At 62.7% G+C, this 45,008-nt stretch carries 39 protein-coding genes (1 of these 39 cut by a window edge); 17 read left to right on the top strand and 22 right to left on the bottom strand.

Annotated features, from left to right (window positions below; translation table 11 throughout):
• Positions 1–207: 207 nt before the first annotated feature.
• From msrQ to mrcB, 9 genes are all read right to left on the bottom strand, one after another.
• On the bottom strand, positions 208–819 hold the full coding sequence (msrQ, locus tag ACIPZ8_RS18920; RefSeq protein ID WP_400726162.1) for a protein-methionine-sulfoxide reductase heme-binding subunit MsrQ: 612 nt from the start codon (positions 817–819) through the stop codon (positions 208–210).
• The gene (gene msrP, locus ACIPZ8_RS18915) at positions 819–1,832 is read right to left on the bottom strand and encodes a protein-methionine-sulfoxide reductase catalytic subunit MsrP (protein WP_400726159.1); all 1,014 of its coding nucleotides are present in this window, start codon (positions 1,830–1,832) and stop codon (positions 819–821) included. The genes msrQ and msrP overlap by 1 nt, the downstream gene beginning before the upstream one ends.
• Positions 1,833–1,911: 79 nt before the next feature.
• The gene (gene pssA, locus ACIPZ8_RS18910) at positions 1,912–2,754 is read right to left on the bottom strand and encodes a CDP-diacylglycerol--serine O-phosphatidyltransferase (RefSeq protein ID WP_027917652.1); all 843 of its coding nucleotides are present in this window, start codon (positions 2,752–2,754) and stop codon (positions 1,912–1,914) included.
• Positions 2,755–2,904: 150 nt separating this feature from the next.
• Positions 2,905–3,921 (bottom strand): ketol-acid reductoisomerase, encoded by a 1,017-nt coding sequence (gene ilvC, locus ACIPZ8_RS18905; protein WP_027917653.1) that lies wholly within the window; start codon positions 3,919–3,921, stop codon positions 2,905–2,907.
• Positions 3,922–3,976: 55 nt separating this feature from the next.
• A complete protein-coding gene (gene ilvN, locus ACIPZ8_RS18900; protein WP_003250040.1) occupies positions 3,977–4,468 on the bottom strand; it encodes an acetolactate synthase small subunit in 492 nt (163 codons plus the stop codon).
• 1 nt (position 4,469) lies between these two features.
• Complete coding sequence (locus ACIPZ8_RS18895) at positions 4,470–6,194, bottom strand: acetolactate synthase 3 large subunit (protein ID WP_400726155.1); 1,725 nt, start codon at positions 6,192–6,194, stop codon at positions 4,470–4,472.
• A 406-nt stretch (positions 6,195–6,600) separates the two neighbouring features.
• Positions 6,601–6,933, bottom strand: coding sequence for a YqcC family protein (locus tag ACIPZ8_RS18890; protein WP_400726152.1), 333 nt, complete (start codon positions 6,931–6,933; stop codon positions 6,601–6,603).
• The gene (locus ACIPZ8_RS18885) at positions 6,933–7,736 is read right to left on the bottom strand and encodes a tetratricopeptide repeat protein (RefSeq protein WP_400726149.1); all 804 of its coding nucleotides are present in this window, start codon (positions 7,734–7,736) and stop codon (positions 6,933–6,935) included. Before ACIPZ8_RS18885 ends, ACIPZ8_RS18890 begins: the two co-directional genes overlap by 1 nt.
• Positions 7,737–7,752: 16 nt before the next feature.
• The gene (gene mrcB, locus ACIPZ8_RS18880) at positions 7,753–10,074 is read right to left on the bottom strand and encodes a penicillin-binding protein 1B (RefSeq protein WP_110639823.1); all 2,322 of its coding nucleotides are present in this window, start codon (positions 10,072–10,074) and stop codon (positions 7,753–7,755) included.
• 117 nt (positions 10,075–10,191) lie between these two features.
• Here mrcB and ACIPZ8_RS18875 point away from each other — a divergent pair, with 117 nt between their 5' ends.
• Together ACIPZ8_RS18875 and ACIPZ8_RS18870 are read left to right on the top strand one after the other, a co-directional pair.
• Positions 10,192–11,754, top strand: coding sequence for an AAA family ATPase (locus tag ACIPZ8_RS18875; RefSeq protein ID WP_400726146.1), 1,563 nt, complete (start codon positions 10,192–10,194; stop codon positions 11,752–11,754).
• Between the two features lie 172 nt (positions 11,755–11,926).
• Entirely contained in the window at positions 11,927–12,202 is a 276-nt protein-coding gene (locus ACIPZ8_RS18870; protein WP_400726143.1) for a TfoX/Sxy family protein, read from the top strand.
• 201 nt (positions 12,203–12,403) lie between these two features.
• On the opposite strand, the gene ACIPZ8_RS18865 is transcribed toward ACIPZ8_RS18870, so the two are convergent.
• Genes ACIPZ8_RS18865 through ACIPZ8_RS18850 form a run of 4 tightly spaced genes read right to left on the bottom strand, consistent with a single transcriptional unit; the run spans position 12,404 to position 15,980 of the window.
• On the bottom strand, positions 12,404–13,291 hold the full coding sequence (locus tag ACIPZ8_RS18865) for a ChaN family lipoprotein (protein ID WP_400726140.1): 888 nt from the start codon (positions 13,289–13,291) through the stop codon (positions 12,404–12,406).
• A gap of 12 nt (positions 13,292–13,303) precedes the next feature.
• Positions 13,304–14,071 carry a heme ABC transporter ATP-binding protein gene (locus tag ACIPZ8_RS18860; RefSeq protein WP_400726137.1) on the bottom strand — a complete coding sequence of 256 codons (768 nt, stop codon included), beginning with the start codon at positions 14,069–14,071 and terminating at the stop codon, positions 13,304–13,306.
• Positions 14,071–15,054: a FecCD family ABC transporter permease gene (locus ACIPZ8_RS18855; protein ID WP_400726172.1), complete on the bottom strand. Its 984-nt coding sequence runs from the start codon at positions 15,052–15,054 to the stop codon at positions 14,071–14,073. Before ACIPZ8_RS18855 ends, ACIPZ8_RS18860 begins: the two co-directional genes overlap by 1 nt.
• A gap of 50 nt (positions 15,055–15,104) precedes the next feature.
• On the bottom strand, positions 15,105–15,980 hold the full coding sequence (locus ACIPZ8_RS18850) for a hemin ABC transporter substrate-binding protein (protein WP_400726135.1): 876 nt from the start codon (positions 15,978–15,980) through the stop codon (positions 15,105–15,107).
• Between the two features lie 148 nt (positions 15,981–16,128).
• On the opposite strand from ACIPZ8_RS18850, the gene ACIPZ8_RS18845 reads away from it, so the two are divergent.
• Entirely contained in the window at positions 16,129–16,446 is a 318-nt protein-coding gene (locus tag ACIPZ8_RS18845; protein ID WP_400726132.1) for a Rieske (2Fe-2S) protein, read from the top strand.
• Here the strand turns inward: ACIPZ8_RS18845 and sfsA are convergent.
• Positions 16,436–17,146 carry a DNA/RNA nuclease SfsA gene (gene sfsA / locus ACIPZ8_RS18840; RefSeq protein ID WP_400726129.1) on the bottom strand — a complete coding sequence of 237 codons (711 nt, stop codon included), beginning with the start codon at positions 17,144–17,146 and terminating at the stop codon, positions 16,436–16,438. The genes ACIPZ8_RS18845 and sfsA overlap by 11 nt on opposite strands.
• Before the next feature lie 3 nt (positions 17,147–17,149).
• The gene (locus ACIPZ8_RS18835; RefSeq protein WP_400726126.1) at positions 17,150–18,322 is read right to left on the bottom strand and encodes a pyridoxal phosphate-dependent aminotransferase; all 1,173 of its coding nucleotides are present in this window, start codon (positions 18,320–18,322) and stop codon (positions 17,150–17,152) included.
• Between the two features lie 210 nt (positions 18,323–18,532).
• Here ACIPZ8_RS18835 and dksA point away from each other — a divergent pair, with 210 nt between their 5' ends.
• From dksA to ACIPZ8_RS18770, 13 genes are all read left to right on the top strand, one after another.
• Positions 18,533–18,979: an RNA polymerase-binding protein DksA gene (gene dksA, locus ACIPZ8_RS18830; RefSeq protein ID WP_103448934.1), complete on the top strand. Its 447-nt coding sequence runs from the start codon at positions 18,533–18,535 to the stop codon at positions 18,977–18,979.
• Positions 18,980–19,042: 63 nt separating this feature from the next.
• Entirely contained in the window at positions 19,043–19,930 is an 888-nt protein-coding gene (gene gluQRS, locus ACIPZ8_RS18825; RefSeq protein WP_400726123.1) for a tRNA glutamyl-Q(34) synthetase GluQRS, read from the top strand.
• Between the two features lie 146 nt (positions 19,931–20,076).
• Complete coding sequence (locus tag ACIPZ8_RS18820; RefSeq protein ID WP_003250005.1) at positions 20,077–20,253, top strand: hypothetical protein; 177 nt, start codon at positions 20,077–20,079, stop codon at positions 20,251–20,253.
• On the top strand, positions 20,237–23,212 hold the full coding sequence (locus ACIPZ8_RS18815; RefSeq protein ID WP_400726120.1) for a sensor histidine kinase: 2,976 nt from the start codon (positions 20,237–20,239) through the stop codon (positions 23,210–23,212). Before ACIPZ8_RS18820 ends, ACIPZ8_RS18815 begins: the two co-directional genes overlap by 17 nt.
• A gap of 4 nt (positions 23,213–23,216) precedes the next feature.
• Complete coding sequence (locus ACIPZ8_RS18810) at positions 23,217–24,674, top strand: sigma-54-dependent transcriptional regulator (RefSeq protein WP_400726117.1); 1,458 nt, start codon at positions 23,217–23,219, stop codon at positions 24,672–24,674.
• Positions 24,675–25,426: 752 nt separating this feature from the next.
• Positions 25,427–26,818, top strand: a complete 1,392-nt coding sequence (locus ACIPZ8_RS18805; protein WP_400726114.1) for a polynucleotide adenylyltransferase PcnB — start codon at positions 25,427–25,429, stop codon at positions 26,816–26,818.
• On the top strand, positions 26,815–27,294 hold the full coding sequence (folK, locus tag ACIPZ8_RS18800; RefSeq protein ID WP_400726111.1) for a 2-amino-4-hydroxy-6-hydroxymethyldihydropteridine diphosphokinase: 480 nt from the start codon (positions 26,815–26,817) through the stop codon (positions 27,292–27,294). The genes ACIPZ8_RS18805 and folK overlap by 4 nt, the downstream gene beginning before the upstream one ends.
• 262 nt (positions 27,295–27,556) lie before the next feature.
• Entirely contained in the window at positions 27,557–28,357 is an 801-nt protein-coding gene (gene panB / locus ACIPZ8_RS18795) for a 3-methyl-2-oxobutanoate hydroxymethyltransferase (RefSeq protein ID WP_060509325.1), read from the top strand.
• Complete coding sequence (gene panC / locus ACIPZ8_RS18790) at positions 28,354–29,217, top strand: pantoate--beta-alanine ligase (RefSeq protein ID WP_400726109.1); 864 nt, start codon at positions 28,354–28,356, stop codon at positions 29,215–29,217. The genes panB and panC overlap by 4 nt, the downstream gene beginning before the upstream one ends.
• A 146-nt stretch (positions 29,218–29,363) precedes the next feature.
• Entirely contained in the window at positions 29,364–31,028 is a 1,665-nt protein-coding gene (gene pgi / locus ACIPZ8_RS18785; RefSeq protein WP_079226483.1) for a glucose-6-phosphate isomerase, read from the top strand.
• A gap of 110 nt (positions 31,029–31,138) precedes the next feature.
• Positions 31,139–33,073, top strand: coding sequence for an acetate--CoA ligase (gene acs, locus ACIPZ8_RS18780; RefSeq protein WP_400726106.1), 1,935 nt, complete (start codon positions 31,139–31,141; stop codon positions 33,071–33,073).
• A gap of 42 nt (positions 33,074–33,115) precedes the next feature.
• Positions 33,116–33,985: an oxygenase MpaB family protein gene (locus tag ACIPZ8_RS18775; protein ID WP_400726103.1), complete on the top strand. Its 870-nt coding sequence runs from the start codon at positions 33,116–33,118 to the stop codon at positions 33,983–33,985.
• 79 nt (positions 33,986–34,064) lie between these two features.
• Positions 34,065–37,001: a DUF748 domain-containing protein gene (locus ACIPZ8_RS18770; RefSeq protein ID WP_400726100.1), complete on the top strand. Its 2,937-nt coding sequence runs from the start codon at positions 34,065–34,067 to the stop codon at positions 36,999–37,001.
• A 21-nt stretch (positions 37,002–37,022) separates the two neighbouring features.
• On the opposite strand, the gene ACIPZ8_RS18765 is transcribed toward ACIPZ8_RS18770, so the two are convergent.
• Complete coding sequence (locus tag ACIPZ8_RS18765) at positions 37,023–37,436, bottom strand: VOC family protein (RefSeq protein WP_400726097.1); 414 nt, start codon at positions 37,434–37,436, stop codon at positions 37,023–37,025.
• 60 nt (positions 37,437–37,496) lie between these two features.
• Here ACIPZ8_RS18765 and ACIPZ8_RS18760 point away from each other — a divergent pair, with 60 nt between their 5' ends.
• Positions 37,497–37,799 (top strand): putative quinol monooxygenase, encoded by a 303-nt coding sequence (locus tag ACIPZ8_RS18760; RefSeq protein WP_400726094.1) that lies wholly within the window; start codon positions 37,497–37,499, stop codon positions 37,797–37,799.
• 80 nt (positions 37,800–37,879) lie between these two features.
• Here ACIPZ8_RS18760 and ACIPZ8_RS18755 read toward each other — a convergent pair whose 3' ends face one another.
• The 6 genes from ACIPZ8_RS18755 to infB all read right to left on the bottom strand — a co-directional run.
• The gene (locus ACIPZ8_RS18755) at positions 37,880–38,230 is read right to left on the bottom strand and encodes a BON domain-containing protein (RefSeq protein ID WP_079226478.1); all 351 of its coding nucleotides are present in this window, start codon (positions 38,228–38,230) and stop codon (positions 37,880–37,882) included.
• A 263-nt stretch (positions 38,231–38,493) separates the two neighbouring features.
• Positions 38,494–40,599: a polyribonucleotide nucleotidyltransferase gene (gene pnp, locus ACIPZ8_RS18750; RefSeq protein WP_400726090.1), complete on the bottom strand. Its 2,106-nt coding sequence runs from the start codon at positions 40,597–40,599 to the stop codon at positions 38,494–38,496.
• 249 nt (positions 40,600–40,848) lie between these two features.
• Positions 40,849–41,118, bottom strand: coding sequence for a 30S ribosomal protein S15 (gene rpsO, locus ACIPZ8_RS18745; protein WP_003249971.1), 270 nt, complete (start codon positions 41,116–41,118; stop codon positions 40,849–40,851).
• Positions 41,119–41,267: 149 nt separating this feature from the next.
• Positions 41,268–42,185, bottom strand: a complete 918-nt coding sequence (gene truB, locus ACIPZ8_RS18740; protein ID WP_110639654.1) for a tRNA pseudouridine(55) synthase TruB — start codon at positions 42,183–42,185, stop codon at positions 41,268–41,270.
• Between the two features lie 3 nt (positions 42,186–42,188).
• Positions 42,189–42,587, bottom strand: coding sequence for a 30S ribosome-binding factor RbfA (gene rbfA / locus ACIPZ8_RS18735; RefSeq protein ID WP_085677211.1), 399 nt, complete (start codon positions 42,585–42,587; stop codon positions 42,189–42,191).
• 116 nt (positions 42,588–42,703) lie between these two features.
• Positions 42,704–45,008, bottom strand: the 3' portion of a protein-coding gene (infB, locus tag ACIPZ8_RS18730; RefSeq protein WP_261941622.1) for a translation initiation factor IF-2. The gene runs 242 nt beyond the window's last position; only the last 2,305 of its 2,547 coding nucleotides appear in the window; its start codon lies off the right edge, out of view; its stop codon occupies positions 42,704–42,706.

The raw sequence follows: 45,008 nt of genomic DNA, 5'->3' as shown, positions 1-45,008 counted from the left end.
GCTAGCGGGAGGCGAATAATACAGCGTTTAAAACCGCTGTCAACCTTCATCTCAACCGCTATCGACCTTTCGATCGAAGCGCCTCCAACCTCACCTTAACTACCTAACTCATTGAATCTCAAGGAGTTTGTCGTTCCGATGTCGCTGGAAGTGGGGCGCATTATAAGGGGATTCGAAAGCGCGTCAACCCTTTCTTTCAAAAACATTTCAAACCGCCCTCCCCTGCCTCCGGGCAATCCTCGGAAGCACCCGCGAAACCACGGGAACACGCATCAACATGAGTACAGCACCAATGCATGCATAGATAGCCCATTCCCTCAGGTCCGAGCGAACGATCCACAGGAAGTGCAGCAACCCCAGGCCAAGCACCCCATACACCAGCTTGTGCAACTTCTTCCACCGCGCGCCCAGTCGCCGCTGACTATACCGATTCGAGGTAACCGCCAGCACCAGCAAGCCGAGAAAGCCGAGCGCACCGACAATAATGTAAGGCCGCTTGCGCAGCTCGACCGCCAACCGCCCCCAATCCAACCCAAGGATAAAGAACAGATAGGCCAGGATGTGCAGCACGATATAGGCAAACACCCACAGCCCCAGCTGTCGCCGCACCACGATCCAGCCCGACCACCCCGTGAGTTTCTGCAGTGGCGTCATGCTCAAGGTAACCAGCAGAAAGGTCAGCGCCCCAAGCCCAAGGCGATCCATCATGATCTTCCCGGGGTCTGGGCCAAGCAGGTTCATTGCTGCCTCATACAACCACCACACGGGGAACAGGCAGCCCACGACAAAGATGCCCAGACGCAACCAGGGATAGCGCATCAATAGTTCTTCCGCAGATCGAGCCCGGCATACAGCGACGCCACTTCATCGGCATAGCCATTGAACATCTGCGTCTGTCGCACGTTGGGACTGAACAGCCCACTAGGCAAACGCCGCTCGCGAGCCTGGGTCCAGCGCGGATGGTCAACCGTCGGATTCACATTGGCATAGAAGCCATACTCATCCGGTGCCAGCCCCTGCCAAGTAGTCCCCGGCTGCTCAGCCACCAGGCTGATGCGCACGATCGACTTGATGCTTTTGAAGCCGTACTTCCAGGGCACCACGAGACGTAACGGTGCACCATTCTGGTTGGGCAGCTCTCGGCCATACATGCCTACGGCCAGAATCGCCAGCGGATGCATCGCCTCATCCAGGCGCAAGCCTTCTCTATACGGCCAATCGATCAGGGCAAAGCCCGAGCGCTGCCCAGGCATGTGTTGCGGGTCTTTCAACGTCTCGAAACGTACATAACGTGCCTTCGAAGTCGGCTCGACCTGCTTGAGCACCTGCGCCAGGGGAAAACCCAGCCAGGGAATGACCATCGACCACGCCTCCACACAGCGCAGCCGGTAGATGCGCTCTTCAAGCTGATAAGGTTTGACGAAGTCTTCCAGCGCATAACGCCCCGGCTTGCCCACCTCGCCATCCACCACGACCGACCAGGGCGCTGTCTTCAGGCTGTCACCATTGGCAGCCGGGTCACCCTTGTCCGGGCCGAACTCGTAGAAGTTGTTGTAGTGGGTGGCATCCTTGAACGGCGTGATCGCCTCATCCTTGACCGTCACCGCCTGCCAGCGTGCGGCAGCGAGCTTGTCGGTGAACCAGCCTGGCGCGGCGCCGGGCGCCACATCGGCATAGCGCGACACATCAGCCGCACTCGCCCTACCCGGCAGCGCACCCAAGGCCAGGCCGGCCAGCGAGCCACCGAGCAGGGTACGACGGGAAAGGTAGATGCCTTCGGGGGTGATCTCCGCTGCCTTGCAGTCGGAAGACCTGGGAAGCTTGATGAGCATGGTCGGCTCCACAGCACTGGATAACGGATGTACCAGTAAGACTATGGAGCCGGAGGGTTATTCCAGCATTAAATAATTATCACGCCTTGCGCCGACGCCCGCGCAGCAGGAACTGGATCGGCCCCGATGCCGCATAGGCGAGGAAGATCAGCAGCAGGATGCGCGGTGGGTCGCTGAACACCACGGCAAACACCAGCACCACCGCGAGGATTGCCACGAACGGCACGCGCCCCTTGAGGTCCAGCTCCTTGAAGCTGTTGTACTTGATGTTACTGACCATCAGCATGCCGGCAGCGGCAACCAGCAGCGCCACCAGGAACGACAGCTTGGAGCCCTGGATGCCGTAATCGCTGAAGGCCCAGACGGTACCGGCAACCACGCCGGCGGCGGCCGGACTGGCCAGGCCGATGAAGTAGCGTTTGTCAGCAGTGCCGACCTGGGTATTGAACCGCGCGAGACGCAGCGCAGCACCGGCAACATAGATGAAGGCGACCATCCAGCCGACCTTGCCCATGTCACCCAGCGCCCAGCCGAAGGCCAGCAAGGCCGGGGCCACGCCGAAGGCAACCATGTCCGACAGCGAGTCGTACTCGGCACCGAAGGCACTCTGGGTATTGGTCATGCGCGCCACACGGCCATCGAGGCCGTCGAGCACCATGGCCACGAAGATCGCAATGGCGGCAAAAGCGAAATACTTGCTCGCCTCGCGTGGATCGCCAGCGCTCTGCGCGCTCATCGAGCTGATGATGGAATAGAAACCGGCAAACAGGTTGGCGGTGGTGAACAGGTTGGGCAGCAGATAGATGCCGCGATGGCGCACCTTGCGCCCTTCTGCGTCATGCCCTTCTTCAACGTGCTCATCGACAGGTAGCAGGCTTTCGGCGTCGGAGGGCTTGTTCGGCTCTTCGGGACGTTCGCTCATGGAGGGTACCTTGCAACAGGATGGAAAATGTTCGACACGGGCCCGCGAAACAGGTTCTGACGGCGAGCCACTGGTCTGCTTTATACCAGAAGCTGACTGCCAGAACGAAAAAACGCGGCCGAAGCCGCGTTTTTCATCTTTCGATAAGACTTAGTTCTTGGTCTTGTCGACGATTTTGTTAGCCGAGATCCAAGGCATCATCGAACGCAGCTGCTCGCCGATGATTTCGATGCCGTGAGCGGCGTTGTTGCGGCGCTTGGCGGTCATCGATGGGTAGTTGGTAGCACCTTCGGAGATGAACATCTTCGCGTACTCACCGTCCTGGATGCGCTTCAGAGCGTTGCGCATGGCCTTGCGGGATTCTTCGTTGATGACTTCCGGACCGGTGACGTACTCACCGTACTCGGCGTTGTTGGAGATCGAGTAGTTCATGTTGGCGATGCCGCCTTCGTACATGAGGTCAACGATCAGCTTCAGCTCGTGCAGGCACTCGAAGTAGGCCATTTCCGGCGCGTAGCCAGCTTCGACCAGGGTTTCGAAACCGGCTTTGACCAGCTCGACGGTACCGCCGCACAGAACAGCCTGCTCACCGAACAGGTCGGTTTCGGTCTCGTCCTTGAAGGTGGTTTCGATGATGCCGGTACGGCCGCCACCGACGCCAGCGGCGTAGGACAGGGCGACGTTCTTGGCGTTGCCCGAAGCGTCCTGGTAGATAGCGATCAGGTCAGGGATGCCGCCGCCTTTGACGAACTCGGAGCGAACGGTGTGGCCCGGGGCTTTCGGCGCGATCATGATCACGTCGAGGTCAGCACGCGGAACAACCTGGTTGTAGTGAATCGAGAAGCCGTGGGAGAAGGCCAGGGTAGCGCCCTTCTTGATGTTCGGCTCGATCTCGTTCTTGTACAGCTGGCCCTGGAACTCGTCCGGGGTCAGGATCATGACCAGGTCGGCAGCAGCAACGGCGGTAGCCACGTCGGCAACTTTCAGGCCGTGGGCTTCGGCCTTGGCAACGGTAGCCGAGCCTTTACGCAGACCGACGGTAACGTCTACACCGGAGTCTTTCAGGTTGCACGCCTGAGCGTGGCCCTGGGAACCGTAACCGATGATGGCGACTTTCTTACCTTGGATGATGGAAAGGTCGCAGTCTTTATCGTAGAAAACTTTCATGAAAATACCCCTGGTTATATCTCGGCCCCTGCGGAGCCATCGCTAATTTTTGAATTTAGATGCTGAGCACTTTGTCGCCACGGGCAATGCCGGTAACGCCGCTGCGCACGGTTTCGAGAATCGATGCGGTGCCGATCGCCTGGATGAAGCTGTCCAGTTTGTCGCTGGTGCCGCTCAGTTGCACGGTGTACACGCTGGCGGTCACGTCGACGATCTGGCCACGGAAGATATCCGTGGTGCGCTTGATCTCGGCGCGCTGGGCACCGGTGGCCTTGACCTTGACCAGCATCAGTTCACGCTCGATGTGAGCGCTTTCCGACAGGTCGACGAGTTTCACCACTTCGACCAGCTTGTTCAGGTTCTTGGTGATCTGTTCGATCACTTCGTCATGGCCAACGGTGGTCAGCGTCAGACGCGACAGGGTCGGGTCTTCGGTCGGCGCCACGGTCAGGCTTTCAATGTTGTAGTTGCGCTGGGAGAACAGGCCGACCACACGGGACAGAGCACCGGGTTCGTTTTCCAGCAGCAGGGAAATGATGTGCCGCATATCAGGTACGCTCCGTCTTGCTCAGCCACATGTCACGCATCGAGCCATCCTTGATCTGCATCGGATAGACGTGCTCGCTGCGGTCGACCGCGATGTCGATGAACACCAGGCGGTCCTTCATCGCAAACGCTTCTTCCAGCTTCGGCTTGAGGTCCTTCAGGCTGGTGATGCGGATACCCACATGGCCATAGGCCTCGGCCAGCTTGATGAAGTCAGGCAGCGACTCGACGTACGAGTGCGAGTGACGACCGTTGTAGGCCATGTCCTGCCATTGGCGGACCATGCCCAGCACACCGTTGTTCAGGTTGACGATCTTCACCGGCAGGCCGTACTGCATGCAGGTGGACAGCTCCTGGATGTTCATCTGGATGCTGCCTTCGCCGGTCACACAGGCCACGTCCTGGTCGGGGAAGTTGAGCTTGACGCCCATCGCCGCCGGGAAGCCGAAGCCCATGGTGCCCAGGCCACCGGAGTTGATCCAGCGGTTAGGCTTGTTGAAGCGGTAGTACTGCGCCGCGAACATCTGGTGCTGGCCAACGTCGGAAGTGACGAAGGCATCGCCATGGGTCACTTCGCACAGCGTCTCGATGACCTTCTGCGGCTTGATGACGTTGCCGTCGCCCTTGTCGTAAGGGAACAGTTCGCCATTGCCACGCCATTCGTCGATCTGCTTCCACCAGGCATCCAGCGCCACCTTGTCAGGCTGCTCGCCGATTTCCTTGAGAATGCCGAGCATTTCGCCGAGCACGCTGTCGACCGGGCCGACGATCGGCACGTCGGCCTTGATCATCTTGGAGATCGACGCAGGGTCGATGTCGACATGGATGATCTTGGCGTTCGGGCAGAACTTGGCCGGGCCGTTGACCACGCGGTCATCGAAACGCGCACCGACAGCGAAGATCACGTCGGCATTGTGCATGGCCATGTTGGCAGTGAAGCTGCCGTGCATGCCGAGCATGCCGAGGAACTGACGGTCGGTACCCGGGAAGCCACCCAGACCCATCAGGGTGTTGGTGACTGGCAGGTTCAGCGACTTGGCGATTTCGGTCAGTGCTTCGGAGCCACCGCCGAGGATCACGCCGCCACCGGCGTAGACGATCGGGCGCTTGGCGGCCAGAAGCATCTCGGCAGCCTTGCGGATCTGGCCGGAGTGACCGCGCACAGCCGGGCTGTACGAGCGCAGCTTGACCTTCTTCGGATAGACGTACTCGAACTTCTCGGCCGGATTGGTCATATCTTTTGGAATGTCGACCACGACCGGGCCTGGGCGACCGGATTGCGCCAGGTAGAAGGCTTTCTTGAGTACTTCAGGGATCTCGGTCGGGCTCTTGATCATGAAGCTGTGCTTCACGATCGGCCGCGAGATACCGATCATGTCGGTTTCCTGGAAGGCATCGGTACCGACCATGGTGCTAGGCACCTGGCCGGACAGAATGACCATCGGAATCGAATCCATGTAGGCGGTGGCAATGCCGGTAATGGCATTGGTCGCGCCCGGGCCGGAGGTTACCAGCACCACGCCGGCCTTGCCGGTGGCGCGGGCGTAGCCGTCCGCCATATGGGTTGCCGCCTGCTCATGACGAACCAGGATGTGTTCCACTTCCGGCTCTTTGAACAGCGCGTCGTAAACATGAAGGAGAGCACCACCAGGGTACCCGTAGATGTGCTTAACGCCTTCGTCACGCAAGAAGCGGACGACCATCTCAGCGCCAGATAAAAGCTCCACGTTGTTCACCTCTAAAACGCCAGAATACCGTCCCTAGTGGACGGGTCTTAATAGGTTTACTGCCAAGCAGAGCATGAGCGAACGTCAGCACTGACTGAGCAAGTATTGGGAGCTCCCCAGATGTTGCGGGGGTTTCCCACCCAGCGCGAGGTAACGCGTTGCGGGGTGTAACAGGCGGCGCGGGTGTGCGCCTCATGATCTGCTTAGCGGGTCTGCTTCTGGCAGTCCCTCTACAGCGGAATCTGGATTCTTGTGATTTGGCGCCTACAAGTCAAGAAAAATTATTGCCAATTTTTCCCCAAGATGAATTCCTGCCACCACTAAAAACCAAGTCAGCAGCAGAAAAAATAAGATTTCCATAAAAAAGGGCCACAATCTGCGGCCCTTGACGGAAAAACTGAAGAAATCAGGCGGAAGGAGCGATCAATTGATCGAATGCTGCCAACAGCCGGCGCAGCTCGCGACTTTCTTCCGGACGATCGGTGAACACGGTTTCCGCCATCACCAGGATGCTCGAGGCATTGGGCAGCGGGTGGCCGAGCTCGATGATGATCTTCATGCGCGGCAGGAAGATCCACTGCAACCACTGTTCGAAACTGAGCGTGTCGACCGCGAACGGCACGGTACTGGCCAGTGCTTCGTCGCTGGGCGGCTCGTCATCCCACCAGCCCTGCACCTGCAGCTCACGCTCGATGAGCAGCAGGTGGTCGGCGATATCGAGAACGCGTTGCTCGACCATCACGAATTGACCCGCGCTTTCTGCCGCGCCAGGGCGGCACCGGCGCTGTCACCCTGCTTCTCGCGGGCCTGGGCGATGGTGTTCCACAGCTCGGCCTGCAGGTCGGGGCGACCGTTGGCGTAGGTCAGCGCACGGCGGGCCAGTTGCTCGGCCTGAGGCGCGTCGCCTTGCGACAGGCGCACCTGGGCCAGGCGGAACAGCACCTGCGGCTCGCGCGGGGCAATGCGCTGGGCTCGCTCCAGGCTCGAGGCGGCACCGTTGTAGTCACCGCTACCCTGCTGCGACTGGGCGGTGGTCAGCAGCGCCAGCACCGGGCCGTCGAGCTGTTCATCGGCCGAGAGGCCACCGGAAGCCGCGTTGCTGCGCGGAATGCCGGTCGGTGCACTGGACGCTGCCGGCGCGCTGCTCATCGAAGCGATATCGAACGGTTCGTCGGCGATCGGATTGGGGTTGGTAGTCATCGGTGCCGAAGTGACCGGGCCCGAAGTAACAGGGCCAGGCGTGATCGGGCCGGTACTGATCGGCGCCGCGCCGTTGCCCGCCGGGAAGGTCTGGATGCCAGCGGCACCGGCGCCTTGCGGAATCATCACGGTCACGCCCGAGTCCTCGGGCAGCGACTGTGCCTGCGCGGTGCCGTTGCTCATGCCCGCAGCCGAACGGTGGGCCTGGACACGCTCACTATTGGACACCCGGGTGCTCGAGTCCACCACCGGAATGTTGCCACGCTGCACGCTGGAGCAACCTTGGAGCACTACCAGCGCCGTCACGGCAGGAAACAGCCACTTATTCAATTCACACCTCATCAATGCTGCTAAGGGCTCAGTTCATCCAGCCCTTGACCCAGTCCATGACCGACTCTACGGGATTCTGCTCACCGCCGCAGGTCGCACCGGCGGGCGGTTCACTGCCGCGAATATACGGCATCTGCACGGCTCCCGGACAGCTTCTGTCGGAGCCATGGCCACTGTACGGGTCGATCCACGCCTGCACCACGTTATCCGGCTGCGGCATGTCCAACGGCAGCGGGTCGGCCTTCTTCATGAAGCTGGTCCAGACCTGCAAGGCGCCGGTGGCACCGGTAAATGGCGTTTTGCCGTTATCGTCACGGCCCATCCACACCACCGCCAGCAGGTCCTGGCTGAAGCCAGAGAACCAGCTGTCGCGCGAATCGTTACTGGTGCCGGTCTTGCCCGCCAGAGTCAGCGAGCTTGGCAGCACGTTGTAGACCGAGCGGCCGGTACCCTCACGCATCACCCGCTGCATGGCGTTCTGCACCAGGTAGATGGAACCCGGATCGAAGGTCTGCTGGATCTGGAACGGGTAGCGCTTGAGCGGCTCGCCTTCGGCAGTGAGCACGCTGCGGATGCCGCGCATCGGCGTGTTGAAGCCACCGTTGGCAATGGTCTGGTACATGGTCGCAACTTGCATCGGCGACATGCCGCCAGCGCCCAGCAGCATCGCCGGGAAGGCCGGCCAGTCGACGTTGACGCCGAGGCGGCCAATGGTCTTGATCACGTTCGGCACACCCACTTCCAGGCCGAGTTTCGCGGTCGACAGGTTCAGCGAGTTGGCCAGGCCCTGGTACAGGTAGATCGTACCGTGCGAGCGCCGGTCATAGTTTTGCGGGCGCCATACCTGGCCGTCGGCGCCCTTGACCGAGAACGGCTCGTCCTGCACCCAGGTGGTCAGGGTGTACTTGCTTGGCTGTTCCAGTGCGGTCAGGTAGACCGCTGGCTTGACCAGCGAGCCGATCGGTCGCACGGCGTCGATGGCACGGTTGAAACCGGCGAAGCCGGACTGGCGGCTGCCGATCAGTGCCTGCACTTCGCCGGTTTCCGGGTTGGTCACGACCATCGCCGACTCCACCTCGTCGGCACCTTTGCGTCCGGCCAGGCGCTTGAAGGTTTCGGCCATGGAGGTTTCGGCCTTCATCTGCAGGATCGGGTCGAAGCTGGTGAAGATGCGCAAGCCTTCTTCGGTCAAGTCTTCGTCGCGGTAGTCCTGGCGCAGCTGACGCTTGACCAGGTCAAGGAAGGCCGGGAACGAGCTGTCCGCGAGGCTGCCGCGCTTGGTCACGCCCAGTGGCATCTTCTTCGCCGCATCGACTTCCGCCTGGCTGGCCACGCCCTGCTCGGCCACCAGGTCGAGGACCAGGTTACGCCGCGCCAGCGCGCGGTCAGGGTAGCGCCGCGGGTTGTAATAGGACGGCCCCTTGACCATGCCTACCAGCAAGGCGATCTGGTGCAGTTTCAGCTCCGACAGCGGCTGGCTGAAGAAGAACTGGCTGGCCAGGCCGAAACCATGCACGGCGCGCTGGCCATCCTGGCCGACGAACACTTCGTTGAGGTAGGCCTCGAGGATTTCGCGCTTGTCGTAGTGCATCTCCAGCAGTACGGCCATCATCGCTTCGGTCAACTTCCGGCTGAGGCTACGCTCGCTGGTCAGATAGAAGTTCTTTACCAGCTGCTGGGTCAGGGTACTGCCGCCCTGGCGCATCGAACCGGCCGAGGTGTTGACCCACATGGCCCGGGCAATGGACTTCGGTGACACACCGAAGTGGCTGTAGAAGTCGCGGTCCTCGGTGGCAACCAGCGTCTCGAGCAGGTACGGCGGTACCTGGTCGATCTTGATCAGGATGCGGTCTTCGAGGTTCTTCGGGTAGATACCGCCGATCATCAGCGGTTCGAGGCGTACCACATCGAGTTTCTTGCCATTGGCGCCGGCAAGGTCTGCCACATAGTCGCCAGAGAAGCGCACGCGCACGAACTGCGCAGGCTCCATGCCCTCGTAGAACTGGAAGCCACGGGTGTTGAGGTCGACAGTATTGCCGTTGACCGCCGCTGCGCCCGGGCCGTTGGCAGCGCTTTCACGCCGGTAACCGAGGGCATCGAGTTCGGTGAGAAAGTCGCTCTTGCTCAGCTTCTGGCCGCTGAACAGCTCCAGCGGCCGGGCATACACCTTGGCCGGGATGGTCCAGCGCTTGCCGGAGAACTTCTCCTGAACGACAGCATCGAGGTAAACCGCGAAGCCAGCGACGATCACCAGGCCGACCAGGCTGAGCTTCAAGGCCCAGCCCAGCCAGGCGCGCGAGCGGCCGGTCGGGCGTTTCTGAGGGGTACGAGGATTTCGGGTTCGAGTCATGGCGGCGGATTATACGCACTTTATAAAGGGTAGGCAGGCGCCCTCTGGCGGTAGGCAGGGACGGCACCATTGACCATAATGGCGCTTTCGAATTCCCTGCCCCCGGAAGGATTTCTAGTGAGCCAAGCCTTGATCAACGCGTTGCAGAACCCAGCCCTGTACCCTCACTCCGTGGACGGGTTCCAGCTCATCGAGACGCACATCTCCTGGGTGCTGCTTACCGGCGAGTACGCCTACAAGATCAAGAAGCCGATGAACTTCGGTTTCCTCGACTTCACCCGCCTGGACCAACGCCAGCATTTCTGTAACGAAGAATTGCGCCTGAACCAGCGCCTGACCGAGGGTCTGTACCTCGAAGTCCTGCCGATTACCGGCAGTGCCGAAGCGCCACAGATCGGTGGTGAAGGCGAAGCGATCGAATACGCACTGAAGATGCGCCAGTTCCCCCAGGGCCAGATGCTCAGCACCCTGCAGGCCAATGGCGAGTTGCATACCGGTCACATCGACCAGATGGCCCGGCAGATCGCCGAATTCCACCTGCAGGCACCGAAAGTGTCGCCGGAGCATCCGCTGGGTACCCCGGAAAGCGTAATGGCACCGGTCGAGCAGAACTTCGAGCAGATCCGCCCGTTCCTCAGCGAGAACGCCGACCTGCAGCAACTGGACAACCTCCAGGCCTGGGCCCGCAGCAGCTTCGAGCGCCTGCATGGCCTGCTGCAGGCGCGCAAGGCCAATGGTTTCATCCGTGAATGCCACGGTGACATTCACCTGGGCAACGCCACCCTGATCGACGGCAAGGTGGTGATCTTCGACTGCATCGAGTTCAACGAGCCGTTCCGCCTGACCGACGTCTACGCCGACGTCGGCTTCCTGGCCATGGACCTGGAAGACCGTGGCCTCAAGTGCCTGGCCCGTCGCTTCATCAGCCAGTACCTGGAGCTGACCGGCGACTACGCCGGCCTGGAACTGCTGAACTTCTACAAGGCCTACCGCGCGCTGGTACGGGCCAAGGTCGCCCTGTTCAGCCTGTCGGCCGATGCCGACGCCGTGCAGCGCGCCACCACCCTGCGCACCTACCGCAACTACGCCAACCTGGCGGAAAGCTACAGCGCCATCCCTTCCCGCCTGCTGGCGATCACCCATGGTGTTTCAGCGGTGGGCAAGAGCCACGTGGCCATGCGCCTGGTCGAGGCGCTGGGCGCGGTTCGCGTGCGTTCGGATGTGGAGCGCAAGCGCCTGTTCGGTGAACAGCAGACGCAAAACGCCGGCCAACTGGCTGCCGGCATCTATGATCAGGACGCCAGCGTGGCAACCTACCAGCGCCTGCACGAGCTGGCGGCGACGATCTTGCGTGCCGGTTTCCCGGTGGTGCTCGATGCCACTTACCTCAAGGCTGACCAGCGCCAGGCCGCCGCAGCCGTGGCCAACGACACTGGCGTGCCGTTCCTGATCCTCGACTGCCATGCCCCGGAAGCGGTGATCGCCAGCTGGCTGGAGCAGCGCCAGGCCGAGAACAGCGACCCGTCGGATGCCACACTGGAGGTGGTCAACGCCCAGCAGGCCAGCCGTGAGCCACTGGATGCCCAGGAGCGGGTGCACAGCACCCGCATCGATACCCAGGAAGCCAGCGGCATGGACCAGGTGATCGACCAGATTCGCCAGCGTCTGCCAGGCCTGTAAGTTTGCTTTACGCCTGTTCCGGCCCGTTGCCGGAACAGGCCCCTCCCCCGGCCAGAACAGCTCGTCGTCCCCGATGGCAAAAGGCCGCGCAATTCCCAACCCCCGCTACACTCCTCTCAGACCTGCTCGCGATTTATCCCCTAGACCCGTTCAGCCATCGCAAGGAGGCTCGATGAACGATGAATTGCAGCACCTGAAGAATCTTGGCAAGACCTCTGCGCAGTGGTTGCATGCGGCCGGTATCCACAGTGCATCGGACTTGCGCCGGCTGGGCGCGGTGGGTGCCTACCAGGCCGTGAAAACACGAGGGTTCCGGGCGTCGAAGGTGCTGTTGTACGCCATTGAAGGTGCATTGCTGGACATGCACTGGAACGATTTGCCAGCCGAACGCAAGGAAGCGCTCAATCAACAACTCGATGCGAAATGCCCTGCCCCCAAAAAAATCTGAAATAAGCGCACGAAGGGGATTGACGAGATAATGAGAATCGTTATGATTATCACGACTGGTCGCGAGACTGGTTGGATAAGCTAAGAGCCCCTGGTTCGGACTCTCAGATTATCTCCTCATCAGGCTAATCACGGTTATTGACCCGGCATTTTGCCGGGTCTTTTTTTGCCCGCAGTTTTACCCCGCCCAGGCGTGTAACCGCTATTGGCGCAATTGGGCGCAGTAGTCCTGATCTGGCATCGCCGCCGTGTACCAGACATAGTCGGCCATCCCGGGCTCAACCTGCTCGCCCACCTCGGCCAGCAGCACAACCTTGCTCTCGCCTGTCGCGCCCAGATCGGCAAGGTGCAAAGGCACCCCCAGGTCCTTGCGCGCATGGTACGCACCTGCAAACAGCAATGCTGGCTGCGGCGCCGCCAGCAGCCGTTCGGCAATCCGCCGATCGCGCTGCTGTTGCACGGCCAGCATCGCTGGCAGCTGGCTTTCCGGCAGCAGGCCACAATGCCCCTGCTTCACCTGTTCGAGCAATGCCGCCCTCACCGCTGGCGCATTTGACCGTGTTCCCGACAGCGCCGGCGGGTGCCGATAGGCCTGGCGCATTTCACCGGGTGACAGGTTGGCCGCCAATAACGGCACATGATGTTGCAAGGCCTCTCGTACGATAGGACCGTAAAGCTGCCAGTCCCAACCGTCTTCCCAGGCCAGGGCCTTGGGCAGGTCCTGCGGCAATTGCGCCTGGCCCGCGAGCGCATCGACGCGGGCCTGCTGCTCGGGTTGCAGCATTTCCAGCAGCAGGCTGCCCTGGGCCCGGCGTTGCTGCAGCGCACGCATCAACCACAGCTGCAAGGCGTGATGATCCGGGTTGTCATGCTTCTCACCGACCAACACCCGCGGTGCATCGGCCAGGCCCTCGATCAGTTGTTCAGGGCTGATCACCTGTCCGCTGGCCAGATCGCGGATCTGTCCCAGCTCGGCGTTATCCCGCCCTTCGCTGCTCTGCCAGCCAGGCAACGGCGGCAGGCGGGCCTGGCAGCCACCCAGCGCCAGCGCCAGGCACAGTAATGAACCGCACAGCAAAGGATGACCCATGAACAGTGCCTCCTAGCGGGTAATGATCAGCGGGTGCCCCCGTTCCGGGTGCGCCTGCACCAGCACTTCAATACCGAATACGGCCTTGAGTGACACAGGCGTCAATACCTCCTGCGGCGTGGCCAGGGCATGGCAACGCCCGCCTTGCAGCAACAGGATACGATCGCAGTAGCGCGCCGCAAGGTTGAGGTCATGCAGGATCACCAGCACTGCGGCACCGCGGTCGGCGAAACTGCGCACAGCCTCCAGCGTCGTATGCTGATGCAACGGGTCGAGCATTGAGGTCGGCTCGTCGAGCAACAACGTGGCGCCTTGCTCCCCCGGCCACAACTGGGCCAGCACCCGCGCCAGATGCACACGTTGGCGTTCGCCGCCTGACAGGGCCAGATAGCTGCGCTCCAGCAGATGCCAGGCATCCGCCGCACGCAACGCCGCCTCGACGATCTCCCGGTCACGCTGCTGGCCACTGCCGTGGGGCAGTCGCCCCATGCCGACCACTTCCTCGACACGAAAGGCGAAGCCCAGGCTGGATACCTGTGGCAGCACAGCCAGGCGCTGTGCCCGCGCCTGCCCCGGCCAATCGGCCAGGGCCTTGCCCTGCAGGCTTACATGCCCGTGGCTTGGCGCGAGCTCACCGCACAATGCACCCAGCAGGCTGCTCTTGCCCGCGCCATTGGGCCCGAGCACGCCAAGCACCTGGCCGGGCAGCAACTGCAGATTGATGTCATGCAGCACTTCACTGCTGCCACGGCGCAAATGCAGACCTTTGACTTCAAGCATCAGGTGCGCCCCCTGATCAGCAGAAACAGGAAGAACGGCGCACCGATGAATGCGGTCACGATGCCGATGGGCAGCTCTGCCGGCGCCAGCGCCAGACGTGCCCCCAGGTCGGCGAACAGCAGCAAGGCTCCGCCCGCCAGCAACGAGGCCGGCAGCAACACCCTGTGGTCAGGCCCGGCCAGCAACCGCACCAGATGCGGCACCACCAGGCCAACGAAGCCGATCAACCCCGCGGCGGCCACCGCAGCGCCAACACCCAAGGCCGTGCAGAACACCAGTTCGCGCTTGAGCCGTTCCACCTCGATGCCCAGGTGCCGCGCCTCCGATTCACCGAGCAGCAAAGCATTCAGCGCCTGGGCCCGGCGCGGCAGCCAAAGTGCAACGCCTGCTGCCACCAGCAACAATGGCCAAAGCCGCTCGTAACTGGCGCCATTGAGGCTGCCCAGGTTCCAGAACATCAGCGTGCGCAGCGTGGCGTCATCGGCCAGGTAGGTAAACAGCCCCACCGCCGAGCCGCCCAGTGCCGTCAGTGCGATCCCCGCCAGCAGCATGGTGGCGACGTTGGTCTGGCCATCGCGCCGTCCCAAGCGGTACACCAGCGCCGTCACCCCCAGCCCGCCGATGAACGCGCAGCCCGACAACAGGTACGGGCCAAACCATTCTGGAATGCCACCCAGCCAGCTGCCACCGACAATCGCCACCGCCGCCCCCAACGCCGCGCCGCTGGCGACGCCGACCAGGCCCGGATCGGCCAGCGGATTGCGGAACAGCCCCTGCATCGCCACGCCGGACAACGCCAGCACAGCCCCCACAGCCAACCCCAGCAAGGTACGTGGCAGGCGGATCTGGCCCAGGATCATTTCAGCCTGCTCCAGGCCATCAGGGGCAATCGGCAGCCCGAGCGAACGCAGGCCGACGCGCAAGGTATCCCACAACGGCAGGCTGACCGGCCCAAGGGCCAGCGACAGCCACACCGCCAGCAGGCACAGCAGTGTCAGGCAAGCAAACAGTGTTCGCGGCTGGATCCGTTGTTTCATTTTGCGGCGCTTGCCGGGTAGAACGCAGCCGCCAGTGCCTGCAGGGCGGTTGGCAGGCGCGGGCCTAGGCCACCCACCAGCAATGTCGGGTCGAGCGACACCAGGCGCTTGTTGCGCACTGCACGGGAAGCGGCCAGCGCCGGGTTTTCCTTGAACAACGCCTGCAAGGCCTGCTCGCCGCTCAGTGCACGATCAGAGAACACCACGACATCCGGGTCGAGCGCCGCCAGCGCCTCACTGGAGAAGTTCTTGTAACCTTGGTGTTCGGCCAGGTTGCGAGCCCCCGCCTGGCGCAGCACCCAGTCACCGGCGGTGCCCTGCCCGGCAATCAACGGCTTGGCGCCAGCATGCCCAACCAGCAGCAACACACCCGGCGCCTTGTGATGCTGCTGAGCCTGCTTGACCTTCAACTGCAGCGCTTCGAGCTGCTGGTGATAGCCCGCCGCCAGCTGCGCGGCTTTCTCCTCGGCGCCCAGCAAGGCCCCCAGGTGCTTGAGGTTCTCGTCCACGGCAGCCAGCTCGGCCTGGCTGGAGAACAACTCGACCCGCACGCCCGCCTTGCGCACCTGCGCCAGCACGGGCGGCGGCCCCATTTCTTCAGTGCCCACCAGCACATCCGGGCGCAGGCTGAGAATGCCTTCGGCCGACAACTGGCGCTGATAACCGACACTCGGCAAGGCCTTCAGTGATTCGGGGTGCTGGCTGGTGGTATCGACGCCCACCAGATGTCGCTCGCCGCCCAGTTCACTGATCCACTCGCTCAGCGCCCCGCCAGCGCTGACCCAGCGCTGCGGCAATTCGGCAGCCAAGGCCTGGGTGGAGGCAACGAAAACTGCGCACAGGGCGAGCAAGGCAGCGGGACGGCGCATCATCGGATTCCTTCTGAAGGCGGGCCGCACGCCTTGTGGCGGGCGGCGGAACTGCGCACCATAGGCGGCCGGCGCAGCAAATGCGGGCAATTTGATAATTATTCGCATTGACGCGTCAAGCCATCACTTTGTTTCACGAGCCTTCCCTGCAATGCATTTTCTCTGTCCTTCCGCGGCCTTGGCCGAGGGCCACAGCCGCGCCTTCAGCGTAGACGGCGTCGACCTGTTCGGTGTGCGCCGACAGGGCCAGGTCTACCTGTACCGCAACCGCTGCCCACACCGCGGCATCCCTCTGAACTGGGCGCAAGACGCCTTTCTCGACGACAGCGCCAGCCTGATCCACTGCGCCCATCATGGCGCGCTGTTTCTGATAGACAGTGGTGAATGCGTGGCCGGCCCCTGCGAAGGCGAAATGCTGCAGGCCCTGGACTGCCATGAGGACAGCCAGGGCATCTGGTTCAAGGGGTAAGCAATACCGGCAGTGGGCGATCAATGACGATTTGCCCGTCATCCAGGTGCACGCCGTAGGCCAGCACCTCGACCCCGTCCGCCACCGCTGAACGCAGGGCGTTGGCATAGGCGAGGTCGATCTCCTCGGCAGGGCGTACCGCCTCGATGCCGGTGAGGTTCACGCAATACAGCTGCACCGCACGAATGCCTTGGCGGGCCAAGGCCGCCAATTCGCGCAGGTGCTTGGCGCCACGCTGGGTCACCGCATCCGGGAACGCTGCCACGGCAGTCTCCGGATAACCCAGGGTCACGCTCTTGACCTCGACATAGGCCGGCCCGTCGGCAAACTCCAGGCGAAAATCCACCCGGCTGCGCTCTTCGCCGTAAGCCACTTCACGCTTCAGCGCGGTAAAACCGGCCAGTTCGTGGATCACCCCGCTGCGCAGTGCTTCTTCAACCAGTGCATTGGCGCGCCCGGTATTGATGCAGGCCAGGCGGCCCTGGGGTGTTTCGCTGATTTCCCAGGTACCTGGCAGCTTGCGCTTGGGGTCGTTGGAGCGACTGAACCACACCTGCCCACCCTCACGCATGCAGTTGAGCATGGAGCCGGTGTTCGGGCAGTGGATGGTCAGTTGCTCGCCATTGGCCAGTTCGATGTCGGCCAGGAAGCGCTTGTAGCGGCGCAACAGGCGCCCTTGCTCAAGTTGTGGAAAGAACACCCTTTACCCCTGCCAGCTCTTCAGGCCGCGGGCGATGCGTTCGACCGCCTGTTGCAGGCGCGGCAGGCTCTGGGTGTAGGCAAACCGCACATGGTGGCCGGCCAGGTGGCGGCCGAAGTCCAGGCCCGGGGTGAAGGCCAGGTGCTCGGTTTCGAGGAAATGCTGGCAGAAGGCAAAGGCATCGCCACCGAACGCGCTGATGTCCGCATACAGGTAGAACGCCCCCTGCGGCTCGACGGCGATGCGGAAGCCCAGTTCACGCAGGGCCGGCAGCAGATAGTCGCGGCGACGGGCGAATTCGGCACGGCGCTCTTCGAAAATCGCCAGCGTTTGCGGCTGGAAACAGGCCAACGCCGCATGCTGGGCCATGCTCGGCGCACTGATGTAGAGGTTCTGCGCCAATTTCTCCAGGTCGGCCACAGCATTCGGTGGCGCCACCAGCCAGCCGAGCCGCCAGCCGGTCATGCCGAAATACTTGGAAAAACTATTCAGGACGAACGCCGAGTCGTCCACTTCCAGCACGCTCGGCGCGTCCATGCCGTAGGTCAGGCCGTGGTAGATCTCGTCCACCACCAGGTGGCCATGGCGCTCACGGGTGGCCTTGGACAGGCTGGCCAGCTCGTCGCGGCCCAGCACGGTGCCCGTCGGGTTGGCTGGCGAGGCGACCAGGGCGCCGACGCTGTCCTTGTCCCAGTAGCGCTCGACCAGGTCGGCGGTCAGTTGGTAGTTGACCTCCGGCCCCACCGGCACCAGCTGCGCGCCACCCTCGACCAGGCGCAGGAAGTGGCGGTTGCACGGATAACCCGGGTCGGCCAGCAGCCAGTGCTTGCCGGGGTCGACCAACAGGCTGCTGGCCAGCAGCAGCGCCCCGGAGCCGCCCGGTGTGACGAGAATCCGTTCAGGGTCGATCTGCAGGCCGTACCGCTGGTCATAGAAGCCGGCGATAGCCTCACGCAGCGCTGGCAGCCCGCGGGCGGCGGTGTAGCGGGTATGCCCGGCGGCCAGTGCGGCCTGGCCGGCAGCGACGATCGGTGCGGCGGTGGTGAAGTCAGGCTCGCCGATTTCCAGGTGGATCACGTCATGGCCGGCCGCTTGCAGCTCGTTGGCCCGCGCCAGCAACGCCATGACGTGGAAGGGTTCGATGGCGCGGCTGCGCGCACTGTAGGTGTGGGCCATGACCTTCTCTCAATTGGGTCTAAACTGTTGATTCTACCTTTGCATGGCAGCGAACGTGAGGCTTGTACCGCTGTCAACTGCTAGGGTCGGGCGGGGTAGCGCACCCCCGATCTATCTGGTAAGTTCGGCGGCTCGCAGTCGCAGGGCCGGCGGGTGCCGGAGATGGAGCAGCCTGCGCATTGGATCAGATGAGTGAGAGGCGGTCTATTCATGTCCACCGTAGAAAAGCAAAAAACCGGTCAGACCATGTACGGTGTCGAGCCCTATAAAGAGACCAAGGGCGAAGAGTACATGGGCGAGCCCATGCGCAAGCACTTCACCAAACTCCTCAATGCCTGGAAAGGCGAGCTGATGGTCAGTGTGGACCGTACCGTGGACCACATGAAGGACGAAGCAGCCAACTTCCCCGACCCGGCCGACCGTGCCAGCCAGGAAGAAGAATTTGCACTGGAGCTGCGCAACCGCGACCGCGAGCGCAAGCTGATCAAGAAGATCGACAAGACCTTGCAGAAAATCCAGGATCAGGATTACGGCTGGTGCGATTCCTGCGGTATCGAGATCGGTCTGCGCCGTCTGGAAGCCCGCCCGACCGCCGACCTGTGCTTCGACTGCAAGGAAATCTCGGAGAAAAAGGAAAAGACCGTCGGCAAAGGCTGACACTTCTTCCATCCGAACGGGGCGCATCTTGCGCCCCGTTTCATTTATATGCCCGGCAATGCCATGAAAGACTCCCGCTACATCGGACGCTTCGCCCCCACCCCGAGCGGTTTCCTGCACTTCGGCTCGCTGGTCGCCGCCCTCGCCTCCTGGCTCGACGCCCGCGCCGTAGACGGCCGCTGGCTGTTGCGCATGGAAGACACCGACCCGCCCCGGGAGATGCCAGGGGCCCGCGACGCGATCCTGCAGACCCTTGAGCGTTATGGCCTGGAATGGGATGGCGAGGTGGTTTTTCAGAGCCAGCGCCACGAAGCCTATGCCGCCGTGGTCGACCGCCTGTTCAGCATGGGCCTGGCCTACGCCTGTACTTGCTCGCGCAAACAGCTGGAGGGGCACAACGGCATCTACCCAGGCTTTTGCCGTAATGCGGGTCATGCCCGTGAGGGCGCGGCGATCCGGTTGCGCGTGCCAGAACTGATCTACCGATTTAACGACCGGGTGCAGGGCGAGTTCCAGCAGCACCTGGGCCGTGAGGTGGGCGATTTCGTCATCCAGCGCCGTGACGGGCTGTATGCCTATCAACTGGCGGTGGTGCTGGACGACGCCTGGCAGGGCGTTACCGACATCGTGCGTGGCGCCGACCTGCTCGACAACACACCGCGCCAACTCTACCTGCAGGAGTTGCTGGGCTTTTCGCAGCCGCGTTACCTGCATATTCCACTGATCGTGCAGCCGGACGGGCACAAGCTGGGCAAGTCGTACAGCTCGCCGCCGTTGCAGGCGGAACATGCGACGCCGCTGTTGTTGCGGGCGTTGCGGGCCTTGGGCCAGGAGGCAGACCCAGAATTGCTACTGGCGACGCCGGCTGAAGTGCTGGCAATTGCCTGCAAGCAGTGGCGGCCGGAGGCGATTGCGCAGCGGGCCACAGTGCCAGAGGCTGATTTGTTGTGAAGCCAACAGAGGCAAATTACCTCTCAAATTCAAAAGCCCAATAAATTCAACCCCTTGGCGAACCCTATGGATTCCCGCTAGCATCCCCCCAGCCATTTGCGCCAATAATAAGTCCAAGCCCGCAGCGCCCAACCATCGAGGCCAGCATGTACATCTATCGTTTGGTCCTGCTTCTGGTCGTGGGGATCTACCTGTTCTCCCCGGCCATCATGGACTGGTGGATCGAACCGACCGGTGCCTGGTACCGCCCCTACCTGCTCTGGCTGATCCTGATCGTCGTCACCTTCATCCTGCAGAGCCAACGAGATGCCGATGAGCTTTAGCCTGACCCAGATGATCCTGATCAGCACCGCGTACCTCATGGTGCTGTTCGGCGTGGCCTGGATCAGCGAGCGTGGGCTGATCCCGCGCTCCATCATTCGCCACCCACTGACCTACACCCTGTCGCTGGGCGTCTACGCCAGTGCCTGGGCCTTCTATGGCTCGGTGGGCCTGGCCTACCAGTATGGCTACGGTTTCCTCGCCTGTTACCTCGGGGTGTCCGGTGCGTTCCTGCTGGCACCGGTGCTGCTGTATCCGATCCTCAAGATCACCCGCACCTACCAGCTGTCGTCGCTGGCCGACCTGCTGGCGTTCCGCTTTCGCAGCACTTGGGCCGGCGCGCTGACCACCATCATCATGCTGATCGGCGTGCTGCCGTTGCTGGCCCTGCAGATCCAGGCAGTGGCCGACTCGATCAGCATCCTCACCGGCGAGCCGGTCAAGGCCCGGGTGGCCTTTGCCTTCTGTACGCTGATCATCCTGTTCACCATCTTCTTCGGCTCGCGGCACATCGCCACCCGTGAAAAACACGAAGGCCTGGTGTTCGCCATCGCCTTCGAATCGGTGATCAAGCTGCTGGCCCTGGGCGGCATCGGCCTGTATGCGCTCTATGGCGTGTTCGGTGGCCCGCATGAGCTGGAAGTATGGCTGCTGCAAAATCAGACCGCCCTGGCGGCGCTGCATACGCCGCTGCAGGAAGGCCCTTGGCGCACCCTGTTGCTGGTGTTCTTCGCCTCGGCCATCGTCATGCCGCACATGTACCACATGGCCTTCACCGAAAACCTCAACCCGCGCGCGCTGGTCAGCGCCAGCTGGGGCCTGCCGCTGTTCCTGCTGCTGATGAGCCTGGCCGTGCCACTGGTACTGTGGGCCGGCCTGCGCCTGGGCGCCAGCACCAACCCCGAGTACTTCACCCTGGGCCTGGGGATCGCCGCCAACAACCAGGCACTGACACTGCTCGCCTACGTTGGCGGTCTTGCATCCGCCAGTGGGCTGATCATCGTCACTACGCTTGCCTTGTCGGGCATGGCCCTCAACCACCTGGTGCTGCCGCTGTACCAGCCACCGGCCGAAGGCAATATCTACCGCTGGCTGAAATGGACCCGCCGGGCACTGATCGTCGCCATCATCACTGCCGGTTTCGTCTTCTACCTGACCCAGAACAACCACCAGAGCCTGGCCAACCTGGGTATCGTGGCCTTCGTCGCCACCCTGCAGTTCCTGCCAGGCGTGCTGTCGGTGCTGTACTGGCCCACCGCCAACCGCCGCGGCTTCATCGCCGGGCTGCTGGCCGGCACCCTGGTATGGCTGGTGACCATGCTGCTGCCGTTGCTGGGCAACCTGCAGGGCTTCTATATCCCGCTGCTGGACATGATCTATGTGCTCGACGACACCAGCTGGCACATGGCGGCCATTGCCTCGCTGGCGGCCAACGTCCTGCTGTTCACGCTGATTTCGCTGTTCACCAATGCCAGCAGCGAAGAAGTCAGCGCCGCCGAAGCCTGCGCCGTGGACAACGTGCGCCGGCCGCAGCGACGCGAGCTGCATGCCGCCTCGCCGCAGGAGTTCGCCACCCAGCTGGCCAAACCGTTGGGCGCCAAGGCTGCGCAGAAGGAAGTCGAACAGGCCCTGCGCGACCTCTACCTGCCGTTCGACGAACGCCGCCCCTATGCCTTGCGCCGCCTGCGTGACCGTATCGAAGCCAACCTCTCCGGGCTGATGGGGCCGAGCGTGGCCCAGGACATGGTCGAGACCTTCCTGCCGTACAAGTCCGGTAACGAGAACTACGTCACCGAGGACATCCACTTCATCGAAAGCCGCCTGGAAGACTACCACTCGCGCCTCACCGGCCTTGCCGCCGAACTCGACGCCCTGCGCCGCTACCACCGCCAGACCCTGCAGGAACTGCCCATGGGCGTCTGCTCGCTGGCCAAGGACCAGGAAATCCTGATGTGGAACAAGGCCATGGAAGAGCTGACCGGCATCGCCGCCAAGCACGTGGTCGGCTCGCGCCTGGTGACCATCAGCGAACCCTGGCGCGGCCTGCTGCAGGGCTTCATCAACGTGCCCGACGAACACCTGCACAAGCAGCGCCTGGCGCTGGACGGCCAGCCGCGCTGGCTGAACCTGCACAAGGCGGCCATCGACGAGCCCCTGGCGCCGGGTAACAGTGGCCTGGTGCTGCTGGTGGAGGACCTTACCGAAACCCAGGCACTGGAAGACAAGCTGGTGCATTCCGAGCGTCTGGCCAGCATCGGCCGCCTGGCTGCCGGCGTGGCCCACGAAATCGGCAACCCGATCACCGGCATTGCCTGCCTGGCGCAGAACCTGCGCGAGGAGCGCGAAGGCGACGGTGAAATCATCGAGCTGTCCAGCCAGATCCTCGAACAGACCAAGCGCGTGTCGCGCATCGTCCAGTCGCTGATGAGCTTCGCCCACGCCGGCGGTAGTCATCAGAACAGCGAAGAACCGGTGTGCCTGGCCGAGGTGGCGCAAGACGCCATCGGCCTGCTGGCATTGAACCGGCGCAACTTCGAAGTACAGTTCTTCAACCTCTGCGACCCGGACCATTGGGCCGAGGGGGACCCGCAGCGCCTCGCCCAGGTGCTGATCAACCTGCTCTCCAACGCCCGCGATGCCTCGCCGCCCGGCAGCGCCGTGCGTGTGCGCAGCGAAGTCAGCGAGCACACCGTCGACCTGATCGTCGAGGACGAAGGCAGCGGGATCCCGAAGAACATCATGGACCGCCTGTTCGAGCCATTCTTCACCACCAAGGACCCGGGCGAAGGAACCGGACTGGGGCTCGCTCTGGTCTATTCCATCGTGGAAGAGCATTATGGGCAAATCACCATCGACAGCCCGGCCGACATCGAACGGCAACGTGGCACCCGGATCCGCGTGACCCTGCCCCGGCATGTCGTAGCGACGTCCCCTGAAATTCGAGACCGTCGAGAGAATTGAATCAATGCCGCACATTCTGATCGTCGAAGACGAAACCATCATCCGCTCGGCCCTGCGTCGGCTGCTCGAACGGAACCAGTACCAGGTCAGCGAAGCCGGCTCGGTGCAGGAAGCCCAGGAACGCTTCAGCATTGCCACCTTCGACCTGATCGTCAGCGACCTGCGCCTGCCGGGCGCCCCGGGCACCGAGCTGATCAAGCTTGGCCAGGGCACCCCGGTGCTGATCATGACCAGCTACGCCAGCCTGCGCTCGGCGGTGGACTCGATGAAGATGGGCGCGGTGGACTACATCGCCAAGCCCTTCGACCACGATGAGATGCTCCAGGCCGTGGCGCGCATCCTGCGCGACCGCCAGAACGCCCCGGCAGCCACGCCGGCCTCAGCCCCGGCCGCCGAGCCACGGGCCAATGGCAAGGCCGCGCCAGCCGACAAGGGTGCCGCCGCCGCCAATGGCGAGATCGGCATCATCGGTTCGTGCCCGCCAATGCAGGACATGTACAGCAAGATCCGCAAGGTTGCGCCCACCGATTCCAACGTGCTGATCCAAGGCGAGTCGGGGACGGGTAAAGAGCTGGTCGCCCGTGCCCTGCACAACCTGTCGCGGCGCGCCAAGGCGCCGATGATTTCGGTGAACTGCGCGGCGATTCCGGAAACCCTGATCGAATCGGAACTGTTCGGCCACGAAAAAGGGGCATTCACCGGCGCCAGCGCCGGCCGTGCCGGCCTGGTGGAGGCCGCCGATGGTGGCACCCTGTTCCTCGACGAAATCGGCGAACTGCCGCTCGAAGCTCAGGCGCGCCTGCTGCGCGTGCTGCAGGAAGGCGAGATTCGCCGGGTCGGTTCGGTACAGTCGCAGAAAGTCGACGTGCGCCTGATCGCCGCGACCCACCGCGACCTGAAGAACCTGGCCAAGGCCGGGCAGTTCCGCGAAGACCTTTATTACCGCCTGCACGTGATCGCCCTGAAGTTGCCGGCCCTGCGCGAACGCGGCAGTGACGTCAACGAGATCGCCAACGCCTTCCTCGCCCGCCAGAGCGCGCGCATCGGCCGTGACGACCTGCATTTCTCTGCCGAGGCCGAGCAAGCCATTCGTCATTACAGCTGGCCGGGTAACGTGCGCGAACTGGAAAACGCCGTGGAGCGCGCGGTGATCCTCAGCGAGAGCGCGGAAATTTCCGCCGACATGCTGGGCATCGACATCGAGCTGAGCGACCTCGAGGAGGATGACATCCTCGACAATGCCCTGGTCGCGGCCAGCGCCAGCGCCAACAGTGCCAGCCATGAGCCGACCGAGGATCTGTCGCTGGAGGACTACTTCCAGCACTTCGTGCTCGAGCACCAGGACCACATGACCGAGACCGAGCTCGCACGCAAGCTCGGTGTCAGCCGCAAGTGCCTGTGGGAACGGCGCCAGCGCCTGGGTATCCCGCGGCGCAAGAGTAACGCGACCAGCGACAACTGATTCAGATCTCCCTTGTGGCCTTACCGGCCTCTTCGCGGGCTTGCCCGCGAATGGGCCGGCAAATCCGACACCCACACCCTAGGTAACACACCAGTTCCCGCAAAAATCTGTTACCCGACCTTGCCGGCGTAACAGTCCCCGAGGTGTACGGTAACGAAAAATCTGAATTTTCGGCCTGCCGAAATCCGCCAAACCACCTCAACCCCTTGATTTTACTGGGTTTCGAAAAGTTGGCACGGCACCTGCTATATGTCTGGTACAAGAACAATAACAAGCACAGCAACTCAGAATAAGAACAAGACGAAACGGCTCACGCACAATAAAAACAAGACGGCGGAGGCGCAGCTAACTGATTCTTTTGGAGAGGATGCGTGTTTGGGGCTTGCCCCACGACCAGGCAGAGAACAACAAAAACTGCACTTAAAAGCAGCGCCTGAACTGGTTGGATCGAAGGATCAACGTGACATCAGCGGCCAAAGCAATCCGTTTGCTCTTTACCCCTGGATTGGGGGTCGTCCACAAGCTTCGAGATTTGTGGACAGGGCACTCAACAAAAACAAGAAGCCCAGTAAAAAAACAATAAGAGCACGCAACGACTTCTTGGGGAGCTTAGGCTCCCCTTGTCGTTTCTCCCCTTCGGCAGGCTCTCCTGCTACCGCCTACACCATTCCCCGAGTAAATGCTAGAATCCCCGCCCATCATGCGGCCATTCTCCTATTCTTGGCCGAACATTCCTTCAAACAGTGCATCCCATGCTGAAGAAGCTGTTCCAGTCGTTCCGCCCACCCGTACCGGGCCAGCACCACCGGCGCACCACGCCTGAGGTGATCAACAAGAGCCAACACTCGCTGCAGCGCCACCAGTTCAGCCGCCACGCGGTGAACATCGTCGAGCGCCTGCAGAGTGCGGGCTACCAGGCATACCTGGTCGGTGGCTGCGTCCGCGACCTGATGCTGGGCATCACGCCCAAGGACTTCGACGTCGCCACCAGCGCCACGCCCGAGCAGGTCCGTGCCGAATTCCGCAACGCGCGCATCATTGGTCGGCGCTTCAAGCTGGTCCACGTGCATTTCGGCCGTGAGATCATCGAAGTCGCCACCTTCCGCGCGCCCCACTCGGAAGACGACCAAGGCGACAGCCACCGTTCGTCGCACAACGCCAGTGGTCGTATCCTGCGTGACAACGTGTACGGCACCTTGGAAGAAGACGCGCAGCGCCGCGACTTCACCATCAACGCCCTGTACTACGATCCGGTCAGCGAGCGCATCCTCGACTACGCCAACGGCGTGCACGACATCCGCAACCGCCTGTTGCGCCTGATCGGCGACCCGACCCACCGCTACCAGGAAGACCCGGTGCGCATGCTGCGTGCCGTGCGTTTCGCTGCCAAGCTCGACTTCGGCATCGAGAAGCACACCTTCCAGCCGATCCGCAAACTGGCCCCGCTGCTGCGCGAGATCCCGCCAGCACGCCTGTTCGAGGAATGCCTCAAGCTGTTCCTCTCCGGCCAGGGTGCCATCGCCTTCGAAATGCTGGTCGACCTTGAACTGTTCGAGCCGCTGTTCCCGGCCAGTGCCCATGCCCTGGACGAGCGCCCGACCTACACCCATGCCCTGATCAGCCAGGCGCTGAACAACACCGACCTGCGCGTCAAGCAAGGCAAGCCGGTCACCCCGGCCTTCCTCTTCGCCGCCCTGCTCTGGCCAGCCTTGCCAGGCCGTGTACTGCACCTGCAGAACCAAGGCGTGCCGCCGATTCCGGCCATGAACGGTGCGGCCCACGACCTGATTGCCGAACAGTGCGCGCGCATTGCCATTCCCAAGCGCTTCACCCTGCCGATCCGCGAAATCTGGGACATGCAGGAACGCCTGCCGCGCCGCAGTGGCAAGCGTGCCGACGTACTGCTCGACAACCCACGCTTCCGTGCCGGTTACGACTTCCTGCTGCTGCGCGAAAGCGCCGGCGAAGAAACCGACGACCTCGGCCAGTGGTGGACCGACTACCAGGATGCCAACGACAGCGAGCGCCGCGAGATGATCCGCGAGCTTGGCAGCCGTGACGAAGGCACCGGTGCCGGCCCGCGCAAACGCAAGCGCAGTGGCAGCAAGCGCAAGCGCAGCGGCGGTGACGAGGCGTTCGAGTGAGCACGCGCGCCTTCATCGGCCTCGGCAGCAATCTGGACGCCCCCGCAGAACAACTGCGCAGCGCCTTGCAGGCGCTCGACCAGATTGCCGACAGCCGCCTGGCGGGCGCTTCGGCGTTGTACACCAGCGACTCGCTGCTACCGGGCCAGCCGCGTTACACCAACGCGGTAGCAGCCCTCGATACCACCCTGGCACCGCTGGACCTGCTCGACGCGCTGCAGGCCATCGAGAACGACCAGGGCCGCGTGCGCCAGGAACGCTGGGGCCCGCGCACCCTCGACCTGGATATCCTGCTGTTCGGTGATCAGGTGATCGACGTGCCACGCCTGCAGGTGCCGCACTACCACATGCATGCACGCCCCTTCGTGCTGTACCCCTTGGCCGAACTGGTAGCGGACGACTTCTGCCTGGCCGATGGCCGCGCCCTCACCCAGCTGCTCGAAGCTTGCCCGTTCGTCGGTCTGGAACGCCTGTAGACCGGGCGTTTGAGACATTCACCAGAACACGGTAACGCCAGTAACACCCTGTTAGTAACATTGCGGTAACAGGGTGATTGACTTCCCCCACCTCGCTCACGACTATAGGCGTCCCGTGTGGCAGCAAAGTGCCGCACACCCGTATTTAGGCCCGGACGGACCTGTGCCCGAACATCACGCGCGATGATGTGCCGCTCCGGAAGATGACTACACGCGTTGTATGCAGTCGTTTTTCACAGCGCCTGAACGAGGATTTTCCTACATGCCTGAAGTAACCCTGACCACCCTGCATGGCCTCAAGGCCAAGGGTGAAAAGATCACCATGCTGACCTGCTACGATGCGACCTTCGCCAAGGCCTGCAGCCAGGCCGGCGTCGACGTGTTGCTGGTGGGCGACTCCCTGGGCATGGTCCTGCAGGGCCATGACAGCACGCTGCCCGTTACCACTGCCGAGATGGCCTACCACACGGCCTGCGTCAAACGCGGCAACGATGGTGCGCTGATCCTCGCCGACCTGCCGTTCATGGCCCACGCCACCCCCGAGCAGGCCTTTGCCAATTGCGCCACGCTGATGCAGGCCGGTGCCCACATGATCAAGCTCGAAGGCGCCGCCTGGCTGGCCGAAACCATCCGCCTGCTGGCCGAGCGTGGCGTGCCGGTGTGTGCGCACATGGGCCTGACCCCGCAAACCGTCAACGTGCTGGGCGGTTACAAAGTCCAGGGCCGCCAGGAAGCGCAAGCGCGGCAGATGCGCGCCGACGCCATTGCCCTTGAGCAAGCCGGCGCGGCGATGCTGCTGCTCGAATGCGTACCGAGCGAACTGGCTGCGGAAATCACCCAGGCGGTGAGCATTCCGGTGATCGGCATCGGTGCCGGTAGCGCCACCGATGGCCAGGTACTGGTCCTGCACGACATGCTCGGCCTGTCGTTGAGCGGCCGGGTACCGAAGTTCGTGAAGAACTTCATGGCAGGCCAGCCCGATATCCAGAGCGCCCTCACCGCCTACGTCAAGGCCGTCAAGGACGTTACCTTCCCCGCTGCCGAACACGGATTCAGCGCATGAACACAGTCAAGACCGTTCGCGAACTGCGTGCCGCCGTCGCCCGTGCACGCGGCGAAGGCAAGCGCATCGGCTTCGTGCCAACCATGGGCAACCTGCACAGCGGCCACGCCGCGCTGGTGACCAAGGCTGCCCAACGTGCCGATTTCGTGGTCGCCAGCATCTTCGTCAACCCACTGCAGTTCGGCGCCAACGAAGACCTCGACAAATACCCGCGCACCCTCGCCGCCGACCAGGAGCGCCTGCTGCAGGCCGGTTGCAACCTGCTGTTCGCGCCCACCGTGGAAGAGATGTACCCCGACGGCATGAGCGTGCAAACCCGCGTCAGCGTGCCCAACCTGTCCGAAGGCCTGTGCGGTGCCAGCCGCCCCGGGCACTTCGAAGGCGTGGCGACCGTTGTCAGCAAGCTGTTCAACATGGTGCAACCGGACCTGGCCGTGTTTGGCGAAAAGGACTACCAGCAACTGGCGGTGATCCGCGCCATGGTGCGCGACCTGAACATGCCGATCCAGATCATCGGAGAGCCGACCGTGCGGGCCGAAGATGGCCTGGCGCTGTCGTCGCGCAACGGTTACCTGACGCCTGAGCAACGGGCCACCGCGCCCGTGGTTTATCGCACGCTGAAGCAGATCGGTAACGCCATCGAGCGCGGCCAGGTCGATTTCGCCGCGCTGGTCGAAGACGGCAAGGCACAGCTGGTGGCTGCCGGGTTGCGCCCCGATTACCTGGAGGTGCGTCACGCGGTGAACCTGCGCCCGGCATCGTTCGGCGACCGTGACCTGGTGATTCTGGTTGCTGCTTACCTGGGTAACACTCGCCTGATCGACAACCTCTATCTGCATCTGGACGAGAAGACCGCTTAGTACCCTGGGGCTGCTTTGCAGCCCCCTCCAAAATCCCCCGCCATACCCATTCCCTGTGCTCGGCCTTTGCCTATAATGATGGCCAGTCTGAACCCGGCAATCACTGCCCTGTCCAAGGCTCACCACGCATCAAGGAATTCCGCGCAATGGCGTATTACCGTACACCCCACGATGTGACGGCCCTGCCTGCCTGGCAGGCTCTCCAGAAACACCGCGACGCCATGCAAGGCTTCAGCATGCGCGAAGCCTTCGCCGCCGATGCCAAACGCTTCGATCAGTTCTCCCTGAGCTGCTGCGGCCTGTTCCTCGACTACTCGAAAAACCTGATCACCGACGAAAGCCGCAACCTGCTGGTGGACCTGGCCGAACAAGTCGGCCTGCAGGATGCGATCAAGTCGATGTTCAGCGGCGAGATCATCAACGCCTCGGAAGGCCGTCCGGTGCTGCACACCGCGCTGCGCCGTCCGGTAGGCGACAAGCTCAGCGTCAACGGCGTCAACGTGATGCCGGAAGTGCACAAGGTACTCAACCAGATCACCGAGCTGGTCGGCCGTATTCATGACGGCCTGTGGCGCGGCTACAGCGAAAAACCGATCACCGATGTGGTCAACATCGGCATCGGTGGCTCGTTCCTCGGCCCCGAGCTGGTCTCCGAAGCCCTGCTACCTTATGCCCAGCGCGGCGTGCGTTGCCACTACCTGGCCAATATCGACGGCAGCGAGTTCCATGAACTGTCGGCCAACCTGCGCGCCGAAACCACGCTGTTCATCGTCTCGTCGAAGTCGTTCAACACCCTCGAGACCCTGAAGAACGCCATGGCCGCGCGCACGTGGTACCTGGCCCAGGGCGGCTCGGAAGCCGAGCTGTATCGCCACTTCATCGCGGTATCCAGCAACAAGGCCGCCGCCGTGGCCTTCGGTATTCGCGAAGAGAACATCTTCCCGATGTGGGACTGGGTAGGCGGGCGCTACTCGCTGTGGTCGGCCATCGGCCTGCCGATTGCCCTGGCCATCGGCACCGCCAACTTCAAGGAGCTGCTGTCCGGTGCCTACACCATGGACCAGCACTTCCAGACCGCGCCGTTCGACAAGAACATGCCAGTGCTGCTGGCCCTGCTGGGCGTCTGGTACGGCAACTTCTGGGGCGCCAACAGCCACGCGATCCTGCCGTACGACCATTACCTGCGCAACATCACCAAGCACCTGCAGCAGCTGGACATGGAGTCCAACGGCAAGAGCGTGCTGCAGGATGGTACCCCGGTGAAGACCGATACCGGCCCGGTGATCTGGGGCGGCGTCGGCTGCAACGGCCAGCATGCCTACCACCAGTTGCTGCACCAGGGCACCCAACTGATCCCGGCCGACTTCATCGTGCCAGTGGTCAGCTTCAACCCGGTGGCCGACCACCATCAGTGGCTGTACGCCAACTGCCTGTCGCAGAGCCAGGCACTGATGCTCGGCAAGACCCGTGAAGAAGCCGAAGCCGAACTGCGTCAGAAGGGCCTGAACGAAGCGGACATCGAAAAGCTCGCGCCGCACAAGGTGATCCCGGGCAACCGCCCGAGCAACACCCTGGTGGTCGAACGCATCAGCCCGCGTCGTCTGGGTGCTCTGGTGGCGATGTACGAACACAAGGTGTTCGTACAAAGCGTGATCTGGGGCATCAACGCCTTCGACCAGTGGGGCGTGGAGCTGGGCAAGGAGCTGGGCAAAGGTGTTTACCAACGCCTTGTCGGCAGCCTCGAAGACAGCGCCGAAGATGGCTCCACCCAGGGCCTTATCAACTACTTCCGCGGCCGTCACCGCGGTTGACCGCCAACCTGTGCCGACCTTGTGGTCGGCACAGGTTGAACGCCCCCTCCAGCTACACTGTCCATCGAATAGCCGTTGCCGTCCCTCCGACAAGAGCAGGACCACCCGCCATGTTCGATATCAAGCAGTATCCCCAGGCCCTGGCCGTCAGCCAGTCCGCCAGCCTCTCCCCCGATGACTATCAGCGCCTCTACCGCCAGTCAGTCGACGACCCCGACACCTTCTGGGCCGAACAGGCCAAACGCCTGGACTGGATCAAACCCTGGTCAAGCGTGCAGCAATGCGACCTGAAGAATGGCAAGGCCCGTTGGTTCGACGGCGGCCAGCTGAACGTCAGCTACAACTGCATCGATCGTCACCTGCCCCAGCGCGGCGAGCAGACCGCCCTGCTGTGGGAAGGCGACGACCCCAAGGATTCCAAGGCGATCACCTACCGCGAACTGCACCGCCAGGTCTGCCGCCTGGCCAATGCCCTGAAGGCTCGCGGCGTGAACAAGGGCGACCGGGTGTGCATCTACATGCCGATGATCCCCGAGGCCGCCTATGCCATGCTCGCCTGCACGCGCATCGGCGCCATCCACTCGGTGGTGTTTGGCGGTTTTTCCCCGGATGCCCTGCGCGACCGCATTCTCGATGCCGACTGTCGCACCGTGATCACCGCCGATGAAGGCGTGCGCGGCGGCAAGCGCATCCCGCTCAAGCAGAACGTCGACAAGGCCCTGGGCAGCTGCCCCGCAGTCAGCAGCGTGTTCGTGGTTCGCCGAACCGGCGGCGATGTCGCGTGGAACGAGGGCCGCGACCTCTGGTATCACGAAGTGACCGAAAAGGCCGGCGACGACTGCCCGCCCGAGCCCATGGACGCCGAAGATCCGCTGTTCATCCTCTACACCTCTGGCAGCACCGGCAAACCCAAAGGCGTGCTGCACACCACCGCTGGCTACCTGCTTCAGGCGACGATGACCTTCAAGGTGGTGTTCGACTACCGCGACGGCGAGGTGTTCTGGTGCACGGCCGACGTCGGCTGGGTCACCGGCCACAGTTACATCGTCTACGGGCCATTGGCCAACGGCGCGATTTCACTGATGTTCGAAGGCGTACCCAATTACCCGGACACCTCGCGCTTCTGGCTGGTGGTGGACAAACACCAGGTGAACATCTTCTACACCGCGCCCACTGCGCTGCGTGCGCTGATGCGCGAGGGTTCGGCACCGCTGCAGAGCACCTCGCGCAAGAGCCTGCGCCTGCTCGGCAGCGTGGGCGAACCGATCAACCCGGAAGCCTGGGAGTGGTACTTCGAAGCCGTCGGGCAGAAGCGTTGCCCCATCGTCGATACCTGGTGGCAGACCGAGACCGGCGGCATCATGCTCACGCCGCTGCCAGGGGCCCAAAGGCTCAAGCCTGGCTGCGCCACCCAGCCGATGTTCGGCGTGCAACCGGCGCTGCTGGACGAAAAAGGCCAGCTGATCGAAGGCCCCGGCGCCGGCCTGCTGGTGATCAAGGCCAGCTGGCCCGGGCAGATTCGTAGTGTCTACGGCGACCACCAGCGCATGGTCGACACCTACTTCAAACCCATGCCCGGCTACTACTTCACCGGTGACGGCGCCCGCCGCGATGCCGATGGCGACTACTGGATCACCGGCCGCATCGATGATGTGATCAACGTCTCCGGCCACCGCATTGGCACCGCCGAGGTGGAAAGCGCGCTGGTGCTGCACGACAGCGTCGCCGAAGCGGCCGTGGTCGGCTACCCGCACGACCTCAAGGGCCAGGGTGTGTATGCCTTCGTTACCCCCATGAATGGCATCACCCCGGACGACACGCTCAAGGCCGAGTTGCTGGCGCTGGTCAGCAAAGAGATCGGCAGCTTCGCCAAGCCGGAGTTGATTCAGTGGGCACCGGCCTTGCCCAAGACCCGCTCGGGCAAGATCATGCGGCGTATACTGCGCAAGATCGCCTGCAACGAACTGGACAACCTTGGCGACACTTCGACCCTGGCTGACCCGAGCGTGGTTCAGGGCCTGATCGACAAACGCCTCAATCAATAGTGGGCGGCCACGTTCCATGGCCGTCCTGAAGCACAGGACGCCATGGAAGCCCTACGCCGACGCATCGAAACCCAGGTCATGAGCCTCACCGGGCTGGCCCTCGGCCAGCTCGACCTCGAATCACCCAAGGGCGACCCCGGCCTGTTTGGCCCGCACAGCATCAGCTGGCGGGTACATGGCGACTTCCCGAGCATGTTGGTCGGCGGCATCAGCGCCCTGATGCTGCAGCTGCTGCACCCGCTGGCCCTGGCCGGGGTGTGGGACCACTCCAACTTCCGCGAAGACCTGCTCGGCCGCCTGCGTCGCACCAGCCAGTTCATCTCCGGCACCACATTCGGCTCCACCCGCGATGCCGAATGGTTGATCGACAAGGTGCGCACCATTCACTTGCAGGTGACCGGTACCGCCCCCGACGGCCGCCCGTATGCCGCCAGCGACCCGGACCTGCTGACCTGGGTGCACGTGGCCGAAGTCAGCAGCTTTCTCGCCGCCCACTTGCGCTACCGTGACGCGCAGCTGTCACGCGCCGACCAGGATGCCTACTACGCAGAAATCGCCCTGATCGCCGAACGCCTTGGGGCGCGCAATGTCCCCCGCTCCGTCCAGCAGATTGAGGATTATCTGCAGCAGATGCGCCCCCAACTGCACTGCAGCGCGCATAGCCTGGAAGTGCTCAGGGTCCTGCTCGAAGCCCCCGCCCCGAGCCGCCTTGCCGTACCGGTCGGCAAGCTGATGCTGCATGCCGGCATCGACCTGCTGCCGGACTGGGCCCAGGCCATGCTCGGCCTGCAACAGGGGCCGCTGCAACAGCGCATGATCCGCCTTGGCCTGCGCCGCACTGCACCGATCCTGCGCTGGGCCATGCGTGACGGTTCGGCGCATCGGGCCAGGCGGCGCATGGGCATCGAGTGACGGGTAAATGGTCGCCTCAGCGGAACCGATTTAACGTGCCATACTCCAAGCATTCCTGCTTAGACAGACGAAGCGACACATGTACAAAGGATTGACTCGCGCCCTGGGCGCCCTGTTGGCTCTCGTGGCCCTCTACAGCCTGCTCGGCTTCCTCATACTCCCTGGTGTCGCCTTGCGTATCGCCAACCAGCAGCTGGCGCAATACGCCACCGTGCCGGCGCACCTGCAACGCATCGAACTCAATCCCTTCAGCCTCGAGCTGACAGTGTGGGGCCTGCAACTCGGCGAGCCCGGCAAGGAGCAGGTCGGCTTTGAACGGCTGTACGCCAACCTGGCACTCGACAGCCTGTGGAAGCGCGCCCTGCACCTGCAGGCGATCGAGCTCGACAAGCCACGCAACGAGGTGCTGTTCGCCAAGGACGGCACGCTCAACCTGACCCAACTGTTCAAGTTGCCGGCCAGCGAACCCAAGCCGGAGCAGCCCCCCAGCGACCCGTTCCCGCTGCGTATCGACAGTATCAAGCTCAGCGGCGGCTACCTGCATTTTCAGGATCAGCGCCCGAGCGAACCGATCGAGTTCATCTACGACGACATGAACCTGGAGCTGAAGAACCTCAGCACCCTGCCAGACGACAACGCCGACATGACCCTGGTGGCGATTGGCCCCAACGGCGGGCGGGTCGACTGGAACGGCACCCTCAGCCTGGCGCCGATCGCCTCGCAAGGCACGCTGAAGGTCACTGACGGCAAGATGAAGCTGTTCTGGCCCTATGTACGCGATGCCGTGCCCCTCGTGCTCGAAGACGGCGTGTTCAACCTCGACACCCACTACAAGCTCAACCTGTCCAAGGAAACCGAGCTGTTGCTGGACAACACCGCAGTCAAGGTGGCGCCGTTCGCCATCAAGGCACCGGATGGCCGGCAGCTGGTGCGCCTGGCCAATCTAGAGGTGAGCGAGACGTCCATCGACCTGGCCAAGCAGCTGGTCACGGTCGGCAAGGTTCGCAGCGAACAACTGGAAACCTGGGCAGCCCTGGAAAAGGACGGCCAACTCGACTGGCAGAAGCTGTTCGCCAGCCAGCCGGCCAAGCCCACGCCGAAAGAAAAGGCCGAACCGGCTGCTGCCGAACCGAGCGCAGAAGAAAAAGCCGCGAAAGCGCCGAGCAAGCCGTGGCAGGTGCTACTCAAGGACGTGCAGCTGCGCAACTATCAGGTCCACCTCGCCGACCGCAGCCGGCAGGAGCCGGTGGCACTGGATGTAGGCCCGTTGAACCTCGACATGCAGGGTTTCGACAGCCTCAACCAGTCGCCCTTCACCCTCAGGCTCGACACCGGCGTGGGTAAACAAGGCAAACTGCAGGCGGCCGGTGAAGTGAACCTGGCGCCGGTCACGGCCAAGCTCGATGTCAGCACCCGTGACATCGACCTGCGTGTCGCCCAGGCCTACATCAGCCCGTTCATTCGCCTGGAGCTGCGCAGCGGCATGCTCGCCAGCGACCTCAAGGTCGACCTCAAGAGCAGCGAGCCGCTGGCCTTCAGCGTCGCCGGCAAGGCGCAGGTCAACCAGCTGCACACCCTGGACACCATCAAGGGTCGAGATTTCGTCAAATGGCAGCAAGTCAACGTCGATGGCCTGTCGTATGTGCACAGGGATGCGCTGTCGATCGACAAGGTGACCCTGCTGCAGCCCTACGCGCGCTTCATCATCAACGAAGACCGCACCACCAGCGTCGACGACCTGCTCATCCCACAACCGGCCGGCGCGCCCGCCAGTAGCCCGGCCAAGCCAGCCAGCGCCCCAGCCGGCAAGCCCTTGGGTATCCATATCGGCCAGATCGACATCAACGATGGCTCGGCCAACTTTGCTGACCTGACCCTGACCCCGAACTTCGCCACCGCCATCCAGCAGCTCAATGGCCAGATTGGCACCATCGACAACCGCAAGCCGGCACCGGCCAAGGTCGACATCAAAGGCAAGGTCGACCGCTATGCCCCAGTCACCATCAAGGGCGCACTCAACCCGTTCAACCCGCTGGCCAGCCTGGATATCGCCACCAGCTTCAAGCGCGTCGAATTGACCACCTTGACGCCCTACTCCGGCAAGTTCGCTGGCTTCCGCATCCGCAAGGGGCGGTTGAACCTCGACCTGCATTACCTGATCACCAACGGCCAGCTCAAGGCCGAAAACAAGGTGGTAGTCGAGCAGCTGCAGTTGGGTGAAAAGGTCGACAGCCCGGATGCGGTGGACCTGCCGATCCGCCTGGCGATTGCGCTGCTCAAGGATACCGAAGGGCGGATATCCATCGAACTGCCGGTTTCCGGCGACCTGAACAACCCGCAATTCAGCGTCATGCCGATCGTCTGGCAGACCCTGCGCAACCTGGTGCTGCGTGCGGCCCAGGCGCCGTTCAAGTTCATCGGCGGGCTGATTGCCGGTGGTGGCTCGGAAGACCTCGGTACGGTGGCGTTTGCCCCTGGCTCCAGCGAACTCAGTGGTGATGCGCAGTCGACGCTGGACAAGCTCGCTTCAGCCCTCAAGGAACGCCCGGAACTGCGCCTGGAGATCGAAGGGACCAGCGCCCAGAGCAGCGACGGCCCCCTGATCGCCCAGCAGCGCCTGGAGCGCGAGTACCAGGCGACCTGGTACAAGATCCTGCAGCGCCGTGGCGACAAGGTACCGGCCAATGCTTCGATGCTGCTGGTCGATGACAGCGACAAGCCAGCGATGCTCGAAGGCATCTACCGCACCCGCCTGAAGCAGCAGCCACCAGCCGAGTGGGAGCAGTTGAGCCGTGACGAGCGCACCGCCAAGCTGCGCGAGGCGGTGATCAAGTCCTGGGCTGAAAGCACTGCATTGCTGCGTACCCTTGGCCAGGAACGGGCCAGCAGCATCAAGGACTACCTGGTCGACAAGGGCAAGCTCGAGGATGATCGGGTGTACTTCATCGATACCAACCTGGGGCAGGCCGAGAGTGATGGGCGGGTGATTACGCCGATGCACCTGGATGCCGAGTGATCAAAAAGCCCGTACGCGCTCCTACACCAGCCGCTGCCCTGACACCGACGGGTGATACAGCGGCTGCACCTTGTTCCCCGCCGGGTCCAGCAGGTGGAAGCTGCGCGCACCATCACCATGGTTGAATGGCCGGTCGAGCAAGGTCACACCCCGCGCCTTGAAGTACTGGTACCAGGCCTCCAGTTCCTCAACGCTGTCCACGATGAACCCGTAATGGTCCAGGGTCTGCAACCCATTGGCCGCCCCTGCCCCACGCCCCAGCGACAGGTTGTCGTTACCGCAGGTCAGATAGACCAGGTCTTCGTTGGCCCGGTTGAGCACTTCCATGCCCATGACATCGACATAGAAACGCTCGCACTCCTCCAGGTTGGGCACCAGCAGGGCGATGTGGCGCAAACCATTCAGGCGACCGGGACGAGCAGGTAATTCGGACATTGGCGCGACTCCATTTTTGTATACAATTCAGATTAGAATTTAAAACAAAAGGACCGCCCTGTGTATAGCCTGTTTATCAAGACCCGCGTCAAACCCGGCTGCGCCGAGGATTTTCTCACCGCCATCAAGCTCAATGCCGCTGCCTCCGTCGCCACCGAGCCAGGCTGCCTGGTGTTCGACGTGTCGCAGGACCGGATCGACCCGGACGTCATCTACCTGTACGAGATCTATCGTGACGATGATGCCTATGAAGCGCACACCCAGACTGCCCATTTTCGCGACAGCCGTCCGCTGGTCGAACCGCTGATCGTCGAACAGGAATGCTTCGAGAGCGATGTAATCGCCCGTAATCCAGTGTATTGAGCGCCCATGAAAAAGCCCCGGCGCAGGCCGGGGCTGTTTCGCTGAAGGTGGCCAAGTCCGTTTGGCCGACGGGACATTCCTTATTCGGCTTTGAGACCATCCGCGGAAACGGCCTTCACGCCTTTGATCTTCTTGGTGATATCAACCGCCATTTTTTTCTGCGATTCGGTAATGGCAGTGGTCGACGACAGGGATACGACACCTTTGTTGGTCTCGACCTTGATGTCGCTGCCTGGAATGCCCTTCTCGGTCATGAGGTCCGATTTCACCTTGGTCGTGATCCAGGTGTCCGAGGTTGCTTCCTTGGCTTTGGTCACCTCACCGGCCGCGATCGTCATGGGGGCCTGGGTGGACTGCTGGGCGAACGCCGCGTTAGCCATGGTCAGGGTCAGAGCGGTAGCAGTAGCGGCAGCAATGGCGAACTTCTTCATGTGGGTCACTCCTGTTTTTCGAAAGGTCTGCGCCGTAAGTCCTGGCGACAGGGTAAGAGTGTAGTTGCATGCGCTGTGCCAGCTTTTCCGCCTCGCTTGTTTCCTTATAAATCAATCACTTAGCCAGATAATTGATAAACGGCTGTCGTGCATTTTGCAATCAGGCGGGAAAACCTGCATGCAAGATGCAAGTACGCAAAAGGTTCCCGTGGCCCATAAAAAAAGGGCCCCGAAGGGCCCTTTTCCTGATGCGAGTCAGTCGCTTAGACGCCCGAAGCCTTGGCAGCGGCAACGTCTTTGATCGACAGCTTGATACGGCCGCGGTTGTCCACGTCCAGTACCAGCACTTCGACTTCCTGACCTTCTTTCAGTACGTCGGTCACCTTCTCTACGCGAGCGTCGCTCAGCATCGAGATGTGAACCAGGCCGTCCTTGCCAGGCAGGATGTTGACGAAGGCGCCGAAGTCGACGATGCGCTCGACCTTGCCGACGTAGATCTTGCCGATCTCGGCCTCGGCGGTGATACCCAGGATGCGCTGCTTGGCAGCGTCTGCAGCTTCCTTGGTCTCGCCGAAGATCTTGATCGAGCCGTCGTCTTCGATATCGATCGAAGCCTTGGTCTCTTCGCAGATGGCGCGAATGGTAGCGCCGCCTTTGCCGATGACGTCACGGATCTTGTCGGTGTCGATCTTCATCGCGATCATGGTCGGGGCGTTGGCCGACAGCTCGGTACGCGACTCGCCGATGATCTGGTTCATCTGGCCGAGGATGTTCAGGCGCGCTTCCAGGGCCTGGCCCAGGGCGATTTCCATGATCTCTTCGGTGATGCCGTTGATCTTGATGTCCATCTGCAGTGCGGTAACACCTTTGGCGGTACCCGCAACCTTGAAGTCCATATCGCCGAGGTGGTCTTCGTCACCGAGGATGTCGGTCAGGACTGCGAACTTCTCGCCTTCCTTGACCAGGCCCATGGCGATACCGGCAACTGGCGCCTTCATCGGTACGCCAGCGTCCATCAGTGCCAGCGAAGCACCGCAGACCGAAGCCATGGAGCTGGAGCCGTTGGATTCGGTGATTTCCGAAACCACGCGGATGGTGTACGGGAACACGTCAGCGGCTGGCAGCATGGCCTGAACCGAACGACGGGCCAGACGGCCGTGGCCGATTTCGCGGCGGCCGGCCCCCCCCATGCGACCACACTCGCCCACCGAGAACGGCGGGAAGTTGTAGTGCAGCATGAACGGATCTTTCTTCTCGCCTTCGAGGGTGTCCAGCAGCTGGGCGTCGCGCGCAGTACCCAGGGTCGCAACGACCAGGGCCTGGGTTTCGCCACGGGTGAACAGCGCAGAACCGTGGGTCTTCGGCAGCACACCGACTTCGATGTTCAGCGGGCGCACGGTCTTGGTGTCGCGGCCATCGATACGTGGCTTGCCGTTGACGATGTTTTCGCGAACGGTGCGGTATTCGATTTCGCCGAAGATGTCTTTGACTTCGCCAGCCGAAGGTTGGCCTTCTTCACCGGAGAATTTGGCAACGGCCTGATCGCGCAGCTCGCCCAGGCGTGCGTAGCGGTCGGCCTTGACGGTGATGGTGTAACCCTGGGAAACGGCTTCGCCGAACTCGGCGCGGATGGCGTTGAACAGTTCGGTGTTGGCAACGGCCGGTTTCCAGTCCCAGGTCGGCTTGCCCGCTTCGGCGGCCAACTCTTTGACAGCCTGGATAACAGCCTGGAACTCGTCGTGGGCGAACAGTACGGCGCCCAGCATCTGGTCTTCGGTCAGCTCTTGGGCTTCCGATTCAACCATCAGCACGGCATCGGAAGTACCGGCAACGACCATGTCCAGGCTCGAGGCAGCCAGTTGCTCGTAGGTCGGGTTCAGCAGGTAGCCGGTGCTTTCGTGGAAGGCAACGCGGGCAGCGCCGATCGGGCCTTCGAACGGAATGCCGGAGATCGCCAGGGCAGCCGAGGTACCGATCATCGCTGCGATGTCCGGATCGGTCTTCTTGCTGGTGGAAACCACGGTGCAGACAACCTGCACTTCGTTCATGAAACCTTCTGGGAACAGCGGGCGGATCGGACGGTCGATCAGGCGCGAGGTCAGCGTCTCTTTCTCGGAAGGACGGCCTTCACGCTTGAAGAAGCCACCCGGGATCTTGCCGGCGGCGTAGGTCTTTTCCTGGTAGTGGACCGACAGCGGGAAGAAACCCTTGCCTGGATCGGCCTGCTTGGCACCGACCACGGTGACCAGTACGGTGACGTCGTTGTCGACGGTCACCAGCACGGCGCCGGTTGCCTGACGGGCGATACGGCCCGTTTCGAGAGTAACGGTCGATTGACCGAACTGGAATTTCTTGATTACCGGGTTCACGGTTTCCTACCTTTTTCAATGGCTCTGGGGGAACTGGTTTCTTGCGAATTCTTGGGCAGAACGGGGAATCGGCCCCATTGACCGTCCAGATACAACACGAGGTTGGGAGCCTGGCTGCTGCGCGGTAAACCGCTCAGCAAAACCAGGCTGCCAACCTCGGAGATACGCGTGGCGTGTCCGACGGCGATGCTGCAAAGCAGCATAGCCGAAGCCTGCGACACGCCATGCACACCACTGACCAGGCCGCTATTAGCGACGCAGGCCCAGGCGACCGATCAGGGCGCTGTAACGAGTGGTGTCTTTGCCCTTCAGGTAGTCCAGCAGCTTACGACGCTGGTTGACCATACGGATCAGACCACGACGGGAGTGGTGGTCTTTATCGTTGGCCTTGAAGTGGCCTTGCAGCTTGTTGATGTTGGCGGTCAGCAGAGCAACCTGCACTTCCGGGCTACCGGTATCGCCGGCGGCTTGCTGGTATTCGGCAACGATCTGAGCTTTTTCTTCAACGCTGAGGGCCATGAGGCTTCTCCAAATTAAACGGATCCCGCAAACGGGGTCCAATAGGCCAGGGACAAAACCCTGTATTAATAAAATGAGCTGTGACCGTGCCTACTGACAGCCACCCTCGGTCCACCGGTTTCAGCCAAAGCCTCGGCCGGTGGTTTCGGTCATTCCGACCGAATCAGTCGACGCGGCGCAATGCGCCCGTCTTCGCTCACTTCACCGATACCGATGAAGCGGCCATTGTGATCCTGTACGCGGACCATGCCGAACTGCGGTGCATCCGGCGCACGCACTGCCTGGCCATGCAGCCAGTAGAAAGCGCTGTGCTCGGACAGGCACACCAGTGGCCAGTCCTGCAGCCCGCTGTCGGACGGCATCAGGAAGCGATCGAGCGCTTCGTTGCCACCTTCGGCATGGGCCTGCTCGAGTTCCTCGAGGGTTACCGTCTGGGCCAGGGCGAAAGGCCCGGCCTGGGTCCGGCGCAGCTCGGCGACATAAGCACCGCAGCCGAGGGCCTCGCCGATATCCTCCACCAGGGTGCGGATATAGGTGCCTTTGCTGCAGCCAACCGACAACCGTGCACGGGTGCCTTCGCACTCGAGCAACTCCAAGCGGCCAATAGTAACAGAACGCGCCTCGCGCTCCACTACCTCTCCTGCACGCGCCAGTTTGTATAGCGGCTGGCCATCGCGCTTGAGCGCCGAGTACATCGGCGGTACTTGAAGGATTTCACCGCGAAAACGCGGGATCACGGCTTCGATATCGGCGCGACCAACGGTCACCTCGCGGGTCTGCAGGACTTCGCCTTCAGCGTCCGCGGTGGTGGTAGTCTGCCCCATCTGCATGACCGTTTCGTAGCCCTTGTCGGAGTCGAGCAGGTACTGCGAAAACTTGGTCGCCTCACCAAAGCACAGCGGCAGCACGCCGGTGGCCAGCGGGTCGAGGCTGCCGGTGTGACCGGCCTTCTCGGCATTGAGCAGCCAGCGCACCTTCTGCAGCGCAGCGTTGGAGGTGAAGCCCAGCGGCTTGTCGAGCAGGATGATGCCGCTGACGTTGCGGCGGATACGTTTGACCTGGGCCACCGCTTACTCCTTGGCGTCCGGCTCGTCGGCATCCTTGTGCAGGCGGTCTTCGGCCACTGCACGTTCGATCAGCGCCGACAGGTGGACACCGCGGCTGACACTTTCATCGAAGTGGAAGTGCAACTGCGGCACGCTACGCAGCTGCATCGAGCGGCCCAGGTGCAGGCGCAGGAAGCTGGCGGCGCTGTTCAGGGCCTTGAGCGACTGCTGCACGGCGTCTGGCGTTTCTTCGCCCATGACGGTGATGAAGACCTTGGCATGGCCCAGGTCACGGCTGACATCCACAGCGGTGATGGTCACCAGACCGACGCGTGGGTCCTTGACTTCACGGCGGATCAGCTCGGCCAGCTCGCGCTGCATCTGATCACCGATACGTTGGGTACGGCTGTATTCTTTGGCCATTCTTGCTACCTGTAACTTAAAGCGGCAAACGCCCGGTGAGGCTGAAGCCTGACCGGGCGCTACCTACTGAGGCGCTGCCCACCGCCCTGCGGCGGGGGCTGGCGCCCTGCTCACCCTTAAAGGGTACGAGCAACCTGGACTTTCTCGAAGACTTCGATCTTGTCGCCGACCTTGACGTCGTTGTAGCTCTTGACGCCAATACCGCACTCCATGCCCGAACGCACTTCGGAAGCGTCGTCCTTGAAGCGACGCAGCGATTCCAGCTCGCCTTCGAAGATCACAACGTCTTCGCGCAGTACGCGGATCGGACGGTTGCGGTACACGGTACCTTCGATGACCATACAGCCAGCGATGGCGCCGAACTTCGGCGAACGGAACACGTCACGGACTTCTGCAACGCCCAGGATGTTCTCGCGAACATCGCTGCCGAGCATGCCGGTCAGGGCTTTCTTGACGTCTTCGATGATGTCGTAGATCACGTTGTAGTAACGCATATCCAGACCTTCCTGCTCGACGATCTTGCGCGCGCCGGCATCGGCACGCACGTTGAAGCCGAACAGTACTGCATTCGAAGCCAGCGCCAGGTTGGCGTCGCTTTCGGTGATACCACCAACGCCGCCACCGATCACGCGCACCTGAACTTCGTCGTTGCCCAGACCACCCAGCGAGCCCTGCAGTGCTTCCAGGGAACCACGCACGTCGGTCTTGAGGACGATGTTGAGGGTCTTCTTCTCTTCCTGACCCATGGTCTCGAAGATGTTTTCCAGCTTGCCGGCGTGAGCACGGGCCAGCTTGACCTCGCGGTACTTGCCTTGACGGAACAGGGCAACTTCGCGGGCCTTCTTCTCGTCGGCAACCACGGACAGCTCGTCACCGGCTTCCGGAGTACCGTCCAGGCCGAGAATCTCGACCGGGATCGACGGGCCGGCTTCCTTCACAGGCTTGCCGTTCTCGTCGAGCATGGCACGCACGCGGCCATAGTTGGAACCGCACAGGACCATGTCGCCCTGACGCAGGGTACCGTCCTGAACCAGGATGGTCGCCACCGGGCCACGGCCCTTGTCCAGGCGCGATTCGACCACGACGCCACGACCTGGAGCGGTCGGGGTGGCGGTCAGCTCGAGGATCTCGGCCTGCAGCAGGACGGCTTCGAGCAGTTCGTCGACACCGGTACCCATTTTCGCCGAAACCTTGACGAACGGAGTGTCACCACCCCAGTCCTCGGAGGTCACGCCTTCGACGGCCAGTTCGTTGCGGATGCGATCGAGGTCGGCACCCGGCTTGTCGATCTTGTTCACTGCAACCACCAGCGGAACGCCAGCTGCCTTGGCATGCTGAACGGCTTCGCGGGTCTGCGGCATCACGCCGTCGTCCGCCGCCACCACCAGGATGACGATGTCGGTGGCCTTGGCACCACGGGCACGCATCGCGGTGAACGCGGCGTGGCCTGGGGTATCGAGGAAGGTGACCATGCCGCGGTCGGTTTCCACGTGGTAGGCACCGATGTGCTGGGTAATACCACCGGCTTCGCCAGCAGCAACCTTGGCACGACGGATGTAGTCGAGCAGCGAGGTCTTACCGTGGTCAACGTGACCCATGACGGTAACGACCGGCGCACGCGACTCGGTCTGACCTTCGAACTTCAGCGATTCGGCCAGGGAATCTTCCAGGGCGGTATCGCTGACCAGGGTGACCTTGTGGCCCAGCTCTTCTGCGATCAGCTGAGCGGTTTCCTGGTCGAGCACCTGGTTGATGGTAACCGGGGTACCCAGCTTGAACATGAACTTGACCACTTCGGCGCCCTTGACGGACATCTGGTTGGCAAGTTCCGAGACGGTGATGGTCTCGCCGATGGTCACGTCACGAATGACGGGGCCGGTCGGGTTCTGGAAGCCGTGCTGGTTACGCTTCTTCAGCTTGCTCTTGCCACCACGGCCACGACGAGCGCCATCGCTCTCTTCGTCGGTGGTACGCGGTGCGGCACGAGGCGTCGGAGCCTTTTCCTTCTCCTTGACCTTGACCTTGATCGACACGCGCGGCGCTTCGCCACGACGCTCGCCACCGCGACGGTCTTCGTCACGGGTGCGGCCTTCGTTGCGACGGGCTTCGTCCTTCTTGCGCTCGGCAGCACGGGCTGCGGCGTCTTCGGACGCAGGTACGTCGGCGACTACCGGGGCCGGAGCGGCGGCAGGTGCCGGCTCGGCCTTGGCAGCAGGTGCCGGGGCTGGCGCTGCGGCAGCGGCGTCGGCCGCCTGACGGCGAGCCTGCTCTTCGTTGCGCTGGCGAACTTCGGCCTCGACCTTGTCGCGAGCGGCATTTTCAGCCGCGCGGCGCTCATCCAGCTCACGCTTCTGCTCAGCCTGGATTTCTTCAGGGCTGCGCTGCACGAAAACTTTCTTCTTGCGTACTTCTACGCTGATG

It is taken from the genome of Pseudomonas sp. NPDC089422 (genome assembly GCF_044749405.1).
Lineage (GTDB): Bacteria > Pseudomonadota > Gammaproteobacteria > Pseudomonadales > Pseudomonadaceae > Aquipseudomonas.
This window is presented reverse-complemented; position numbering and strand designations above follow the sequence as displayed.

What these genes read in the sequence shown, in the direction of transcription:
- msrQ (WP_400726162.1), bottom strand. Translation starts at nt 819, where the DNA reads ATGCGCTATCCCTGGTTGCGTCTGGGCATCTTTGTCGTGGGCTGCCTG.
- msrP (WP_400726159.1), bottom strand. Translation starts at nt 1,832, where the DNA reads ATGCTCATCAAGCTTCCCAGGTCTTCCGACTGCAAGGCAGCGGAGATC.
- pssA (WP_027917652.1), bottom strand. Translation starts at nt 2,754, where the DNA reads ATGAGCGAACGTCCCGAAGAGCCGAACAAGCCCTCCGACGCCGAAAGC.
- ilvC (WP_027917653.1), bottom strand. Translation starts at nt 3,921, where the DNA reads ATGAAAGTTTTCTACGATAAAGACTGCGACCTTTCCATCATCCAAGGT.
- ilvN (WP_003250040.1), bottom strand. Translation starts at nt 4,468, where the DNA reads ATGCGGCACATCATTTCCCTGCTGCTGGAAAACGAACCCGGTGCTCTG.
- ACIPZ8_RS18890 (WP_400726152.1), bottom strand. Translation starts at nt 6,933, where the DNA reads ATGGTCGAGCAACGCGTTCTCGATATCGCCGACCACCTGCTGCTCATC.
- ACIPZ8_RS18885 (WP_400726149.1), bottom strand. Translation starts at nt 7,736, where the DNA reads ATGAGGTGTGAATTGAATAAGTGGCTGTTTCCTGCCGTGACGGCGCTG.
- mrcB (WP_110639823.1), bottom strand. Translation starts at nt 10,074, where the DNA reads ATGACTCGAACCCGAAATCCTCGTACCCCTCAGAAACGCCCGACCGGC.
- ACIPZ8_RS18870 (WP_400726143.1), top strand. Translation starts at nt 11,927, where the DNA reads ATGAACGATGAATTGCAGCACCTGAAGAATCTTGGCAAGACCTCTGCG.
- ACIPZ8_RS18865 (WP_400726140.1), bottom strand. Translation starts at nt 13,291, where the DNA reads ATGGGTCATCCTTTGCTGTGCGGTTCATTACTGTGCCTGGCGCTGGCG.
- ACIPZ8_RS18860 (WP_400726137.1), bottom strand. Translation starts at nt 14,071, where the DNA reads ATGCTTGAAGTCAAAGGTCTGCATTTGCGCCGTGGCAGCAGTGAAGTG.
- ACIPZ8_RS18850 (WP_400726135.1), bottom strand. Translation starts at nt 15,980, where the DNA reads ATGATGCGCCGTCCCGCTGCCTTGCTCGCCCTGTGCGCAGTTTTCGTT.
- ACIPZ8_RS18845 (WP_400726132.1), top strand. Translation starts at nt 16,129, where the DNA reads ATGCATTTTCTCTGTCCTTCCGCGGCCTTGGCCGAGGGCCACAGCCGC.
- ACIPZ8_RS18835 (WP_400726126.1), bottom strand. Translation starts at nt 18,322, where the DNA reads ATGGCCCACACCTACAGTGCGCGCAGCCGCGCCATCGAACCCTTCCAC.
- dksA (WP_103448934.1), top strand. Translation starts at nt 18,533, where the DNA reads ATGTCCACCGTAGAAAAGCAAAAAACCGGTCAGACCATGTACGGTGTC.
- gluQRS (WP_400726123.1), top strand. Translation starts at nt 19,043, where the DNA reads ATGAAAGACTCCCGCTACATCGGACGCTTCGCCCCCACCCCGAGCGGT.
- ACIPZ8_RS18820 (WP_003250005.1), top strand. Translation starts at nt 20,077, where the DNA reads ATGTACATCTATCGTTTGGTCCTGCTTCTGGTCGTGGGGATCTACCTG.
- ACIPZ8_RS18815 (WP_400726120.1), top strand. Translation starts at nt 20,237, where the DNA reads ATGCCGATGAGCTTTAGCCTGACCCAGATGATCCTGATCAGCACCGCG.
- ACIPZ8_RS18810 (WP_400726117.1), top strand. Translation starts at nt 23,217, where the DNA reads ATGCCGCACATTCTGATCGTCGAAGACGAAACCATCATCCGCTCGGCC.
- ACIPZ8_RS18805 (WP_400726114.1), top strand. Translation starts at nt 25,427, where the DNA reads ATGCTGAAGAAGCTGTTCCAGTCGTTCCGCCCACCCGTACCGGGCCAG.
- panB (WP_060509325.1), top strand. Translation starts at nt 27,557, where the DNA reads ATGCCTGAAGTAACCCTGACCACCCTGCATGGCCTCAAGGCCAAGGGT.
- panC (WP_400726109.1), top strand. Translation starts at nt 28,354, where the DNA reads ATGAACACAGTCAAGACCGTTCGCGAACTGCGTGCCGCCGTCGCCCGT.
- pgi (WP_079226483.1), top strand. Translation starts at nt 29,364, where the DNA reads ATGGCGTATTACCGTACACCCCACGATGTGACGGCCCTGCCTGCCTGG.
- acs (WP_400726106.1), top strand. Translation starts at nt 31,139, where the DNA reads ATGTTCGATATCAAGCAGTATCCCCAGGCCCTGGCCGTCAGCCAGTCC.
- ACIPZ8_RS18775 (WP_400726103.1), top strand. Translation starts at nt 33,116, where the DNA reads ATGGAAGCCCTACGCCGACGCATCGAAACCCAGGTCATGAGCCTCACC.
- ACIPZ8_RS18770 (WP_400726100.1), top strand. Translation starts at nt 34,065, where the DNA reads ATGTACAAAGGATTGACTCGCGCCCTGGGCGCCCTGTTGGCTCTCGTG.
- ACIPZ8_RS18765 (WP_400726097.1), bottom strand. Translation starts at nt 37,436, where the DNA reads ATGTCCGAATTACCTGCTCGTCCCGGTCGCCTGAATGGTTTGCGCCAC.
- ACIPZ8_RS18755 (WP_079226478.1), bottom strand. Translation starts at nt 38,230, where the DNA reads ATGAAGAAGTTCGCCATTGCTGCCGCTACTGCTACCGCTCTGACCCTG.
- rpsO (WP_003249971.1), bottom strand. Translation starts at nt 41,118, where the DNA reads ATGGCCCTCAGCGTTGAAGAAAAAGCTCAGATCGTTGCCGAATACCAG.
- rbfA (WP_085677211.1), bottom strand. Translation starts at nt 42,587, where the DNA reads ATGGCCAAAGAATACAGCCGTACCCAACGTATCGGTGATCAGATGCAG.